The organism is Christiangramia marina, assembly GCF_048285865.1.
GTDB lineage: Bacteria > Bacteroidota > Bacteroidia > Flavobacteriales > Flavobacteriaceae > Christiangramia > Christiangramia marina.
The window spans coordinates 457,104-514,774 of the sequence record NZ_JBLVTK010000001.1; the positions used below are offsets into that span (position 1 = coordinate 457,104).

The following is a 57,671-nucleotide window of genomic DNA, read 5'->3' on the forward strand; positions in this document are numbered from 1 at the left end:
AGTGCAGTGCTAAAATGAGTGAACAATGCCAGAACCAATAATATTATTGCACTAAAGTTTTCCTTTTTAAATAATCCATTATAAAAAGCTAACAAGACCAAGGCTGTACCAAAATAAAAGCGGGTGCCCGATAGTAAATGATCCAGTGAAAGTGAAAATAAGACTGTTAAAAAACAAAAAAAGAAAATATTGTTTGTTAAATGAATGTTCTCGGATACTTTATTAAAGAGATAAAAGAAAATACCAACAGTAAAAGAGGTTACACAAAACAGCAACAATTGCAACGACAGTCCTAACTTCGCTGTTGAATAGACTAAAAAGTGAAGAATAAAATCTGGTCTCTTATGTGCGGCTAAGTATGAAATAAAATTTTTAAAATCAAATCTTTGGAATTCAAAAAACATTTCAAAATAACGGGCCCTATCATTAGAAACATGAGGGATATATAAATAACTTAAAAATCCAAATACTAAAACCAATAGATAAATACTAAACTGTGATTTTTTATAAATCCCATATAATATTGCCGGCAAGGTCAAAAATGGACTTGCAATAAAAAAGACAGTCTTGGCAAATTTGTCTTCTTTCATTCTATTTTTGAATAAACTTTTCCTCACTTAGAGATAAAAGAAATTTTTTCTTACTTTCATAATCCATCCCTTTAGATTGAAGATTCAATTGAACCATTTTATCTTTAAGATTTCTTACATCACCAACAACCTTAGCGGGATTTCCCGCTACAATAGAATTCTGCGTCACACTTTTGGTTACCACTGTACCTGCACCGATGACGACATTATCACCAATTTTAACGCCTGGCAATATAAGTGCACAACTGCCTATGTAAACGTTATTACCAATAGAAATCTTACCAAAAGTATCCATTAATGGATATTTTTTCCTAAAGACCCAGCCACCTCCATGAGTAAAGAATCGTACATCTTTAGTTATTTGTACATGGTTCCCTATGGTTATGAGATAAGGTTCTGAACCAAAATACTTTGTACCAATCACACATTCATCGCCAATATTAACCCCTAAATAATGAGCATAGCGCAATGGAGACCAAAACGTTTTTCTATAAAAATTTAATAATCTATTGACCACTTTTAATTATTTTCAATACCGCCGTTAAATCTTTTTCTAGATTAGAAATTTCAAATACCCTAATAGTAAGTAGAAAAATTAATATCAATACCGGAAACAGGTAAAAGGATTGATAGTTTTCCAGACCAAATAAGTTGTCTATTAAGAAACCAATTAATGCAGTACCTAATGAGATAAAAGCCACTTTAATTACAAGTATAACTTCATACCAGGAAAAATTATTTTGTACCCTTCGGGATTCATAATAATTAATGAAAAAACTAATAATACTAGTTACTAAAAAGCCATATAAAAGGATTTCAATACTTTTTAAGAGTACTCCAATAAGGATTGAAATGCTCTGAATAGATTTTTTGATTATTTCGAGGTATAGAATTTTTTCTGTTCTGTCAAACACCTTAAATATTATCCTATTAAACATCTCCTGCATATAAAAATAGGATGCAATTATTAAAACCTGCATATAAAATACCGCTTCCAACCATTTTTCTCCATATAACAATAAAATGATATTATGGGCATAGAAATAAACCAGCAAACAGATTAATCCTACGGCAATTGTAAATAAGGTAACTATCCTCCGATAATATGTTTGAAATTGCCCTGAGTCATCTTGCAACTTGGATAAAGAGGAAAAAACAACTCCTAAAGTGGTTGATTTTATAATTTTAACCGGAACTTCTTGCAGTTTCTTACCCTGATAGAAAAATCCAGTTTGACTTATTGCAAAATACTTACCGAGGATTAATTGATAAAGATTGTCGAAACCTGTATTTAAAAGAGAGGATAGCGTAGTATTTACTCCAAATTTATACAATTTTTGAAACGAGGTTTTACTGAAATAAATCGTCTTGACAGGCCCCTCAAAAATCCACAACAAAACAGTTAAAAAAAGTGATGTTGCAATTTGCATAATAACTATAGACCAAACCCCTGCGTTATAATAAGCTAATGCAATACCAATAACGGCGGCAAAAAATATGGCTATAAATTCGTATAGTGCTTTCTTTTTAAATTCTAAGTTTTTTACCAACCTAGCATTCTGAGTAATCTGTAAAGCGTTAATAAAAAGTATGCTAGAGGTAACGATTAAAATATGTTTTAACTCTGAATCGTTATAAAAATCTGCAATACTTCCAGAGAATGATATCAAAAGAAGCATTAGAGTCAAGGAAACACCTAGGTTGAATACAAATACAGTTGAAAAATCAATCTCAGTAGCTTCATTATTCCTTATTAAAGCACCTGATAGGCCCGACTCAGTTAAAACCTTCGCCAGGACAATAAAAAACATTACGATACCTACTTGTCCAAATTCATATGGAGACAAGAGCCTAGCTAAAATAATGTTCGCTAGCAAACCAATAATTAAATAACCACTTTGACCTAAGAAAGACCATAAGAACCCGGTAATGATATTACGTTTGAATGCTTTACTCATAAAATCTCAGAAAAAAATCCTAAAATTTGAAATACTGAAGAAGTTTACTTTCTTTTAAATTGACAATTTTCCATGGTTCTTTTGTATTTAAAATAGAAATAATAGTTTCATCAATATAAAACGTAATTATACAAGCAAGGATAATTGAAATTAAGAGAGGCGTTACTAACAGGATAAAAAAGTTTTCGATACCAGCATTAATTAATTTTAATTGAATAGTATAACCTAATTATTGATAAATTAAATATAGAGCGTAAGATATTTTTCCAAAAAAATATTAGTAGCGAAATTTTAAGGAATTTCCAGCTTTTCAATTACCAATAGATACAATATGCCTACTAATATTGAAATGACCACAAAAAATTCTAGACTATCATAAACAATGTCAGTCCTGTTACCAGGACATTCTTTCCAACTAAATGTCTAAACTGCTCGTGTTGCATTAAAGTTTTCTGTTTACCTGTTCCAAAATGCCCTTTACATCGTAAACCACAGCATACTCTTCTTTTAAAGTGTCTAGATTCATTTGCAAAAACTCGTTATGAGCAACTGTCAAAACTACCGCATCAAACTTTTGCCCTTCGACAAGCTCAGGACTGCAAGTAAGATTATATTCGCGTAGTACCTCTGCCGGGTTGGCCAGCGGATCGTAAATGGTTACCTCGGTGCCGTAAGATTGCAGTTCTTTAACCACATCTACCACTTTGGTATTCCGCACATCGGGGCAATTCTCTTTAAAAGTAATGCCCAATACCAAAATTTTAGCTCCTTTAACTTTTAGATCATCTGTGAGCATCAGCTTAATAACTTCAGAAGCTACATATTTTCCCATAGAATCGTTCATTCTTCTTCCAGCCAAAATGATCTCTGGATGATACCCCATTTCTTGAGCTTTTTGAGCCAGGTAATATGGGTCAACGCCAATACAGTGTCCGCCCACAAGCCCGGGTTTAAAAGGTAAAAAATTCCATTTGGTACCTGCTGCTTCCAATACATCATTAGTATCGATCTCCATTTTATTAAAGATCTTGGCCAATTCATTTACAAAAGCTATATTGATATCACGTTGAGAGTTCTCAATAACCTTAGCAGCCTCAGCCACTTTAATAGTCGGTGCTAAATGAGTTCCCGCCGTGATGACGCTTTTATAAAGCTCATCTACTTTCTTTCCAACTTCAGGAGTAGAACCGGCAGTTACTTTTAATATCTTTTCTACGGTATGCTCTTTATCTCCAGGGTTAATACGTTCAGGTGAATAACCTACAAAGAAATCTTCGTTGAACTTGAGCCCGCTAACTCGCTCCAGAACCGGCACACATTCATCTTCAGTTACACCCGGATATACCGTAGACTCATAAATAACGGTATCTCCTTTTTTTAGCACGCTAGCTACGGCCTCACTACTTTTATAGAGCGGGGTAAGATCTGGTCGGTTGTTTTTATCTATGGGAGTAGGAACGGTAATGATGTAATAGTTACAATTAGAAATATCACCAAGATCTGAGGTACAATACAAACCATTTTGAGCCTCCGCTTCTTGTTCGTCGTCACCAGACTCGAATCCATTTACCCCAGAATCACTTAGTTGTAAATGCAAGGAAGGTTTAGCTGCGAAAGGATAAATTTTTAAAAGTACACTTTGTAGAACGTCATCCTCCACTTCTAAAGTAGCATCATGACCCTTTCTTAGTTCTTCAACTCTTTTTAAATTGATATCTAATCCTACTACAGGATATTTGGTTGCAAATAATCTCGCCAATGGGAGTCCTACATATCCCAGGCCTATCACAGCTATTCTTGGTTGTTCCGTAAACATTGAATTTAATATGTATTAATTTGAAAACAGGGCTTCGCCGCCGTGAGTCACATAACGTAACTCCCGTAAAAAATTTAAATAAAACCTGAGGGAAAATCCTTAGTCGGGATCGACCAAGAACACATAAGTAGGGTTAAGAGGTTTCAGGTTGATTAGAAACAGCAAAATTAGGTTCGTTTATCGTCTTGTAAAAATTTAAGTTGTTAAAATTTTAACGATGAATCGAGGAGATTTCCCCCTCAGTTGTTCCTAAATGCAGATTTTTAAAGATTCAGTAAAAAATAGTGGATATAGATGATAATTTGATATTAATTTTATCTTAAAAATAGAGATCAACTAACTGACTGGCCTATATTATTTTTAGGTTATGGAGTGTATCGTAATTTTCATTGCTTCTTCAAATTCTGCTGTTGCTTTCCAGTTTAATTGTGACTTCATCTTTCCGGCGTCAATGGCATATCTTAAATCATGACCCGCCCGATCTTTTACAAAGGTGATCTGTTCACTGTAACTTCCGGAATCCTTCGGTTTTAGTTCATCCAGCAATTTACATATCCTATGGGCAAGCTCTATATTCTGCATTTCTGTATCACCTCCAATATTATACACTTCGCCTGCTTTGCCTTCCGCATAAACCAGACTAATCGCTTTTACATGATCTAAAACAAATAACCAGTCACGCACATTTTTTCCGTTACCATAAATAGGAATATCATCTCCGCTTACGGCCTTACGAATGATGGTTGGAATCAATTTTTCTTTATGCTGTTTTGGTCCGTAATTATTGGAGCAATTCGTAATTACCGTATTCATTCCATACGTATGATGATAACTGCGCACTACCATGTCTGAAGCGGCCTTGCTAGCCGAATAAGGAGAATTTGGAGCATAGGGGGTTTCTTCAGTAAAATACCCGGTTTCCCCAAGACTTCCATACACTTCATCTGTTGAAATATGATGGAATCTGCAATTTTTAAATTCTTCTTTATATTCGAACGGCGCTTTCATCCAGGTTTTGAAGGCAACATCCAGAAGATTGAATGTTCCGTTCACATTGGTTTCGATAAAAACACCCGGATTGCTAATGGAATTATCCACATGGGATTCCGCCGCAAAATGTATCACTCCGGTTATATGATTTTCCTGAAAGATCTTTTCCAGCAGTTCACGGTTTCGGATGTCTCCTTTAATAAAGGTATAATGAGGATTGGCTTCCACTTCGCTTAGATTCTCCAGATTACCCGCATAGGTAAGCGCATCCAGGTTAATAATATGCTGTTCTGGATTCTGCTCCAGGTAATAGGGTATAAAATTAGACCCTATAAAACCTGCACCACCGGTAATCAGGATCGTTTTGTTTAGATTGCTCATCGTCCCGCTCTCTTTAGTAAATATTCTCCATAGGATGATTTCCCCAGTGTTTTTGCCAGTTGTGCCAGATCCTGCTTGCTGATATAACCTTTTTCATAAGCGATCTCTTCCAGGCAGGCTACTTTAAGTCCCTGTCTTTTTTCCAGGGTATGTATAAAATTCCCTGCTTCCAGCATAGATTCATGAGTTCCCGTATCCAGCCAGGCGTAACCCCTGTGCATGATCTCCATTTTCAAATTTTGATCTTCCAGATATGACTGGATCACCGAAGTGATCTCCAGTTCACCTCTTTTGCTGGGCTTTACATTCTTAGCGACTTCCACAACAGAATTTGGGAAAAAGTACAGTCCTACGATCGCATAATTGGATTTTGGTAATTCCGGCTTCTCTTCCACGCTGATTACGTTACCTTCAGCATCAAATTCTGCTACCCCATACCTCGATGGCTCGTTGACATAGTATCCAAAAACTCCGGCTTTCTGCTCCTGTTCCACCGTAGCGACCGACTTCCGAAGTAAACTTGTAAATCCATGCCCATAGAAAATATTATCTCCCAGGATCAAAGCAACATCATCACCATCTATGAATTCTTCTCCAATGATAAAAGCCTGCGCAAGACCATCTGGTGATTCCTGTACCGCATATTGAAAGTCCATGCCCAGGTCGTTCCCATCACCCAGCAGTTTTTCAAAATTGCTGCGATCCTCCGGGGTCGTAATGATCAAAACTTCCCTGATCCCGGCCAGCATCAGGACCGAAAGCGGATAATAGATCATGGGTTTGTCATATACATTCAGCAGTTGCTTGGAAACCCCTTTGGTAATAGGATATAACCGGGTGCCTGAACCTCCGGCAAGAATAATTCCTTTCATTTTCTATATTTTAGATCGCCTCGCTGCAAAGCTAGCTATTTCACCAGAAACCAGTTATTCAACAGGTTTTCGCGATTGTACAACATTTCCTTTCCGGTTTTATGATCATATACGGTTTTGCCGGCAAAAGTACAGATCGCCTGTCCTGCTGCCGTATCCCACTCCATGGTAGGAGCAAAACGCGGATACTCATCTGCCTTACCTTCAGCTACCATACACAGCTTTAAAGAACTGCCCTTGGAGATGCTTTCCACTTCTCCATGCTCATCTTTTAGCTTTTCAATATAGTCTTTGGTTTCTTCAGAAAGGTGAGATTTACTTGCAACGACGGTAAAGCTTTTATTCTTATTTTTCTTCGGAAGTTTTACTGCGGAAGCCTCCAGACTTTCCATTCCGTCGAAATCAACAACGTTATCTACTTTGTAGGAACCGGCTTCTTCCGAAGCATAATACAATTCCCGAAGTGCGGGAACATAAATAACTCCCAGTACAGGTTTCTGATCTCTTACCAGGGCAATATTGACCGTAAACTCACCATTCTTTTTAATGAATTCTTTGGTGCCATCGATAGGATCCACGATCCATAGGCTGGACCAGTTCTTACGTTCTCCATAGGAAAGATCTCTTCCTTCTTCTGAAAGCACCGGAATATCTGTTGCTGACAGATGCTGCATAATGATCTTGTGAGAAGCAAGGTCGGCTTTAGTAAGCGGAGAATCATCTCCTTTAAAGTCTACTTCAAAATCTTCGTTCTCGTAAATTTCCATGATCCGCTTTCCCGCTTCCAGCGCAGCTTTGATCGCTATCTCTAAATTATTTTGCATGTCTTTTTTAAAGTAATTTCTCAAATCTTATAAAATATTTCAAACCATTTCAGGTATTGTCTGATTCCTTCTGCAATAGCAACTTTGGGCTGATAGCCATAACGCTGCATAAGCGGCCGGGAATCTGCCCAGGTTCTATTTACATCCCCCTGCTGCATGGGCATCAAATTCTTTTTAGCCTTGACCCCTAACTGCTTTTCGATCTCCTCAATAAAATCCAGCAACTTTACCGGCTGGCTGTTTCCAATATTAAATATGCGGTTTAGTGCATTCTTATTAGTATCCGAATCATTGATTACTGCGCTCACTCCGTGGATGATATCATCTACAAAAGTAAAGTCTCTCTCCAGGTTTCCTTCGTTAAACACCCGAATAGATTCTCCATTTTTAATTGCATTTACAAATAGAAACATCGCCATATCTGGTCGTCCCCAGGGTCCATATACTGTAAAAAACCGTAGACCTGTACAGCGAATTCCGTAGAGATGACTATAGGTATACGCCATCAGTTCATTGCTGCGCTTCGTTGCCGCATATAAACTAATAGGCTCATCTACTCTATCTTCTTCGGAAAATGGAACTTTTTTGTTCTGTCCATATACGCTGGAAGAACTGGCATACACAAAATCTTTAATGTTATAAAGTCGGCAGCATTCCAGAATGTTGGCAAACCCCACAAGATTACTGTCTATATATGCCTGAGGATTTTCAATGCTATAGCGTACTCCCGCCTGCGCAGCAAGATTACACACCAGATCAAACTGGTAAGCTTTAAAAATTCCAGGTAAATTTTCGCGATCCTGAAGGTCCATTTTATAGAAAATGAAATCGGGATACTGCTGACTCTTCACCGGCTGATTATATGCAGAATCTGCCGCTACATTAACTCCTAATTCAGCAAGACGTGCAATTTTAAGGGATGGGCAGTAATAATCATTAAGATTATCCAGACCAATTACAGTATGACCTTCCTGCAAAAGTTTTTTGCACAGGTGAAATCCAATAAATCCGGCTGCCCCGGTAACTAATATCTTCATAGAAATTATGAGCTCAAACGATCAAAAACTGCAGAAAACATTCCGTTTCTGTCAGTTCGCTGCTAAAATATTGGAATTAACCGATAAATTATAATTTTAAGAAGCTAAGTGTTCTTAAACTACGTCATGTACACTGGCGGTAAGTATCCAGCCAAGTTCTTCGAGGATCAGCTTTAGCTTTTTATCACCAACTTCTTTGATCACTGCCGTTTGATTGGCCATTTTACCCGATTTAAGTTTGACCTGATCTCCGGGTTTAAACTGGGTAACTTCCAGATCTGAGATCTTATCATTATTAAGCCATGACCGTATAGCTTCGATCTCGGCATCCTTAGCGATCGCCGGTTTATTGAGCCATTGCAAAAAATTCACCACTCCGGGAGCCTCAAACACCCTTGACCTCTCAGCCTCAGTGATATTTACAAAGATATAGGATCTGAATAATGGAACGGTAACTTTCTTCTTACGGTCGCTCCATTGACGGACTTCCACGATCGTAGGGCAGAATACCTCTACTCCCATTTTGGAGAGATATTCTGAAGTTTTGATTTCGTGTTGTGATCTTGTTCTTGCTACATACCACGGCATACTGCGATAGATTTAATGAGTATTCGATTTCACAGTAGGGTCTTGAAATTATGAGTGTACAAAGTTCGTTATTTTAAACCTGCGGAACAATTTTTTAGAAGGCTGAAAACCATTGCGTCAGAATATCGGTTTTTAAATGAATGATTCTAAAGAGGTGTTTCCAGGAATACCGGACCATATTGGAAGTGACTTCAGGAACCTGAATATTCTATAGTTTTAAAAATTAAATTTTGGATTCGCAGCCTTCCGAAAAAGTAAGAAGACTTTTGATATATTGGTTGATGTAAATTGGTGATTTGACTTCGACAGGCTTCCTTCGACAGTCTTCCTTCGAAAAGCTCAAGATGGCGGCAATGTCTTTTCTAAAACCTATTATTTGATAATAAATATTGGTATAATAAACGACCTCCTATTCTCTGATTTTCTTTAACACACATCCTTCGAAAGGTTCAGGATGGTGGTATGATTTTCTCTATAATAGTTGTTATAGAAATTAGAGAGCGGATTCGCACATATTGGGTTTACTCCTTTTTTACATTATCTCAAACCGGTTTCGGGTTAAATGTTACTCAGATCCTGTTGCCAATGATAGTTATTATCTCAAAGGAATTTTTAAATTCTCTGTAATAGGTGGAATCTGATCCACAAACATATCTTAGGTAACCAGGTTTTATAAAATCAATAGATTCGAATGCGAAAGGTTGTTCTGCAATCATATCGAAGTATTCGAAAAACCTCTCAAAATATTTGTCGGCTTGAATAACTCCGAATCGCTTTATTCCAAATTGATGAATTCTAATTAATTCTTCTTAGTAAGATTACTTAATTTGTAATTATTCATTAAGCAAAGATTTCGATTACGTTAGAATTTGTTCTTTACTGTCTTTAGTAAATCCGCTTTTCTCAGCTTTCTCAATCTTGCCCTCGGCATAATCAATCTGAATTTGTTGATTTCGGGCTTGTCTTATCAAGTCATTTAACAGTTCACTTTTGTTGGAATATTTTTGATTATCAACTTGAGATTTTAGCCACTCATCATTTGGCTTTGTGAAGAAAATACCTTGTCTGGACATCATAGCTGGTTTGTTGTAAAGTTGCATCCAAATCGCATCAGACACGAATTATCCAAACAAATATTCTATAGAATAAAGTTTTGATGAAATAACTTCGTTCGACAGGCTTCCCTGGACAAGCTCAGGATGGCCGCATAAGCATCTAAAATGTCGTAGGAAAATATCCTAAGATTTACTGATATGAAATTTCATTTCATAAACAACTTCAAGAGTATCCTTAGGCAAGCACCTTTCTTCAAGCTTCCCTCGACAGGCTCGGGACACGCTCCTTGCCCTGATAATTTGTAAAACAAAAAAACCCAAACTTTTCAGTTTGGGTTTTTAACATTTTTGTTGGCCTACTAGGGCTCGAACCTAGACTCTTCTGGACCAAAACCAGACGTGTTGCCAGTTACACCATAGGCCAATGCTTAAATGCGGATGCAAATTTAAGACAAAGTTTCTATCGCACAAACTTTTTCAAAAAGATTTTCATTAAAATTTCAATTTTTTTTGAAAGCACATTTTTTCTATTCATTTCCAGACACTTCCAAAATATTCGCTTTTCCATTGCGTTTGTAAAGCATTCAGCATATTATTATTAAATTCGCCACTTCAGTAGAATTACACGAGTATTTATGACAGATTTCAACTTTAGTAAGTGGAATAAGATCTTGGGATGGCTGGTTTTTCTTATTGCCCTCACCACCTATACACTTACTCTTGAACCAACGGCAAGTTTCTGGGATGCCGGTGAATATATTGCTACCTCTGCCAACCTGGAAGTTGGTCATCCACCAGGAGCTCCTTTCTATCAAATGATGGGCGCGTTTTTCGCCACTTTTGCGGCAGACAACACCCAGGTTGCCCTGATGGTTAATTTCATGTCTGGGTTTGCCAGTGCCATAGCCATCATGTTTATGTTCTGGTCTATCAGCTTACTGGTACTAAAGATCGCCGGACCGCGAGAAACTCTTACCGATTCTAAGAAAATAGCGGTTCTGGGTAGCGCCCTCGTTGGCTCCCTCGCATTTACTTTTACCGACAGTTTCTGGTTCAATGCCGTGGAAGCCGAAGTGTACGCCATGGCCGCCTGCTTTATGTCGGTTATGTTCTATTTAGGACTACTCTGGGAACGGGATATGTTCACTCCGCGTGGAAATCGCTGGATCATTCTTATATCCCTGGTGATCGGACTCTCTTTTGGAGTTCACTTTATGGGTCTGTTAACCTTACCGGCAATCGGATTCCTTTATTTCTTTAAAAACTACAAAAAGGTAACCGTCAAGAACTTTATCATCGCCAACATAGTCGTGGTCGCTGTGCTTATGTTTATCTTCAAACTTCTATTACCATACACTCTTACGTTCTTTTCTGCATCAGAATTGTTCTTTACCAATTCCCTGGGAATGCCTTTTAATACGGGAACAGCGATCGCTTTACTTGCGATCATCGCCGTATTCTATTTCCTGATCAATTTCACTCGCAAGCGTAACCTGTACCAGTACAACACACTATTGCTTTGTGTATTATTCGTTCTTATAGGTTTCTCCAGCTGGGTAATGTTACCAGTGCGAAGTAACGCACCAACTGTGATCAATGAAAACAGTCCTGACAATGCACGTGAGCTACTCGCCTATTATAATCGTGAGCAATACGGGGAAACTCATCTATTCTACGGCCCTCAATGGTCTGAGATGTATTCCGGACTTGATGAAGATAATCCTTATCGCGATGGGAAACCTCAATATGAAAAAGACGAGGAGCTTGGAAAGTATGTGATCGTTAATGAATATAAGAACGCACGCCAGAACCTGGATGATGATCATAAGGCTGTTCTGCCAAGAATGTGGAGTACCGAGCATGCTACCAATTATATGGAATTTACCGGTCCTCTGGATTTCACGATCAAACCAGAATTCCAGAGCGAAGAAAGACTTATAAGTGCGATCAATGAATTTCGCACTCAGTTTGCCCGTGGTGAAAGGGATATGGAAGACTACCATAACTTCCTAAGGCAGTTCAGCGATTATATCAATGTCGAAAAACCCTCATTTTCGTCTAACATTAGCTACTTCCTGGAGTACCAGGTTGGCTATATGTACTGGCGTTATTTTATGTGGAACTTCACCGGGAGACAGGATGATATCCAGGGAAAATTCGGAGATCTGCACGGAAACTGGATTAGCGGAATCGATTTTATTGATGAATGGCATATTGGGTCGCAAGAGAATTTACCTTCAGATGTGAAAAATAATAAAGCTCGAAATACCTATTATTTTCTGCCGCTCTTACTCGGACTGATCGGACTCATCTTTCAGCTGAAAAGAGATCAGAAGAATTTCTGGGTGCTAATGGTGTTTTTCCTGTTTACCGGAATTGCGCTTAAAGTTTATCTGAATGAAAGGCCTTTTGAACCAAGAGAACGCGACTATGCACTTGTAGGGTCCTTCTATGTTTTTGCGATCTGGATAGGCTTTGGTGTCTATGCGATCTTCGATAAGCTCAAAGGAATGATAGGTCCTAAAATTCTGGCTCCGGTAGTAGTAATTGCAAGTTTACTTGCCGTACCAACGCTGCTTGCTTCGGAAAACTGGGATGATCATGATCGTTCTGGCAGAGACACTGCGCTAACCATGGCCCGGATGTATCTGGATTCCATCGACGAAAATGCCATTATATTTACCATTGGTGATAATGATACTTTTGCGCTCTGGTATGTTCAGCAAATTGAAAAATACCGAACCGATGTACGTGTAATTAATACAAGTTTACTGGCAACCGACTGGTATATTGACCAGATGAAGCGAAAAGCTTTTGATAGTGATGCGATCCCGTCGCAATTACCACAGGACTGGTATAATGGAAAGAACGATGCAATCTTCCTGCGCGAAGTAACCCAGGACACTGTGGGCATCAAAACCTGGATGAATTATATTCAGAATGAAGATCCAAGAACCATGGCCGAATTACAAAGTGGGTCCATGATCAACACCTTCCCTTCTAAATATGTACGAATTCCGGTAGACAAACAAAATGTACTGGATAATAATATCGTAGACCGTTCTGAAGCAAACGAGATCGTTGATCATATAGATATTGAGATTGGTGACCAGGTGCTTTACAAGAACAGGCTGTTGATGCTCGATATTATTGCCAACAACGATTGGAAACGTCCTATCTATTTTACCGGCGGAAGTTTTGGTGATGACGATTACCTTTGGATGAAAGATTATCTGCAACTGGAAGGAGTCACCTATAAACTGGTTCCTATTCAAACACCTCTTGATCCCCGAAATCCATTCGATATGGGTCGCGTGAATACTGAGAAGATGTACAATATCGTGAAGAACTGGAATTGGGGAAATATGGGATCTTCAGATATTTATCATGATCCTGAAACCCGTAAGAACTCAATTACCTATAGAAGCAACCTGGCAAGACTGACTGAGAATCTTCTTAATGAAGGTGATACTATACATGCGGAAGAGATCCTTGACCTGGGAATGCAACATATGCCGGTCGAGCATTATGAATATTATACGCTACTGGAACCATTTATCACCGGTTACTACGAAGTTAACAAACCTCAAAAAGCGCGTGAGATCTGGGAAAAAGTGACTAAGAAGTACCAGGAGAACCTGAAATTTTATAGCGGCTGGGAAGTAGAACGTCAATACAGGTATGCAGATGAGATCATTACCGATATGGAACGTTACCGCGGCCTGGTTGACATTATGATGGTTTATGAGGATCGTGAGACAGCCAGAGAAAAAGCCGAAGAATTTAACACCTATCTAAAAAAGTTCAGGCATTTCTACCGTGAGGACGAAGAAATAGATGCTGAAGCAAAATCTCCGCAACAGGAGATTCTGGAAGCGCTGGATGGCGCAACTCCCATAGGGCAACCGGACGATTCGGTTTCGCTGCAAAGTGATCAGCAATAAAATTAAACCCGGCCAATTGCGCCGGGTTTTTTATTTTTGAATATCGATGAGTTTATTCCTGCCTAAATATCCTTCAGTCCTGAAACTTCTTTATCCTAAACGTATTTCCAGGATAAAGGATAAAAATGCTATCTATCTCACTTTTGACGATGGCCCAATTCCAGATGTCACGCCATGGGTTCTGGATCTACTCGAAGAGTATTCAGCAAAAGCTACTTTCTTCTGTATTGGAGAGAATGTTGAAAAGCACCCGGAAATTTTCCGAAGTATTTTAGAGAAAGAACACGCTGTGGGAAATCACACATATAATCACCTTAACGGCTGGAAAACTGGCAAAGCTCCTTATATCGAGAATACCCAGAAAACTCAGCAGGTATTTACTGCTAACAAATTCTTCCCAGAGACAAAATTTTTCAGACCACCTTATGGTAAGATCATGAACGCTCAGGCGAGTGACCTTGTGGAAAAAAGCTATAAAATTGTGATGTGGGATGTAATAAGTGGTGATTATGACCACAGTATTTCAGCAGAAAAGTGCTACCGGAATGTCATAAATAATGCTATTGATGGAAGTACGATCGTCTTCCATGATTCAGAAAAGGCATTTAAAAATCTCAGGGAAGTATTACCCAGAGTGATGAGATACTACGCTGAAAAAGGCTTTACTTTCAAAAGTCTTACTGATGCTCCTTTAAAAGACCAATAAGCGTATTTGCATTCTGCTCACCGCTTTGGCGCCACTTCATTTCACCGTCCCTGTAGATCATAAGCGTTGGCAAACCCTTTACTCTTAAGGCTTCAGCAAGCTGAGAATTCTTATCCACATCGATCTTTATGACCTTGGCTTTATCACCTAAAGCGGCCGCGACATCACGTAATACCGGATGCATGGCTTCGGAAGCTTCGCTCCATTCAGCATAAAAATCCAGAAGTACCGGAATGTTCAGATCTACTAGTTCACCAAATTTTGACATAATTCAGTATTTATTTTTTCGGTTATTTACCGTGTTCGCCAGCTATACTCAAATATAGGAAATTCTTTGTATTAAGCTGGTTTAGGTCCTTTTTTCAGTTCGATGACGCTAATTTCGGGCCATATTCCTATTCTACCAGGATATGCCAGAAATCCGAAGCCTCTGTTTACATTAATATAGCGTCCTGCTTCCTCATAAATTCCAGCCCAGTGCTTGTAACGATATTGCACCGGACTCCATTTTAACCAACCCGGGATCTCGATCCCAAATTGCATACCATGCGTATGGCCGCTAAGCGTTAAATGATAATGTTTTTCGTCTTTCCTCACCTCTTCTTCCCAGTGAGAAGGATCGTGACTGAGTAGCACTTTAAAATCTTTACTGGAGAGTCCGCTTCCAGCTTTTTGAAGATCACCGGCTTTTTTAAATCCGCCAATTCCCCAATTCTCTACTCCAACAATTGCTATTTGTTCTCCGTTTCTCTCAATAAGACTGTGTTCATTCAGCATTAACTTCCAGCCCATTTCTGCATGAGTATCCTTCAGGCGTTGTAAATTCTGCTTTTTTGCTTCCGGACTCTCCCACTGCGTATAGTCTCCGTAATCATGATTCCCTAGAATAGAATATACACCGTCCCTGGCATTTACCTGGGAGAATACATCTTTCCAGTTCTCCATTTCTGAAGCTTTATTATTCACAAGATCCCCGGTAAAAACCACCAGATCACTTTCCTGCTCTTTCAAAAGATCCACTCCATACTGTATCTTTTGTTTATTATCGAAACTTCCACTATGCACATCACTAATCTGGCTGATGGTATAACCATCAAAGGACTCAGGAAGATCATCGAAATAAAGTGTATATCGTAACACCCTGAAATTGTATCGACCTTTTACCATTCCGTACAACAAACCAGCAAACGGAATTGCCGCAAGACCCAGAGCCACTGTACTTATAAATTTTCTTCTTGATGGAATAGAAAAACTTTCTGAAGAGCCGAATAATTTTTGAAAACCTGCAAATGGAAGTCTTAGAAAATCCTCCCCCAGCAGAACTAAAGCAAGTACAATTTTCGCTACAAAGAATGCAAGAAAAATACCTATCGCGTAGCCTCTACCACCTCCAAAACCATCATTAGGATTGGGCTGATTAAACTGATAGATAAGATTGGCAATTACGATGATCGAGATCAGGAAATAGAACGAGGCAACCCATACATTCTTTGAAAATACCCGTAAAGCCTGAAAAGCGTAAAGATCTACGATGATGTAGATAACGGCAAGAATTAACCAGCGCATTAAGTAATTTTTTGCGAAGATAATTTTAATTGCAGCGAACCCCAGCTTATTAACGATTCTTTAAGCTCATACTTCTTACAAGCATTCTATTATTCTTTATTTTAAAAGCATGCTTCGAAATATTACTTTTAGCAAGAGATTTAAATCATGAAACGTCGACAATTTCTTCAGAAAACCGGGATCAGCGTAGGAGCACTTAGTGTGAGTTCCAGCTTTTTCCCTCAAAACATATTGAAACCTATGAACACCAAGCCAAAACCAGTTGCGGTCGCTACCTGGAATTTTCAAAATGCCACCAAAAAAGCCGGGTCAATGCTGGAAAATGGTTTTAGCGCCCTGGATGCTGTGGAACAGGGAGTGATGGTGGAAGAGGCCAACCTTAAAAACACTACTGTTGGTGACGGCGGCGCGCCAGACCGTGATGGAAATGTTACTCTGGATGCCTGTATCATGTCCCCCGATGGTGATGCCGGTGCAGTTGTCTACCTTAAAGAGATCGCACATCCCATACAGGTAGCGAGAAAAGTGATGGAAGATACTCCGCATGTCATGCTTGCCGGTGAAGGCGCCTTACAATTTGCCATTCAGCAGGGATTTAAAAAGAAGAACCTGCTCACCGAAAGCTCTGAAAAAGCATGGAAAGAATGGTTGGAACATAAAGAGTACAGACCTATTATTAATATTGAAAACCATGACACCATCGGGATGCTATGTGTGGATGATAAAGGGGATATCGCCGGAGCCTGTACAACTTCCGGACTTTCCTACAAAGTGAATGGCCGTGTTGGTGATTCTCCAATAATTGGTGCTGGTCTTTTTCTCGATAATGAAATTGGTGGAGCTGTAGGTACCGGAATGGGTGAAGCCATTATGAAAAGTGTGGGTAGTTTCCTGATCGTGGAATTAATGCGACAGGGAATGTCTCCACAGGATGCCTGTAAGGAAGCGGTCATGAGAACCGTTCGCAAAGCACCAAATCACAAGGATTTCCAGATCGCATATGTAGCACTCAACAAAGCCGGGGAAATTGGATCTTACTGTATCCACAAAGGCTTCAGTTACGCTAAGTTTCATGAAGGAATTAGCAGCGACAACCTGAGCCCCTCTTATTTGGATTCTTAGTTTTATATCTTTCTGCGGAACGATATAATCTTTGTAATTTTGAGCTAATCACGAATTTTATTAAACATTTCTAATGGCCGATCAAAAACGCCTTTTTTTACTGGACGCTTACGCATTAATTTTCCGAGGATATTATGCTTTTATCAAAAACCCGCGAATTAATTCCAAAGGTTTCAATACTTCTGCGATCATGGGATTTACGAATTCCCTTTTTGATGTTATACGAAGAGAAAAACCAGATCATTTAGCGGTTTGTTTCGATAAGGATGGCAGCGAAGCCAGAACTGAAATGTTCTCAGACTATAAAGCTAATAGGGATGAAACCCCTGAACCTATACGTGAATCTATCCCCGTAATTCAGGAAATTCTTCGCGCTATGCATATTCCCGTGGTGGAATGTGCCGGAATGGAAGCAGATGACATCATTGGAACTCTTGCCAAACAGGCAGAAAAGGAGAACTATAAGGTATATATGGTGACGCCAGACAAGGATTTCGCTCAGCTGGTTTCAGAAAATATTTTCATGTATCGTCCCGCCAGAATGGGTAATGGGATCGAGATCTGGGGAATACCTGAAGTTCAGAAGAAATTTGAGGTGGAACGTCCGGAGCAGGTGATAGATTTCCTCGGAATGATGGGCGACTCTGTAGATAATATTCCAGGACTTCCAGGAGTTGGTGAAAAGACCGCCAAGAAGTTTCTTAAGAAATACGGAAGCATGGAAGGTTTACTGGCAAATACCGATGACCTCAAAGGAAAGATGAAGGAAAAAATCATCGAAAATGCTGAACTAGGGCGATTATCCAAGAAGCTGGCTACCATATTTGTTGACTGTGACGTAAAATTTCATGCTGAAGATTATGAACTTTCCATGCCAGATGGGGACAAGGTGCAGGAGATTTTCGAGGACCTTGAGTTCAGAAGATTGAAAGATCAGTTTTTAAAATTATTTTCAGGACAAGAAGAAAGCACCCCAACACAGGTGAGTAATTCGCCTTCAGCAAAACAAAATGCGCAAACCGCAGGGGCTGGACAGTTTTCGTTATTTGGAGGTGATGGTGAAGAGATCGAACGAACTTCTTCGAGAACAAATCTGGCTGATACTCCCCATTTTTACCAGTTACTCGAAACAGAAATGGCTCAAAAGCTGTTTTTTGAACGACTGCTTATGCAGAAAAGTGTTTGTTTCGATACTGAAACCACAGGATTGAATCCGCTGGATGCAGAATTAGTAGGAATCGCTTTTTCCTGGGAAGCCGGGAAAGGCTACTATCTTCCATTTCCGGAGGAACGCGAGAAAGCACAGGAATTGATCGAAAAAATTCGTCCGTTTTTTGAAAATGAATCCATAGAGAAGATAGGTCAGAATCTTAAATATGATATCAAGGTTCTGGACAAATATCATATCGAAGTGAAATCACCGATCTTTGATACCATGATCGCACATTATCTTATTAATCCAGATATGCGTCATAATATGGATGTTCTGGCCGAAACTTACCTTAATTATACTCCGCAGCCAATTACCGAACTTATTGGAAAAAAAGGTAAGAATCAAAAAAGCATGCGTGATGTAGATCTCAAATCTCAAACTGAATACGGAGTAGAAGATGCCGATATCACTCTTCAGCTAAAAACGCTTTTCGAGAAAGAACTGGAAGATGCAAACACGAAAAAATTATTCAACGAAATTGAAATTCCGCTGGTAGAAGTACTGGCAGATATGGAGCTGGAAGGAATTAATCTGGACGAAAATTACCTGCAATCCCTTTCCGAAGCATTAACCAACGATATAAAGGACCTGGAAGCTAAAATTTATGAGGAAGCAGGCGAAGAATTCCTGATAAGTTCGCCAAAACAACTGGGAATCATTCTTTTTGAAAAAATGGAACTTTCTAAAAAACCCAAGAAAACGAAAACGGGTCAGTATAGCACCAGCGAGGACGTACTTTCTGTTTTAGCTGAAGAGAACCCGATCGTTCAACATGTACTGGATTACCGCGGACTTGTTAAATTACAGAACACCTACGTGGATGCGCTGCCAAATCAGGTAGAAAAAACGACCGGCCGTGTGCATACCGAATATATGCAAACTATCGCGGCTACCGGAAGGCTGAGTTCCAACAACCCGAACTTACAAAACATCCCGATTAGAACAGAACGGGGCAGACAGGTTAGAAAAGCTTTCGTTCCCAGGGATGAAAATTTCGTCCTGTTAGCCGCCGATTATTCCCAGATCGAATTACGTATTATCGCCGCTTTAAGTGATGAAGAAAATATGATCAAGGCCTTTAAAGAAGGTGAAGATATTCATGCCTCCACCGCTGCAAAGGTATTCAACGTGCCATTGGAAGAAGTTACTCGTGAACAACGAAGCAACGCCAAAACGGTGAATTTTGGGATCATTTATGGTGTTTCAGCTTTTGGGTTGAGCAACCAAACTTCTCTCTCCCGTAGTGAAGCGAAAGATTTGATCGACACCTATTATAAGACTTATCCTAAACTGAGTAGTTATATTGCAGACCAGGTAGAGTTTGCAAGACAGAATGGGTATGTAAGTACTGTACTGGGACGCCGACGCTATTTGAAAGATATCAATTCAAGAAACCAGGTGGTTCGTGGTGCTGCGGAAAGAAACGCTGTGAATGCACCAATTCAGGGTAGTGCAGCAGACATCATCAAACTAGCCATGATCAATATTCACAAAAAACTGAAAGCTGGAAACTATAAAACACGTATGCTGTTACAGGTTCATGATGAACTGGTGTTCGACGCTCACAAGGAAGAACTGGAAGAGATGAAAACCATGATTCGAAAAGAAATGGAAAACGCCTACAAACTTCAGGTCCCTTTGGATGTAGAAATAGGAATTGGACAGAACTGGCTGGAAGCTCATTAGGAGACAGTAAATATTTTTAACTAAAAAACCTCGTTAGCAGTACTAACGAGGTTTTTTTGACTAACACTATAAACTACTTCTCACTATTATTTAGCTCTGGTATACTCCAGCATTAAAATTCTGATTTCAGAAGCTCTCGTATTACCGGGATCATTTACATATTGATCTGATTCGATTTTGGTGACATCAAAAGCGAAAGTATCAGATCCAAGATCGATCGCTTTTTCATGTGTATAATCAGATCCATTAATACTAATGTTCAGTACCAGTTTATTATCCACAACATTCCAGGTTCCTGAATCCATTCTATCTGATAAACAGGAGAAGTCATCTCCATCTCCAGATTCAAAACTCATGCTGGCATTGTTACTTACAAACGTACCATTAGCATCAAATGTTATACTCATTGTGTTAAAACAATCAGTTTCATCCAGAAGATTTTTGCTCCCACCCGGAGTAGAGTCGAGATCCACTTCCACATCTGCCATCATTTTCGTTAGATCCCAGCTACCAACCATATCTGCGGTAGTAACCGTGGTAGCGTTACTAATCCTTAATTGAGATTCCTGAGAAATATCTTCTTTACTACAACTTTGAAATAAAAATCCAGCAAAAAGGAGGCAGCAATACAATCTAACATTCATTATTCGTTTCATGATATATATTTAGGGATTACAAACATACAGAAGAATGCTAAAAATTAAGAAGTCCTTAACAGCTAAAATTAACTTTAAACGCACAAAAAAGCACTTTATCGATCTGTATATCACTGAATATTTCGTTTTGAAGTCCTTTACTTACAATTCTACGGCTCTATTAAAAAAATAGACCTTTAAAATTCAGAGAATTTATCATACTGAAAACCAGCCTATTTAAGTCAGATTAAATTTTGATAGTGCTGTTTGCTATATGAATTTATAATTGTACATTTGCACCCCTGTTTTCCCGATTGAGATTCGGGTAAATGGGACTGGAATGTTTAATAATTAGTAAAATCAATTGGTGTGGACACATTAAGTTACAAAACAGTATCGGCTAACAAAGCCACCAGAACCAAAGAATGGGTTGTGGTAGATGCTGACGGACAAAATTTAGGTCGTCTTGCTTCTAAAGTAGCATACCTACTTAGAGGAAAGCACAAGCCTAACTTCACCCCACATGTTGATTGCGGAGACAATGTAATTGTATTGAATGCGCAGGGAATCAACTTAACTGGAAAAAAATGGGACGCGAAAGAGTACATCCGTCACACAGGCTTTCCAGGTGGACAAAGAAGTCTGACAGCTACAGAATTATTCGCAAAAGGTCCTGAGAGACTTGTCGAAAAAGCAATTAAAGGAATGCTTCCAAAGAACAAACTTGGAGCAGATCTTTTCAGAAATTTAAAGGTTTATGTAGGATCTGAACATGATCATGAAGCTCAAAAACCTGAAACTATTAACTTAAACGACGTTAAGTAATGGAGGTAATTCACAAAATTGGCCGTAGAAAAACTGCAGTGGCCCGTGTATATGTTTCAGAAGGACAGGGAAACATTACCGTAAACAAGAAAGACCTTAAAGATTACTTCACAACTGGAACACTTCTTTATAAAGTGAACCAGCCAATGATGCTTACCGAAAATGAAGGAAACTTCGACGTTAAAATTAACGTTTATGGTGGAGGTATCACTGGACAGGCTGAAGCAATCCGTCTGGCACTATCCAGAGCTATGGTGGCGCTAGACCAGGAAAATCATGGCGCACTTAAGCCAGAAGGTCTTCTTACTAGAGATCCACGTATGGTAGAACGTAAGAAATACGGACAGAAGAAAGCCCGTAAGAAATTCCAGTTCTCTAAACGTTAATATTATTACCGGAATATTTTCCGGGGAGTTCATAAAAAAATTAATTTTTTGTTGTTATTCTGTTCATGCCGGGCAGAAGTTAGTTTAGCATCTAAACAGTCAGGGCCATACTTTTAAGTAGCCACCTGGTTGTTGCTATCTCAACAGAACGTAAACTATTACAAAAATGGCAAACAAAGTAGAAGTAAAAGAATTACTTGATGCTGGTGTTCATTTTGGACACTTAACCAGACGTTGGAATCCAAATATGGCTCCATATATTTATATGGAACGTAACGGGATCCACATCATCAACTTATATAAAAGTGCTGCTAAAATGCAGGAAGCAGGTGATGCTCTTGCAAAGATCGCAGCAAGCGGAAGAAAGATCCTTTTCGTAGCTACAAAGAAACAAGCGAAAGAGATCGTTGCTGAGCAGGCTGAAAAGGCTAACATGCCTTATATCACTGAGCGTTGGCCTGGTGGTATGCTTACAAACTTCGTTACAATTCGTAAAGCTGTTAAGAAAATGGCTTCTATCGATAGAATGAAGAAAGATGGAACTTTTAACTCTCTTTCTAAGAAAGAACGTTTACAAGTAGATCGTCTTAGAGCTAAGCTAGAAAAGAACTTAGGTTCAATCTCAGACATGTCAAGACTTCCAGCTGCGCTTTTCGTTGTAGATACTACACGTGAGCACATTGCGATCAAAGAAGCACAAAAACTAAACATTCCAATTTTTGCGATGGTTGATACCAACTCAGATCCACGTGAGGTTGATTATCTAATTCCATCTAATGACGATGCTTCTAAATCTATTAGCAAAGTTGTTTCTTACGTTGCAGACTCTATCGTAGAAGGTCTTTCAGAAAGAAAATCTGAGAAACCAGCTAAGAAAAAAGAGGATTCTGATGCTTCAGAAGAGAAAAAAGCAAAACCTGCTGCTCCTAAAGCAGAGAACGCTGAAGTTCCTTCTAAAGATGCCGAAGACAAACAGGCAATGAAAGAGGCTAAGAAAGATGTAAAGCTTGAATCTAAAAGTGAAACTTTAGACAAAGCCAAATCATCTAACGAAGAAGAATAAAATAACGTTTACATAAAATCTAAAAGTCGTTTAGCTTCTTTCTTTACAGTGAGTTTCTAAACGACTTTTTTCAATAAAAAAACAATATTATGGCTAAGATATCCGCCGCTGAAGTAAATAAATTAAGAAAAGCTACTGGTGCAGGAATGATGGACTGCAAGAAAGCATTAGTGGAAGCTGATGGTGATTTTGACGCTGCAATCGAATTGCTTCGTAAGAAAGGTCAGAAAGTAGCTGCAAAGAGAGCCGACAGAGATTCTTCTGAAGGTGCTGCAATTGCTCAGGTAAATACTGAAAACACTAGAGGTGTTATCATATCCCTGAACTGTGAGACAGATTTCGTTGCCAAGAATGATGATTTCATCAAGATGGCTAACGATTTCGCTGAAATCGCTCTTAACTATTCTTCTAAAGAGGAATTTCTTAAAGCTGAGTACAAAGGGATCACTGTAGAGGAAAAACTTACTGAACAAACTGGTGTAATTGGTGAGAAGATCGAAATTGGTGCTTTCAAAACTCTTGAAGCTCCTTTCGTAGGGTCTTACATCCACGCTGGAAATAAGATTGCTGTTCTTACAGGTCTTTCAAAAAGCGTTGATGGTGCTGATGAAGCTGCAAAGAACGTTTCCATGCAAGCTGCAGCAATGAACCCGGTTGCTCTTAATGAAACTGGAGTTGATCAGGAAACTATCGATAAAGAGATCGAGATCGCTAAAGATACTTTGAGACAGGAAGGAAAGCCAGAAAATATGCTTGACAAGATCGCTCAGGGAAAACTTCAGCGTTTCTTCAAAGATAATACTTTGGTTCACCAGGCTTATATCAAGGAGAACAAGCAAAGCGTTGCCGAGTACGTGAAGTCTGTAGACAGCGAACTTGAAGTAGTTGCTTTCGAAAGAGTTGCTCTAGGATAATTTATTCTGAATAATATATCAAAAGAGGTTTTATGTACTTAAAACCTCTTTTTTTGTATTTAAATTTTTACCAGCTAAGCTGAAATAATCCCAAATCTGAAGAATTTCAGCTCCATTAAAAATCACCATCCATGTCTGCCAGGCCATTTAAATTCAAACATTTTATAATAGAACAGGATCGTTGTGCCATGAAAATTGGAACAGACGGTGTACTTCTTGGCGCCTGGTCATCCCTTGCTCATCAACCTGAAAGCATCCTCGATATTGGCACTGGAACAGGACTTATTGCCCTGATGATGGCTCAAAGATCTGGCGCAGAACTTGTTGATGCGCTCGAGATCGAAGAAAATGCTTATGAACAGGCTGTAGATAATTTTGAAAACAGTGACTGGGGTGACCGCTTATTCTGCTATCATGCAGCATTTGATGAGTTTGTGGAAGAGATGCAGGATGAAGAGCACTACGATCTAATTCTTTCCAACCCTCCATTTTATACTGAAGATTATAAAACAGGTGATGATCAACGTGATCAGGCTCGTTTTGCTGAATCTTTGCCTCTCTCCGAATTATTGGAAGGTGCTTCCCTCCTGCTATCCAAAGACGGACGCTTTGATTTGATCATTCCTTTTTCTGAAGAAGATACTGCGATTAGGATCGCCCAGACTCATAAATTATATCCTGCAAGAATTACCAGAGTAAAAGGAACTGCTGAAGCACCCGTAAAAAGAAGTCTTCTGAGCTTCAGTTTTGAAGAAACTTCAGCTGAAGTTCAAGATCTTATCATTGAAATTTCCAGGCATAATTACACTCCGGAATACACTAATCTGGTAAAGGATTTCTACCTGAAATTATAATTGCTTCTAAGTAAAGACTTGGTTACATTTGTTAGAAACACTACACAATGAAACCAGATCTATTCCAGGCTCCTGATTATTACCAGATTGACGACCTGCTATCAAGTGAACATAAAATGGTTCGCGAAGCTACCCGTGAATTTGTAAAAAGAGAAGTCTCCCCAATTATAGAGGAAGCAGCACAAACTGCCACATTCCCGAAACAGATTTTAAAAGGCCTTGCTGAAATTGGAGCTTTTGGACCTTATATTCCTGAAGAATATGGCGGTGCAGGACTTGACCAGATTTCCTACGGATTGATCATGCAGGAAATTGAGCGTGGAGATAGTGGAATTAGATCTACAGCTTCAGTACAGTCTTCGCTGGTGATGTACCCAATTTTCCAGTATGGAACTGAGGAACAACGGAAAAAGTATCTGCCAAAATTAGCTTCCGGAGAAATGGTAGGTTGCTTTGGGCTTACAGAACCAGATCATGGTTCTAATCCTGGAGGAATGACCACGAACTTTAAGGATAAAGGGGATCACTATCTATTAAATGGTGCCAAAATGTGGATCTCAAACTCACCATTTGCTGATATTGGCGTAGTCTGGGCTAAAAATGAAGAAGGACGTATTCACGGCCTGATCGTGGAACGTGGAATGGAAGGATTCAGTACTCCTGAAACTCATAATAAATGGTCTTTAAGAGCCAGTGCTACAGGAGAATTGATATTTGACAATGTAAAGGTGCCGAAGGAAAATTTGTTACCGAATAAATCTGGATTGGGAGCACCGCTTGGCTGCCTTGATTCAGCTAGATACGGTATCGCCTGGGGTGCTATTGGCGCCGCCATGGATTGCTACGATACTGCATTGCGTTATGCCAAAGAAAGAGAACAATTTGGAGTGCCAATTGCCGCAAAACAATTGCAACAAAAAAAGCTTGCTGAAATGATTACTGAAATCACAAAAGCACAACTCATGGCCTGGAGACTTGGAACGCTTAAAAATGAGGGCAAAGCTACCTCTGCACAGATCTCCATGGCAAAAAGAAATAATGTTGAAATGGCTATTAAAATAGCCCGGGAATCCAGACAAATTTTAGGTGGTATGGGAATTACGGGTGAATACAGCATTATGCGACATATGATGAACCTGGAAAGTGTAATTACTTATGAAGGAACTCATGATATTCATCTATTAATTACCGGACTTGATATTACGGGACATGCCGCTTTCTAAACTAGTAAAAAAACATTAGAAGCACTTTGACAGAAAACGGCCTTCGACAGGCTCAGTCCGGCTATAAGTGACATTCCACGCTGATAAGCTGAAAAATTAAACCTATAACAAATCAAAACAAGGGCAGCGTTTGCAACGTTTGCCCTTTTTATATTTATCGCAGCATTTCGATTTTAGAGGTTTCGGCTTTTTAGCCACCACTCCGTTCACCTGCAAATACTCTACAGATTTTTCAGAATAGAAAATTAGCACTCCACTTAACAGCATAGTTCAAAATACAGATTTCAGCACAGGATTTAGTTAAACAAGCTGTAAAAACTGGCTAATGTTTTTATAGTATGTATGCTAGCTCTTAACTTTGCAGTAAAATTACCTTATGATGATTAAAGAGATAAACGAAAGTTTAAAACCTCTAACCAACCAGTTAATTAATCATTCACTATACCAGAAAATAGATAGTCCTGAACATCTGCAAATGTTTATGGAACATCATGTGTTTGCGGTATGGGACTTTATGTCGTTACTAACTGCGCTTCAGGAAAAACTTACTAAAACCACCAATCCATGGTTACCGGTAGGAGATCCGGAAACGAGATACCTAATTAATGAGATCGTTCTCGCCGAGGAAACCGATATCAACATGAAGGGAGAACGCCAGAGCCATTTTGAGATGTATCTGGATGCAATGACTGCGGCTGGGGCAAATAAGTCCAAAATCGAAGATCTTTTAATGCAGGTAACTCATGGAACTGATATATTCCTGATCATTGCGACTAGCAAATTACCAGTAAGCATCAAACAGTTCCTGAAGCATACTTTCGAAGTTGTTTATAGTCAGCAACCTCATAAGATCGCGTCGGCATTCACATTTGGACGCGAAGGTCTGATTCCAGCTATGTTCACCTCTATTATAAGTAAGGTGCAGCAAAAGTTCCCTCAAGAAGATCTAAGTCTTTTTAAATACTACTTTGATCGCCATATCGAACTGGATGAAGACGAACACGGTCCAATGGCATTTAGAATGGTTGAACAATTATGCGGGAATGTTGATAAAAAATGGCAGGAAGTCAAGGCTGTTGCAGAAAAATCTTTACAAAGCCGTATCGAATTCTGGGATGGTATTGAAGCTGAAATTGAAGAGCGTAAAACCCTACAAACTATCTAAGCTCGCAGAAGAATTTATAATACTAAAAAGAAAGCCTGAAGATCATTCTTCAGGCTTTTTTATTATTCGATTGCTGGAGCTATTCGAATCTCCAGTCCTTCAAGTTCATCTGTAATAGGAATCTGGCAGCTAAGTCTGCTGTTATCTTCCACATGAAACGCCTGATCCAGCATATCTTCTTCCTCGTAACTCATCTCCGGCAGCATATGCTGGTAATTGAGCATATAGCACTGGCAGGAAGCACACATCGCCATTCCACCACATATCCCAATGGTACCTTCAGGAGCAAGCTCGTAGGAACGAATAACTTCCATCAGGTTCATATTCATATCTGTTGGGGCATCGATTACATGAGCCTCGCCTTCACGGTCTATTATGGTGATTTTAACGTCAGACATTTAATTGCTTCTAATTTATACTTTTTACAACTTCTCGTTTAGCTTCCTTTTTACTTCCATCAAAACCGCTAACTCCACTAACCGTAGTATACTTCATCACATACTTCTTATCTGGATTAATTAGCTGGTAAGCACTTTGACACATGATCGCAGCTTCATGGAAACCACAAAGAATAAGCTTCAATTTTCCTTTATAGGTATTCACATCACCAATGGCATAAACCCCGGGAATGTTCGTTTGATAATCATATGTATTATCAACCTTAATAGCATTTTTCTCTATTTCCAGTCCCCAGTCTCCAATTGGACCGAGTTTAGGTGAGAGTCCAAAAAGTGGAATAAAATCATCTACTTCTTTTATCTCTTCTCCTCTTGCTTCATCTTTATGCCTTATTACTACAGCATCAAGCTCATCTTTTCCCTGAAGGTCCACAACTTCAGCATCTGTGATCAGATTTATCTTTCCAATTTTCGAAAGTTCTTCAACTTTTTCTACGGAATCTAAAGCCCCCCGGAAATCTTTTCTCCTATGTACCAGAGAAACTTCCGAAGCAATATTTGATAAAAAGATACTCCAGTCTAAAGCTGAATCTCCACCACCGGCGATCACTACCTTGCGATCGCGGTATACTTCAGGATCACGAATAATATAAGCCACTCCTTTATCTTCAAAATCCTTGATGCAAGGAATTGGCGGTTTTCTAGGCTCAAAACTCCCCAGACCTCCAGCGATGACTACTACCGGAGCATGATGTTTTGTTCCTTTACTGGTAGTAACGATAAAACTTCCATCTTCCTGTTTGTCTATGGTCTCTGCTCTTTCGCCCAAAGTAAATCCAGGCTCGAAAGGCTTGATCTGCTCCATAAGATTATCAACCAGGTCTCCTGCAAGTACTTCAGGGAAACCAGGAATATCATAGATTGGCTTTTTCGGGTAAATTTCTGAACATTGTCCCCCAGGTTGTGGAAGAGCATCGATCAGGTGACATTTCATCTTCAAGAGTCCGGCTTCAAAAACGGCGAATAATCCTGTTGGACCTGCACCGATAATGAGCATATCAGTTTTAATCATTCTTCAGCAAAATTTTAAAGGGTAGATCGATCTATATTTACCACTTTTTCTATTTGAGGCACATATTTCTTAATCGTCATTTCCACACCACTCTTCAGGGTCATTTGATTAACAGAACAGCCAACACAAGCTCCTTCAAGCTGTACTTTTACCAAACGGTCATTTTCTTCTATAGATACCAGGGAAATGTTCCCTCCATCACTTTCAAGAAATGGACGAATCTCGGCAAGTGCCTTTTCAACATTTATTTTAACTTCTTCGCTTGTCATTTATTTTTTCTTAACCGCGCTACATCCTGCCATCGTTGTGATCTTAATAGCTTCTGTAGGTGGTAAATTTTTATTTCTGTTCACCGTTTCCTGCACCATATTACGAGTGATCTCCTCAAAAGCGCTTTCCAACGGAGTAGCAGTCTGTAATGCTGCCGGTCTTCCAATATCTCCAGACTCTCTTAGACTTTGCAGTAACGGAATCTCTCCTAAAAATGGAACTTCCAGATCTGCTGCCAGATTTTTAGCACCTTCTTTTCCGAAGATATAGTATTTATTTTCAGGAAGTTCTTCCGGAGTGAAATAGGCCATATTTTCAACAATTCCAAGAACCGGAACATTGATACTTTCCTGCTGGAACATCGCAACTCCTTTCTTAGCATCGGCTAAGGCTACATTCTGCGGTGTACTTACAATAACAGAACCCGTGATTGGTAATGATTGCATGATCGATAGATGAATATCTCCCGTTCCCGGAGGTAAATCGATCAACATGAAATCCAGTTCTCCCCATGCTGCATCAAAAATCATTTGATTCAGTGCCTTAGCTGCCATAGGTCCTCTCCAGACTACCGCCTGGTTTGGTTTGGTGAAAAATCCTATAGACAGGATTTTAACGCCATGATTTTCTACCGGTTTCATTTTGGATTTCCCGTCTACTGTAACAGATAAAGGTCTTTCAGCTTCCACATCAAACATGATTGGAGTTGAAGGACCATAGATATCTGCATCCAGAATACCGACTTTAAATCCCATTTTTGCTAAGGTCACTGCAAGATTCGCAGTCACTGTAGACTTACCAACGCCTCCTTTTCCGGAAGCCACGGCAACAATATTTTTGATTCCAGGAATTTGTTTCCCTTTGATCTCAGGCTTCTTTTCAGCAGCTTCGATCTTGATATTTACTTTAACTTTTGCCTTCTCATAAACTTTTTCATGAATAGCTTTCATCACATCAACCTCTGCGCGTTTTTTAATATGAAGAGCCGGTGTACTTAAAACAAGATCCACCACCACTTCATCGCCAAAGGTCATTACATTTTGAACCGCACCACTCTCCACCATATTAGCGCCGTCGCCGGCTACGGAAATAGTTTCTAATGCGGATAAAATTTCTTTTCTGTTCAATTTCATAGACTGATTTTAATCAGATTTTTTACAGCTTAATTAGACTGATTCTAAACGCAAATATAAAGGTAAAAGCTAAGAATACGAAGAATTTACAAATATTAGATCGATGGCTGGATAGCAGTAATTTATGGTAATCTAATTCAGTTAAAGCTCTTTCATGGGATCCCAGAAGAGTTCTTTAAAATTGACTATCTGTAGTTCTTTCACCTCAACACCTTCGGCTTCCAGAAGTTGTTGCATGGCATTGGTTCCAGAGAAGTGATGTTTCCCGGAAAGCATTCCGTTTCTGTTCACGACTCTATGCGCCGGAACATTTTTATCATGAGAATTATTCATTGCCCAGCCAACCATTCTTGCACTACGGGCCGCACCAAGAGATTTTGCAATAGCTCCGTAAGAGGTTACCCGCCCTTCAGGAATCTGGCGGCAGACTTCATAAACCCTATCAAAAAAACCTGAATTATCTTTCAAAATTAATTATTCAGAATCCTTACCAGCGCAATAACGATAAGTACTGCCATTAATGCTGCCATGAAATAGTTGGAATACTTTGCAAATGACTCTGCTTTCTTTTCGATCTTATCAAAGAGTACTACATAGAGATACAAAGCTGTAAAACTTCCTAAACACGCAGCGATAGAGAAGGATGAATTTAAGGACCAATCATATTCCAGACCACCGCTTAGATTCATTGCACCCGCAATTGCTACAAAATAAGGAATAGGAAATACATTCAATGCAGCGATAAACATGCCTTTATAGATACTGTTCGCATTCGCCTTGCGCTTACTTGGGTCAATTCTTTTCTTCTTCTGTGCCTGGATGAAAAAATATACTGCCAGAATACAGAAAACCACTAATCCTGCCCGCAATAACATCTTTTTTACAAAAGGATGGTCAAAAATATAACCTGCAAGCAGTACCGCAATAAGCGCCTGTATAAATACAATAATACCTGCCCCAATTGCTACATAAAGTCCATTTCTTTTACCTTTTTCCACGCAGGTCTTGGCCACGGTCATGTTTACCAAACCTGGAGGCACCACACCAATAAAGGCGGCAAAATAGGTAATAAGAAAAATCTTCGTTTCTTCCAATAATGTCTATTTAATCCGGAATTGAATATAGGTAATAGGTTTACCTTTTTCAAGGTACTGTTTTTCGTAGAAAGTTTGAATTCCGGTTACTTCTTTTGGAGAATATTCATTACTATAAATATCGTGATGCGCATAAAGGATCTCCTGACCCTGACCATGTAATAAGCCCAACGTATAACCATGCATAAATTCAGAATCTGTTTTTAAGTGCATGAGTCCGTCGACTTTAAGAATATTCTTGTAGCGAATTAAAAACTCTGCATTGGTCAAACGATGCTTTGTACGCTTATATTTTATCTGTGGATCTGGAAATGTGATCCAGATCTCACTAACTTCTGCGGAAGCAAATACATATTTTATAAGTTCAATCTGCGTTCTAATAAAAGCAACGTTCTCCATTCCTTCTTCGATGGCAGTTTTGGCACCACGCCAGAAACGCGCTCCTTTAATATCCACCCCAACAAAGTTCTTATCTGGATTCTGTCTGGCCAGCTCTACGGTATACTCACCTTTTCCACAGCCGAGTTCCAGAACTATTGGATTGTTATTCTTAAAAAAATCCTTGCTCCAGTTTCCTTTTAACGCAAATTCATTGTCCGTAAGTTCTTCTCTTGACGGCTGAATTACATTTTCAAACTGCTCGTTCTCTCTGAAACGTTTAAGTTTATTCTTGCTTCCCACTTAAAATTGATATTTTGGCAAAATTAAAGAAATTAGCTTAGGAGCGGCTAAGAATAGTTTTGAATATGTCCAAGAAACGAATTTTAGTGGCTGTGATGAATTGGGGATTGGGACATGCCACCCGTAGTATTCCTGTAATTAATGCGCTTCAAAACGAAAATTACGAACCTATGGTGGCTTCAGATGGTGCCGCACTGCAATTACTGAAAAAGGAATTTCCAGAGCTTACTCATATTGAATTACCCGGTTATAATATTCAATATGCAAAGAAAGGATGGCTTCTCAACTGGAAGATCATTGCCCAAACCAGTCATATTCGAAAGACCATCGCTGCGGAAAAAGAAAAGACCAGGCAGATTATCAAAGATTATCAAATTGAAGGAATCATTTCCGACAATCGGTTTGGGGTTTATAGCGATGATTTGAAAACAAATGTTTTTATCACTCACCAGATCCATGTTCTAAGTGGCATCACAACCTTCCTTTCTACATTTATTAATCGCCAGCATTTGAAGAATTTTGACCAGATCTGGATTCCGGATTATGCTTCGACGGAAAGGAATTTAAGCGGAAAACTGAGTCATGTAGATGATCTGCCTGAGCAGTGCACCTATATTGGTGCTTTAAGCAGATTTGAAAAGCGTGAAATAGAAATTAAATATAAATACCTGCTGCTGCTTAGCGGGCCGGAACCTCAGCGTAGCCTGCTTGAAGAAAAATTGCTCGAATGCTTCAGTAATTCCAGTGATGAAATATTGTTGGTACGCGGAGTAATTTCCGAAGAAGAACAGCTAAGTTCAACTAATTCAAACCTGCAGATTCGTAATTATCTCTTCGGAAGAGAACTGGAAGAGGCTATAAACAGTAGTGAGACGATCATTGCAAGATCAGGTTACACTACGCTGATGGATCTGGTAAAATTAGAAAAGAAGGCGTTCTTTGTTCCAACACCTGGACAGGAAGAACAGGAATATCTGGCAAAAAGACTGGAACGGCAAAGCATTGCTCCTTTCTGTTCACGAAATCAATTCAGTTTAGAAAAACTGAAAGAAATTGATAATTATACCGGCTTAAGTAATTTCGGTGATGGCCGAGTTCTCCGGGATCTCTTTGCGTTTTTCGAGAGTGAATGAAAATTCACTTCCAACTCCAAACACACTTTCCACATAGATCTTTTCTTCATGCGCTTCCAGAATGTGCTTCACTATAGAAAGCCCAAGTCCTGAACCTCCTTCTTTCCGTGAACCACTTTTATCGACGCGATAAAATCTTTCAAACAAACGCGGAATATTCTCTTTGGCAATCCCTTCCCCATTATCTGTCACCCTAACAATGACCTTGTTTTTGATAAGATTCTCAATACTGATCTCTGTAGTTCCACCATTCTTTCCATACTTGATGGAATTTACGATCAGGTTTGTAAGTACCTGCTGAATACGTTCTCGGTCTGCTCTTACTTTTATAGGTTCCTCATAATCCAGGTCGAAAGTGAGCGTAATATTCTTTTTGGCCGCCTTCATTTCCAGAAGATCAAAAGATGCCTGTATCAACTCAATAATATCAAAAGTCTCGTACTTAAGATGTAGATCACCGGTTTCCAGCTTGGTGATCATATCAAGATCTTTCACAATATAAATAAGTCGCTCTACTCCTTTATTGGCTCTGGCCAGGTATTTCTTGCGAATGACCTTGTCTTTATGCGCACCATCTATAAGTGTAAGTATATAACCCTGAACAGTGAAAAGTGGTGTTTTGAGTTCATGGGAAACATTACCCATAAATTCCTTACGATAAGCTTCTCTTACTTTTAAGGTTTCGATCTCCAGCTTTTTATCCTCGGCGAATTTCTTAACCTCACGGGTAAGACTGGACATATCTGTGGTGATCTGGTTAGGGCTTAAGGTTTTAGAATCGAGAAGTGAAACATTATCATACACTTTCTTGATACGTCTATAAATAAACCGCTCTACTCTATACTGAATGATCAAAAAAGAGAACAGGTAGCACAGGCCTGCAAAAATAAGGAGCGCGATCCACCAGTTCTGCAAATCCAGAAAGATGAATACTGCCAGTATCGCGGTAACGAAGAGGCTGATAAATAAAGCAGTCCTTATTGCAAATCTATAAGACCTCTTAAATTGTTGCGCCATTAAACTACAAACTTGTACCCAACACCTTTGATGGTTTTGATCTTATCGTCTCCGATCTTTTCACGTAGTTTTCGAATATGAACGTCTATAGTTCTTCCTCCCACTACAATATCATTACCCCACACTTTGTCAAGGATGTCTTCTCTTTTAAAGACTTTCCCCGGTTTGGATGCTAACAAAGATAACAACTCAAATTCTTTCCTGGGCAGACTACGTTCTTCACCGTTCTGTTCGATCTTATATTCGTCACGATTAATAGTGATCCCGGAAAGTTTTACAATATTGGAACCTGGCTCTTCATCACGATAGCGTCTTAACAATGCTTTTACTTTGCTAACCAAAACTTTCGGCTTGATAGGTTTGGTAATATAATCATCTGCACCTGCATCAAAACCAGCCATTTGTGAGTAATCCTCTCCCCTTGCGGTAAGAAAAGTAATGATGGCATGTTCAAGATCAGGTAACTTCCGGATTTGTTCACAGGCTTCGATACCATCCATTTCAGGCATCATAACATCCAGAATAATAAGATGCGGTTTATGTTTTTGAGCAAGCTTTACAGCTTTCGCACCATTATCTGCAGTGATCACCTGGTAACCTTCCGAAGAAAGATTATACCCTACTATTTCCAGGATATCCGGCTCATCATCTACTAGTAAAATCTGAATGTCTTTTTTCTTCATGGTGTATAACTATGGTTAAGAATGTATAAAATTAAGGATTAATTTGAATTAACATGGCGCTTAACCCATTGGTAACAATTAACTAACTCTTTAATGACGAAGGATTAAATCTGAGGTAACATCCCCGCGACTTTCTTAATGTTTATTTGCAGCGAGATTTTATAGCAAAAAACAAAATGAAAAAATTATTCTTACTCGCATTACTATTCTTCGCAGCAAACATGCAAGCCCAGGACAGTACCAGCGGTGCAATTGGAGGTAAATTAACTGACAAGGAAATGGGTGGTGAACCTCTTCCATTTGCCAATGTTCTTCTGAAAGATTCTGCTAAGGGAACCACTTCAGATTACGACGGAATATATCTTTTAGACAAACTTCAGCCAGGAACCTATACCGTCGTATTTAGTTTTGTAGGATATGAAACTCTGGAAATTCCAGATGTAGTTGTGGAAGCTGGAAAAGTGACAGAGATCAATACAGAATTAGGATCCAGTGCAGCATCCTTAGATGAAGTAGTTATTACTACGGTTTCTAGAAGAGATTCTGAAGTTGCTTTGTTAGTAGAGCAAAAAAATTCAGTAGAAATAAAGGAAAGTATAGGGGCACAGGAACTGGCAAAATTAGGAGTATCTGATGCGGCTACTGCTACTACCAAGATTTCTGGTGTAACCACCAGTGAGGCTTCCGGCGATCTTTTTGTACGTGGTCTTGGTGACCGTTACCTGTATAGTACCTTGAATGGTCTTCCTATACCATCAGATGATGTGGAAAGAAAGAATATCGATCTGGGATTGTTTCCAACGAGAGTAATTCAGAATGTATCCATCAGCAAAGCATATTCTGCAATTAGTTCTGCAGACCAGGCTTCTGGAAATGTAGATATTTCTTCTCGTGAATTAAGAGGAAAGGATGAATTAGGAATTAGTGTGCAGGGTGGAGTTAATACGAATGCTATCGGAGAATTCAGCAATTTTAAAGTTTCTCCAAACCAGGACGACACTTATTTCGGCGTTTACGATCAGAGCATTCCAACAGAATTTACCTTGAACAACCAGAGCTGGAATCCACAGACTTCAGTTCCAGTAAATAGAAAGGTTAGTATAACTGCCGGAAAGGAATTTGGACCGCTAAGAGCATTTGTTACCGCATCTAATTCGGTTGCTTTCGAATACAATGAAGGTCTTTTCAGAAACTACAGAACGAACGTTCTTGAAGATCAATTTACAGATGCTGAAAACTTTAAAAAGACAGATAATAATACTTTGATGGCCGATCTTGGTTTCGAGATCAATGACAATCATCGCCTAAAAGCAACCAGTTTATTTATCAATAAAGTAACCGATGAGGTTTATGAAGCTGGTAGAAACGGTGAAGGTTTTGTTTTCGAGGAAACAAACAGAGGTGAAAACCTGAACCAGTTTATTCGTGATCAGAATATCAAACAAACCAGGCTTTGGGTAAATCAGTTACATGGTTTCCATGATTTTTTTGACGGGAAGAACGAACTGGAATGGTCAGCTGGTTACAACCTTGTAAATGCAGATGAACCGAATCGTATTCGTAATGAAGTAAACATTGGAGACAATAATTTCGTGCAATTGGCCAGAACTGGTGGTTTTCAGCAAAGAAAATCTACACAGGAGATCGATGATACCGAGTTTAATGCCAGAATCGAGAACACCTATAATTTCCTGAGCATGGCTAACGAAGATTCTAAGAATGCTTCCCTTATTCTAGGTGGTAACTATAGAAATAAAGAGCGTGATTTCTTTTCACAGTTCTTTGGAGCTGAAGAAACCGACTTCAATACTGTAAACCCTCCATCTATTGATAATCTTGGAGCGATCTTTACTACAGAAAACTTCAATAATAGGTTGTTGCAATTCAATCGTCTTACCCCAGATATCTATAATGGAACGCTGGAATCTTATGGCGGTTTTGCAGTTTTCAACATTGGAAACGAACAATGGAATATTAATGCTGGAGCGAGATACCAGAAGGATCAGGTAGATGTGATCTTTGACGTGAACAACTACCCACAAAACCTTCCAAATTTCACCTTCAAGGAATATGATAACATCTATCCAAGTTTAAACATCAAGTTTTCTCCGAACGAAGATTCGAATATTAGACTTGCAGCCAGCAAAACGATTTCTCTACCTGAATTTAAAGAGATCGCTCCTTTCGAATATGTTTCACAGATTGGACAGATCACTCGTGGTAACCCAAATTTGGAAGCTTCGAATAACTATAACCTGGATCTTAAATATGAAGTTTTTCCAAGTTCAGGTGAGTTACTATCTCTTACAGGTTTTTATAAAAAGATCCTTGACCCAATCAACAGAACACAGGCTCGTGGTGCTTCAGGAGTATTCTCTTATTTCAATGCTAGTGACGAAGCCAACATTTATGGTCTGGAGCTTGAAGCGAGAATGGACGTGATCGAAAATGACAATGACAATGGTCTTGATCTAAGTGTATCTGGAAATATTACCAGAATGTGGCACAGTCAGGATCTAAAAGATGTTTTTGCTGAAGATGGATCTTTTGTAAGAACCTTCAGATATAACGGGAACGATGAAATTGGACTTCAGGGAGCATCAGACTGGATCGTAAATGCATCGGCAAACTTTAGTACAGAAACAGAAAATCCTCTCCGAGGAACTATTGTTGCAAACTACGCTTCAGATAAAATATATGCACTGGGATCGCCAGACACTCAAAACCTTGACTTTATCGACATCCAATACAATGACGAGATCATTGAAAAAGGTTTTGTAACCCTTGATTTGATCCTATCCAAAGAGTTTGGAGAAAATTTCGAACTGGAATTTAAAGGACAGAACCTGCTTAACCCTGAGATCGAAAGATATCAATCTATAAGACCACTTTCTGGAAATGCTGCGGAAGCTGAGCAAACAGTAAGATCTTATACCAGAGGTGCCGTATTAAGCCTTGGGCTTAGCTACAATTTCTAATTTATTTAACCACAAATTATATACACAACCTTTTCAATCAAAACTTAAATTATGAAAAAAACAGCAAGACACTTTTTGTTAATGAGCGCGCTTTTTGGCGGACTGCTTATCACAAGTTGTAGTAGCGATGATAATGATATTGAGATCATTAATCCTACAGATGACACTGGAACACCAAATCCAGGAACTTCAGATAACATCCTTAACGGAAGCGTTGATGAAGACATGACTCTTGATGCTAATACTTCGTATCAATTATCAGGAATTCTTTCCGTAGAAAGTGGCGTAACCCTTACAATTCCTGCTGGAACAGAGATCGTTGCAGATCCAGATCTTGATGATAGCGATGCAACCAATGTTTACATCGTTGTTCAAAAAGGTGGAGATATCGTAATTAACGGTACTGCATCTGCACCTGTGATCATGCGTTCTTCCAATGGACAGGCTGGTAGCTGGGGCGGACTAATCATCGCAGGTAATGCTGAAACTACTGAAGGTTCTGATGCAACTGCTGAGGTTGGAGGGATCCTTTACGGTGGCAGCGATGCTGCAGATGATTCTGGTTCTATCAATTACCTGGTACTTTCTGATGCCGGTGCTCAGATCAATGCTGAATCTCAGTTCAACGGACTTTCTCTTTATGCAGTTGGTTCAGGAACTTCCATCATGAACGTTGCTCTTATTAATGGAGCAGATGATGGTGTTGAATTTTTCGGAGGTTCTGCCAATGCTACCAACCTTTACCTTGAAAATAATGAAGATGATGCCGTAGACTGGACTGAAGGTTGGAATGGAACAATCGATAACGTATATGTTCTTCATACTATTGGAAATTTCTCTACTGCGATTGAGGCAGATGGTGAAGACAAGCAACCTACCATCAATAACTTTACAGCGGTTTCTACTAAAGGTGGAACTGCATTACAGTTCAAGAAAAATTCTGGAGCAATCATCAACGGTCTTTCATTAAACGGATACGATAACTCAGTTGATATTCCAGACGATACCAGAACAGACCTTTCTAACATTCAACTAAACGGAGAAGATGCAGATATCGACAATACATATTCTCTAACTCCAACGGTAATGGAATCTACTTTTGACTGGATCTCTAATCGTGGTCAGGTATCTGTACTTCCAAACAATATCGATAGCGACCTAACTTTAGATGGTGATAGCGAATATGTAATTAGTGACGTGGTTTCTGTGAATGCCGGAGCAACTCTTACTATTCCTGCTGGAACAAAGATCACTGCCAGAAGTGATGCCGATACCGATGCTACAAGTATTTATATCGTAGTACAACAAGGAGCAATGATCGATATTCAGGGAACTGAATCGAATCCTGTTATGATGTCTTCTACTTCAGGTCAACCTGGAAGCTGGGGTGGTCTTGTGATCGCTGGAAACGCAGCAACTACTGAAGGTTTAAATGCTACTGCGGAAGTTGGAGGGATCGTTTACGGAGGTTCTAATGCTGAAGACAATTCAGGTTCTATCTCTTATTTAATTCTGAAAGATGCCGGAGCACAGATCAATTCTGAATCTCAGTACAATGGACTATCTCTTTACGCTGTTGGATCTGGGACTACGATCGACAATATTGCGATCATCAATGGAGCAGATGATGGAGTTGAATTTTTTGGAGGTTCTGTTTCTGTTACAAATGCATACTTTGAGAATAATGAAGATGACCAGATCGACTGGACTGAAGGTTGGAATGGTTCTGTTACAAATGCATACATCAACTTAAGTATCGATAACTTCTCAACGGTTGTGGAGGCAGATGGAGAGAACAATATGCCAACTCTAAACCAGATCACTGCAGTTTCAACTGCTGGAGGAACAGCATTGCAGTTCAAGAAACTCTCTGGAGCAACGATCACTGGTCTGTCCTTATCTGGTTTTGAAACCAATATTGATATTGCAGATGATACCAGAACAGATCTTTCTGGAATTCAGATCGACGGAGAGGATGCAGATGTTGAAGCAGCTTACGATGCAGATGAAACTGTAGACGCTGCAGATTTTGATTGGGTAAACTAAAATCAAGATTTAGTTTAAAATATTGAAAGTCAATAATTAGCCAAAATTAAGGGTTGCCATCTGGCAGCCCTTTTTTATTATCTATAAATTACGGCAAGCCAGCATTTTGTGGCAGGATTTTTGAAATTTTATTTGTAAGTTTGTCTAATCTGTACCAAAGAGAATGAAGCAAAAGTACCTATTTAGCTTTTTATTATTTAGTTTCCTGATGTTGGCAATCCCTGCAAACGCTCAGGACTCTATCTCTGCTTCAGCTCGAACAGAAATTTCTATCGATGGTTTATCCATTTATCCCAACCCGATTACTGGGGGAAGAGTTTTTATCTCATCCACCAAAAACCAGGAAAAGAAGATCGAGATCTATAATGTTTTAGGAAAGCCAGTTCTTAAGACCCGATTAAGAGGTAGAGAATTAGATGTTTCAACACTTACTCCCGGAATTTATATTATTAAGATCGAAGAAGGAAGATCTAAGGCTACCCGCAAACTGGTGGTAAAATAAAACACGGTAAATCTTAATTTGTAAGCTTCTTTTTTAAGAGGCTTTTTTATTGCTTAATTTTGAAGCTCCAATGTTTCTTTATGCTGAAAAATAAAATCTTCAATATTTCCTCTTCGGAAGAATTTGAAAAGCTAAGCCTTGAAGTTTACCAATATCAGTATCAGCATAATCCTGTTTATCAGAAATTCTGTAAACTTTTGAAGAAATCACCTGAAAATGTTGCTAACATCAAGGAGATTCCGTTTCTACCAATAGAATTTTTCAAGAAAGAAAACATCATTACTGAAGAACAGAAAGCAGAGATCACCTTTACCAGCAGCGGAACTACCGGAGCTGCTACCAGCAAGCATCATGTTGCCGATCTTGGCATCTATGAAGAAAGTTTTCTAAAAGCTTTCGAAACATTTTATGGTTCTCCAGAGGATTACACTTTTCTGGCTCTTCTACCAAGTTATCTGGAACGCACGGGAAGTTCGCTTATCTATATGGCAAACGCGCTCATCAAACAATCAAATAAGCCCGATAGCGGATTTTATCTCAATAACCTGGAAAATCTTTCTGAAATATTAAGAAAGCTGGACCAGGCTGGAAAGAAAGTATTTCTGATTGGTGTTTCTTTTGCCCTACTAGACCTTGTAGAAAATGAAACTTTCGATCTACAGCATACCATCGTAATGGAAACCGGAGGAATGAAAGGCAGACGAAAAGAAATGATTCGCGAAGAACTGCATCAAATTCTAAGCTCTGGTTTTGGGGTTAAGTACATACATAGTGAATATGGAATGACAGAACTTTTATCCCAGGCATACTCTAATGGGAATGGAGTTTTTAAAACTCCCAACTGGATGAATATACTTATACGAGATCCGGAAGATGCACTTACGTACGTACAGGATGGTAAAACCGGTGGAATTAATGTAATAGATCTGGCTAATTTGAACTCCTGTTCATTTATTGCCACCCAGGATCTTGGAAAGATTTCAGGCGAACAGATAGAGATCATGGGGCGTTTTGACAATAGCGATATTAGAGGTTGCAACCTTCTAGTTCTATAATTGAAATTTTAACTTTTCTAGCTGTAATTTACTGAAGTTGAGCGCGACTCAATAGTTGTAAGATGGAGAAGGTTCATATCTTCATTTTGCGCTAAGTGAATTTTCATATTAGATTGGTTAGTTAGTTACAAAGCCTTCAGGGTCTCTCCTGAAGGCTTTTGTATTTTAACTTTCTAAAATTAATTAGCTGTAGAATGCCAAAAAAACGATCATTCCCATTGAAATTATGAAAATGATCGCCCTTATTATATCTTCTTCCTTGAAATTACCCATATACTTCTATGTACGAAGTCGGGCATTTTAAAGTTTTAAATCGCTCTAATGATATAGGTATTCTTCTTTCCTTTATTTAAGATAACATACTTGTTATTAATAAGATCATCTTTAGTGATCGTATAATCTTCCTTTACTTTCTCTTTGTTCACTGCTACCGAATTTTCTTTTAAGGCTCGTCTGGCTTCCCCATTCGACTTCAAAAAATTGGTTTGTGCAGCCAGCGCAGCGATCATGTCCAGTCCGTTCTCGATTTCACTCATCGCGATATCAGCTTGGGGCACACCTTCGAAAATATCCAGAAAGGTCGCTTCATCAAGCTTCCTGAAGTCGGCTGCCGTACTTTTTCCGAAGAGAACCTCAGAAGCAGCAAGTGCATTATTATAATCTTCTTCTGAATGTACCATTGTCGTAACCTGTTTTCCAAGTTCCTTCTGTAGTTCACGCTTGTGTGGTGCTTCCTTATGTTCAGCAATTAGAGAATCGATCTCTTCTTTAGTCAAAAATGTAAAGATCTTTATGTATTTTTCAGCATCTTCATCACTGGTATTCAACCAGTACTGGTAGAATTTGTAGGGAGAAGTTCTCTCTTTATCTAACCAGATGTTTCCACCTTCTGTCTTCCCGAATTTAGTTCCATCAGCCTTAGTGATCAAAGGACAGGTCAAGGCATAGCCTTTTCCATCTCCAATTCGCCGAATAAGTTCCGTTCCCGTAGTGATATTTCCCCATTGATCACTTCCACCCATTTGCAGCGTACAGTTATTTTCTCTGTATAAATGCAGGAAATCATAACCCTGTACCAGCTGATAAGTAAATTCAGTAAAAGACATTCCTACAGAAGATTCAGAAGACAATCTTTTCTTGACTGAATCCTTGGACATCATATAGTTCACGGTGATATGCTTTCCTACATCCCTGATAAATTCCAGGAATGAGAAATCCTTCATCCAGTCGTAATTGTTGACAAGAACTGCAGCATTATCATGTTCAGAATCAAAATCGAGAAATCTTGAAAGTTGTTCTTGAAGCGAATTCTGGTTGTGACGTAAGGTTTGTTCATCCAGCAGATTACGTTCAGCCGACTTCCCCGAAGGATCCCCGATCATCCCGGTAGCACCGCCAACTAACGCATAAGGTTTATGCCCCGCAAGTTGAAAATGGCGTAACATCATGACTCCCACAAGGTGACCAATATGCAGCGAATCTGCCGTTGGATCTATCCCAACGTAAGCCGCACGCATTTCTTCCATTAAATGTTCCTCGGTTCCAGGCATGGTGTCGTGCAACATCCCTCTCCAGGTAAGTTCTTTTACGAAATTCTTCTCCATAATATGCTAATTCAGGTAAAAATAGCCGTAAAGATACCATTTACTCTTATTTTTCCTAAGTGCAATAACTATATTTACCCTATGATACTTGTTACTGGTGGTACGGGATTGGTAGGCGCTCATTTACTATATGAACTGGCGCGTAATGGTGAAGAAATTCGTGCTATTCATCGTGAGAACAGTGATCTGAATAAGGTTCTCGAAGTATTTTCTTTTTATTCTGAAGCTAAGGAAGCAGATCAACTATTTCATCAAATTGAATGGAAAGTAGCAGATCTTAATAATATTCCACAACTTACCGAAGCATTTGTAGACGTTCAGCAAGTATATCACTCGGCAGCCCTGGTATCTTTTGATCCTGCAGATGAGCAGGAATTACGAAAGGTTAATATTGAAGGCACGGCAAATATCGTAAACCTTTGCATTTCCTGTAAAGTGCATAAATTATGTTTTGTTAGTAGTATCGCAGCTTTAGGCAACATTACGAATGCAGACAAAATAGATGAAACCGGTAAATGGAATCCGGAAGGAAAGCACAATGACTATGCTATTTCCAAATATGGAGCAGAGATCGAGGTATGGCGTGGAACTCAGGAAGGTATAAATGTCATTATTGTGAATCCAGCTGTGATCATTGGTCCTGGTTTCTGGAATTCGGGATCTGGCAAAATCTTTAAAAAGATAGATTCCGGTTTATCCTATTATTTCCCCAAGGTAACCGGATTTGTAGGAGTACAGGATGTTGTGAAATCCATGGTTATTCTAATGAATTCTGAAAAGGTGAATGAACAGTATGTACTGGTTTCAGAAAATATTTCATTTAAGCAAGTTTTTGAGTGGGCTGCAAATGCACTGAATAAGACGAAACCTAAACGAAAACTTCAGAAATGGATGATCGCGTTAGGATGGTTCTTTCAAAAGATTGGAAGTATTTTCGGAAGAAAAAGATCTATCACTTATGAAACTATCAATAGTCTGCATGAAGAAAGCTATTACGATAACTCCAAGATCACGCAGGAAATGAATTATCAATTCGAGCCTATGGAAAGTGTTGTTAAACGAACGGCCGGGAATTACAAGAACTAGTTCCGGTCCTCCTCCATGCTCACGGGAGCAATCAAACTATCCCGCTTATCTTCTTTTCTTTTATTGTCAACTTTTAATTTCAGCCTGCTACGTTGTACAGAATCCCTTAATCTTGGAATGGACATGATAGAATCCATCATCTGCAAAGAATCTTTCTGCAACCGCTTAAGGCTATCTTCCCTTTTGATCTCCACTTCCCGCAAAGCATCGTATTTTGATTTCAATATTTTAATTCGACCTCTCACAGAATCGTAGATCCGCTCATAGATTACGTATTGATCGGAGTAATAATTACTGCTTTGTTCGAATTGAAGACTATCAATACCATATTTTTCAAAAACGAACTTGTCTGGTTGTATCCCAGTTTGTTCAAGCTTGAATTTATTATAATTCTTTGCTGCGTGAACCAAAGATAACTCGGTAAGCACATCTACCATCTTCTCTTCCGGAATGAGGTTGTCTGGCTTCTCAGTCTTATCCAGATCCTGACAGGCAATCAGAAAGATGGACAGTGCCAGTAATAATATGTAGGGCTTTCTAGCGATCAAATGTTAGTCTTTCAGCGACTTTCGTAAATGGTTGATGTTTAAAGTTCTTATAAACCAGGTTACCATTCACAAAAGTATGAGTGATACGTGATTTAAAGGTTGTTCCTTCAAACGGAGACCACTGGCATTTCGAATAGATATTATCTGGTTGTACAGCCCATGGTGAGTTAAGATCTAAAAGAACAAGATCTGCTTTGTATCCTTCACGAATAAAACCTCTTTTTTCAATCTGAAAAAGAATTGCCGGATTATGACAGGCTTTTTCCACTATCTTTTCAAGAGATATTTTCCCCTGATGGTGCATTTGGAGTAAAGCAGGTAAAGCATGTTGAACTAATGGCCCGCCACTTGGAGCTTTGGTATATACGTTCTTCTTTTCCTCTTTAGTATGAGGAGCATGATCTGTTGCAAGTACATCCAGATGATTATCCAGCAGCCCCTGCAACAATGCTTCCTGATCCTTTTTAGTTTTTACTGCAGGGTTCCATTTGATCAATGTTCCTTTAGTTGCATAATCCTGGTCGTTAAACCATAAATGATGTATACAAACCTCAGCCGTTATCTTCTTATCCTTTAATTGCTTCTTGCTATTAAATAGAGATAATTCCTTGGCAGTAGACACATGAAAGATGTGTAATCTAGCGCCGGTTTTTTTCGCAAGAGCCACAGCTTTGGAAGATGACTTGTAACAAGCTTCTTCACTTCTAATTTTCGGATGCATTTCAATAGGAATATCATCACCAAATTTTGCCTTGGCTTCTTCCAGGTTTTTCTGAATGGTTTGCTCATCTTCACAATGTACTGCTATAAGTACAGGAGATTTTTTGAAGATCTGTTCCAATACCTTTTCATTATCCACCAGCATGTTTCCTGTAGAAGAGCCCAGGAAAAGTTTTAAAGCAGCAACTTTCTTAGGATCGATTTTTTCGATCTCCGCAAGATTATCATTCGTACCGCCAAACATAAAGGAATAATTCGCATAAGAAGTTTCCTCAGCAATTCTGAATTTATCTTCCAGCAACTCTTCTGTGGTGGCCTGCGGTAAGGTATTTGGCATTTCTATAAAGGTAGTGATACCACCGGCTACGGCAGCCTTCGAACCCGTTTCTATATTTTCTTTATGAGTAAGACCTGGCTCTCTGAAATGTACCTGGTCATCAATTAGCCCAGGTATCAAATAGGTGCCTTCAGCATCATAAATAATTACATCTGGTGATTTTGCACTTATACTCTCTGCAATTTCAACGATGATTCCATTCTCGATGAACACATCCCCTTCAGTGATCTTATTCTCATTTACAATCTTAGCGTTCTTGATTAAAACCTTTTTCATCAGAATTTTTTCCTGTTAAACAGACTTTTCAGCTTCATTTTTATTACCCCAAAAACGGCTTCAGAAATAATGGAGCCGCTCATTTTTGATGTTCCTCGTGTTCTATCTGTAAAGATCACCGGAACCTCTATAATCTTAAATCCTTTTAAATAGGATTTGAATTTCATTTCTATCTGGAAAGCATAACCTACAAACTGTATGCGATCCAGGTTTATTGCTCTTAGAACTTCACTTTTATAACAAACATAACCGGCCGTTGTATCCTGTATATCCATACCAGTGATAAAGCGTACATACCTCGATGCTAACCAGGACATAAGTACACGATTCATTGGCCAGTTGATGACATTAACACCGGTAATATAGCGCGAACCAATGGCGACATCGGCTCCATCTCTCTTACAGGCATTGTAAAGTCTTATAAGATCGTTGGGATTATGCGAGAAATCTGCATCCATTTCAAAGATGAAATCGTAATCTCTCTTCAACGCCCACTTAAATCCGTGAATGTAAGCAGTTCCTAGTCCCTGCTTACCTAATCTTTCTTCAAGGAACAATGTTTCAGGAAATTCAGCCATCAAAGTGCGAACCCTGGTTGCTGTACCGTCTGGAGAATTATCATCCACAACGAGAACGTGAAACTTGCGTCTTTGTGAAAAAACGTTCCTCACAATGCGCTCAATGTTCTCTATTTCATTAAAGGTGGGTATAATAATTATCCCATTTCCCATTCCTAAAACTTTTGCGCAAATGTATGCAAATTAAAACTTCAAATCTTCATGGAAAGCATCTGCAAATAGGGTCAAAATTTTACATTTGTAAAAAAATTAAATGCAGGCGACGGCAAGATTAAGTGAATATCAGGATTGGATCACGATCACTTTCCTTCTATGCTTTGGTTTGCTGGTATTAGCCCGTGTTGCCTTTCCACAACGTTTTGAAGAATTTATATCGCTTCTCAACTCTGGTAAATTTATAGCCTTTAAAGGAAAAGAGAATAAGGCTTTTCATGGTTTTAACATTATATTATTCTCTGTACAGGCTATCGCTGTTTCTTTATTTATCTTTCTGGGTTACAGGTACTTTTTTGAAACAGATCTTCATTCAATCGTGTTGTTCATTCGTATTCTAACAGGTTATACCTGTCTTATTTTATTGAAAGCGGGAGTTGAAAAGATCATTGGTAATATTTTCGACATCGATGATCGTATAGATTATTATATTTTTCAGAAATTAAGCTATCGCAATTTCATATCAATCTTTCTTCTTTTCGCCTGCCTTTTCCTGGTTTACAGTATGGAAGTTACTGGCCTCAGCCTTAGGATCATCGCGCTTGCGGCGATACTTGCAAATGCATTTTCTATGTTTATAATCTATAGAAGAAATCAAAGTGCGCTTAGCGTTAATTGGTTCTATTTTATTTTGTACATTTGCGCTCTCGAAATCGCCCCTTATATTATTTTGTACAAGTTAATTACGATCTAAAAGGAACTTTAAAGAATTGCATATGAAAGTGAAAACAATTTTGGTTTCCCAGCCCGAACCTAAGGTAGAAAATTCTCCTTATTTTGAGCTGGAAGAAAAACAGAAAGTTAAAATTGATTTCATCCCCTTTATTCATGTTGAAGGCGTTCCCAGTAAGGAAGTTAGACAACAAAAAATTGATCTTGCCAACTATACCGCGATCATTTTAACCAGCCGTAATGCTGTAGATCACTTCTTCAGGATTGCCGAGGAAATGAGATTCAAGGTGCCGGACTCCTTAAAATACTTCTGTCTCAGTGAAGCCGTTGCTTATTACTTGCAGAAATATGTGGTCTATCGTAAACGTAAGATCTATGTAGGCAAAAGAACGTTCGCAGAGCTTGCTCCGCTAATTAAAAAATATAAGAACGAAAAGTTCTTACTTCCTTCTTCAGATATGCTGAAGCCAGATGTTCCTAAGACATTAAACAAACTTGGGGTAGAATGGAAAAAAGCAGTTTTTTACCGAACTGTGGTGAGTGACCTTTCAGACTTGAAAGATGTAACTTATGATATTCTTGTATTCTTCAGTCCTAGTGGAATTAAATCTCTTTTTGAAAACTTCCCTGACTTTAAACAGAATAATACACGTATTGCTGTATTTGGAAATACAACTATTAAGGCAGCCAAGGAACATGGTTTAACAGCAGATATCAAAGCTCCTACTCCGGAAACTCCGAGTATGACCATGGCAATTAGCAAATACATCAGCGAAGTGAATAAGAAGTAAATTTGCTTTTACTTTAATACAATAAATAAAAAATCCGGTCTTGCGACCGGATTTTTTGATTTCAACTAACAATTTAAAACTAATCTACAGGAGCTCCCTCCATAATTTCTTCATTTGCATATTCCTCGAACTTGGAGAAATTCTGCTTAAAGAAAGTTGAAAGCTCTTTTGCTTTTTTATCATAAGCCTCTTTATCTGCCCATGTATTTTTTGGATTTAAGACTTCTGCCGGCACCCCTTCACAGGTTTTAGGCATACTCAATCCAAAGATCTGGTGATTTTCAAATTCTACTCCGTCAAGTTTCCCTTCAAGTGCAGAACTTATCATTTCACGAGTATACTTCAATTTCATTCGATTTCCTACGCCATAAGGTCCACCGGTCCAGCCAGTATTTACCAGCCATACGTTAACTCCTGCATCCTTCATCTTACGACTTAGCATTTCTGCATATTTCGTAGGATGTAAAGGCATGAATGGTGCGCCAAAGCAAGCAGAAAAACTTGGTACAGGCTCGTCTACACCCGCTTCAGTACCAGCAACCTTTGCAGTGTAACCGCTTATAAAATGATATGCCGCCTGTCCTGGTGTAAGCTTGCTAATTGGAGGCAATACACCAAAAGCATCTGCCGTTAGGAAAAATATATTCTTAGGATTCTCTCCAATAGAAGGTTCCTGTATATTATCTATATGATATATAGGATAGCTTACCCGCGTATTCTGCGTGATCGAAGTATCGCTAAAATCCACATCGCCGTTGTCATTAAGAATTACATTTTCCAGAATAGCTCCAGGTTTGATCGCATGGTAAATATCTGGTTCATTTTCTTCGGAAAGGTTGATCACTTTTGCATAACATCCACCTTCAAAATTAAAAATAGTGTTCTCCTTTGTCCACCCATGCTCATCATCCCCAATAAGTTTTCTTTCCGGATCGGCTGAAAGTGTTGTCTTCCCTGTTCCGGAAAGTCCGAAGAATATAGCGGTATCGCCATCTTCTCCTACATTTGCAGAACAGTGCATTGGTAGTGTATTGTTGTAAACAGGTAATACAAAGTTAAGTGCTGAGAAGATACCCTTTTTGATCTCCCCTGTATAACCGGTTCCTCCAATTAGCGCGATCTTTTTCTTAAAATTAAGAATGGCAAAATTTTCCTGTCTGGTTCCATCTACAGAAGGATTTGCTTTAAATCCAGGTGCATTTACCACTAGCCAGTCTTCCTGAAAGCTTTCAAGTTCTGAATCATTTACTCTCAGGAACATATTGAAAGCAAACTGGTTTGACCATGGATACTCATTAATCACCCTAATGTTTAAACGATAGTTATCGTCTGCACAAGCGTAGGCATCGCGAGCAAAGATCTCTTTATCTCCAAGGTAATTTGTTACCTTATTATAAAGAGAATCAAATTTTTCCGGATCAAACGGGATGTTAATATCTCCCCACCATACTTTATCTTCTGTGATCTCATCTTTCACAATGAATCTGTCCTTTGGAGATCTTCCTGTAAACTCACCAGTGTTAACAGCAAGCGCTCCAAATGAGCTCTCTACTCCCTGTCCTAGTGCGATAGTTTTCTTCTGAAGTTCCTCTGGAGATAGTTGATAATGTACTCTGGCATTTTTGATCCCGTAATCCTCTAACGAAATCGTTTTCGTAATTTGGGTGTTATCGACCATAAAAAAATCAATTCTGTTGTTTGTTTAGGCGTACAAAAGTAAAAATCTTATGCAGATATAACGATATCGTTAATTAATTTATTTGTTTTTTAACTTTATGAATTTCAGCACTAATAAGAACCAGCCAACAATTAAAAGTCCTCCTCCAACTGGGGTAACTAATGCTATTGCTGAAAAGTCTACTCCTGTAACTGTCGATGTAGATAGTAAATAGATAGATCCGGAAAATAACAGGGTGCCGAATAGGAAAAGATAAAACAACAGTTTGCTATCTTTTTCAGTAATAATGATCCCGAGGATCAACATTAGAAAGGCATGATACATCTGGAATCTAACCCCAGTTTCAAAACTATTTAAAGAAGCTTCAGAAAGTGTTTCTTTCAAACCATGTGCTCCAAAAGCTCCAAGGATCACGGCGATCAATCCAAAAATGGCTCCGGTTACTAAGAATTTCCTGTTTGTCTGCATAGTTTTATATGAGTCAGCTTTTTAATACATTCGTTTGCACTACACAAAACTAACTTAATTTATGCGAGAAATATTAATCGTAGGTGCAGGAAAATCCACCGCTGCACTTATAGACTACCTGCTCGACCGGGCGGTAGAGCAAAATCTAAAATTAAAAATCGGCGATAAGGAACTCGAAAATGCCAAAAATGCCTGCCGGGATCGCAAACATTGCGAAGCCATCGAACTGGATGTTTTCAACAAGGAAAGCAGGGAACCGGCAATTCAGCAGGCAGATCTGGTGATTTCCATGTTGCCCGCAAGATTCCATATTGAGGTCGCCCGTGATTGCGTGAAGTATAACAAGCATATGGTAACGGCTTCCTATATAAGTGATGAAATGCGTGCTCTGGATGAAGAGGTTAAGAAAAAGAACCTTGTTTTTATGAATGAGATCGGCGTGGATCCGGGAATTGACCATATGAGCGCCATGCAGGTTATCGACAGAATAAGAGACAAGGGTGGAAAGATCTTACTTTTTGAATCATTTACCGGCGGACTTGTTGCTCCGGAAAGTGATAACAATCTATGGAACTATAAATTTACCTGGAATCCCAGAAACGTAGTTGTTGCCGGGCAGGGTGGTGTTGCTGAATTTATCCAGGAGGGGAAGTACAAGTATATTCCATACCATAGACTATTTAGAAGGACTGAATTTCTGGAAGTAGAAGGCTACGGAAGATTTGAAGGTTATGCCAACAGGAATTCTCTTAAATATCAGAGCGTCTACGGACTCGAAAATGCACTTACCTTATATAGAGGGACTATAAGAAAAGTAGGCTTCAGTAGAGCATGGAATATGTTCGTGCAACTTGGAATGACCGATGATAGTTTCGAAATGACTAATTCAGAAGAAATGAGTCACCGCGATTTCATCAATTCTTTTCTTCCGTATTCCCCAAGTGATTCCGTAGAACTTAAAACCAGACATAGTCTTAAGATCGATCAGGATGATATTATGTGGGACAAGCTTATAGAACTTGATCTATTTAATTCAGAAAAAAAGATCGGGATCAAAAATGCTACTCCGGCGCAAGCGCTTCAAAAGATTTTGATGGATAAATGGACGCTGGCTGAAGATGACAAGGATATGATCGTTATGTACCATAAATTCGGTTACGAGCTAGATGGCGAAAAGAAGCAAATTGATTCTACGATGGTTCATATTGGAGAGGATCAGTCCAGAACAGCCATGTCTAAAACTGTGGGATTACCAGTAGCCATTTCAGCATTGATGATCCTGAACGGAGAAATAAAAACTCCAGGTGTTCAGTTACCAATTCGCAAGGAGGTCTATGAGCCTATTCTGAAAGAACTTGAAGGTCATGATATCATTTTTAAAGAAAAAGAGACAGAATATCTAGGATACAACCCATTTGGTGAAGTAGGTAATTAAAATTGAAAAGCATTTTTGCTATTTTAGCTTAACGACCAAAAATTATCCTCATGAAGATTGTAAACGATAGTGTTGAGTTAGATGGGATCGACAAGACCATTCTTAACTATCTAATGAAAGATGCCAAAAAACCGATCCTGGAGATCGCCAAGAATATTGGTATTACTGGCGCAGCTGTACACCAGCGTTTGAGAAAATTAGAAAAATCTGGTTTGATCGAAGGCTCTAAAATGATGCTGGATGCCAGGTTGCTAGGTTATAAAACCATGGCTTTTGTAGGGGTTTACCTGGATAAAGCTGTAAGTAACCCACAGGCCGTGAAACAACTTAGTGAAATTCCTGAGGTTATCGAATGTCACTACACAACGGGAAACTGGTCAATTTTTCTTAAGATCTTATGTCGTGATAACGAACATCTAATGGTAGTACTGAATAAGAACATACAGGCGATAGACGGTGTGTCCAGAACAGAAACTTTTATAAGTCTCAATCAACAAATAGACCGGCAAATAAAGATATAATGAAAAAAGGCTGTTAGTGTTCTAACAGCCTTTTCTATTATTCTGAAGTTTAAAATTAATCTCTACCCATAAATATTCCAACGAAGTATAATAGTGTAGCCAGTGATCCTACTGCAGCTACCACATAAGTTCTAGCCGCCCATTTCAGCGAATCTTCTGCTGCATCATGTTCCGCAGGAGTCAGCATATTTTCAGTTTCCAGCCATACCAAAGCTCTTTTACTGGCATCATACTCTACTGGCAAGGTGATAAAACTGAACAAGGTTCCCATTGCAAACATAATGATCCCTACAAGTAGCACTGTTTGCCCTACTCCTACGCTCACCATACTCATTAATATAAGTCCGCCAAAGATCGCCCATTGGGAAAACTTGGAAGCGATACTTACCACTGGAACCAATTTACTTCTCATTTGCAACCAGCTGTAAGCTTTAGCATGCTGAACTGCGTGACCGCATTCGTGAGCAGCAACTGCCGCTGCCGCAGCATTACGTTGAGAGTAAACTCCCTCACTCAGGTTTACGGTTTTTTTAGACGGATTGTAATGATCTGAAAGCATTCCTGGAGTAGAAATCACTTTTACATCATTAATCCCGTGGTCCCGCAACATTTTTTCAGCGATCTCCTTACCGCTCATTCCATTTTGAAGGTGCACTTTGGAATACTCCTTAAATTTGCTCTTTAGTTTATTGCTCACAAACATGCTCACTAAGAATATGAGCCCGGCAATTATATAATATCCCATCATAGGTCCTAATATTTTAAGTTTTAGTAACGATCCAAATATATCAAAAACCCCGCCAGCAGAATTGGCTGTCAGTCGATTATTAAAAGGCCAATGAGTTAATTTATTCTAAATGCTTCCCAATCATTTTCAAAAAGGGCTCTTTATATTTCACAAATTCAGATATTAGCTATATTTGCAACGGTTCATAAAAAACAGCTATGCAATACAAGAGAATACTTTTAAAACTATCTGGAGAAGCTTTAATGGGAAAGCGCCAATATGGCATCGATCCCGAACGCCTGGCAGAATATGCTGCGGAAATTAAAACAGTAGTAGAAGAAGGTGTTGAGCTTGCTATTGTGATTGGCGGTGGAAACATTTTTAGAGGTGTTGCCGGTGCCAGTAAAGGAATGGATCGAGTACAGGGTGATCATATGGGAATGCTGGCCACCGTAATTAATGGTCTGGCTTTGCAGAGTGCACTTGAAGATGCAGATATTCAAACCAGATTACAGTCGGCTATCAAGATCAATGAAGTTGCAGAACCCTTTATAAGAAGAAAAGCTATCAGACACCTGGAAAAAGGTCGTGTAGTAATTTTTGGTGGGGGTACTGGTAACCCATACTTCACTACAGATTCTGCAGCAGTATTAAGAGCTATTGAAATAAAAGCAGATGTAATTCTTAAGGGTACCAGAGTAGATGGGATTTATACTTCAGACCCGGAAAAGGACAAAAGCGCTACAAAATTTGATTTTATTTCTTTCGAGGATGTCTTGAAGAAAGGATTGAAAGTAATGGATACAACGGCATTCACCTTGAGCCAGGAAAACGAATTACCTATTATTGTATTCGATATGAACAAACCGGGGAACTTACTAAAAGTTACAACTGGAGAGCCTGTAGGAACAAAAGTGAATTTATAATTAAATAGAAAACGATATTAGAAATGGACGAGGTTGAATTTATTTTAGAAGAAGCAAAAGAAGCAATGGAGAACGCCATTGTGCATCTTAAAAAACAACTTTCAAATATACGCGCCGGTAAAGCGACTCCAAGCATGCTTGGAAGTGTAATGGTTGATTATTATGGAGCAAAAACGCCTTTGCAACAGGTAGCAAATGTGAACACACCAGATGCGCGAACACTATCAATTCAGCCTTTCGAAAAGAGTATGATCCAGGAAATTGAAAAAGGGATCATGGTTGCAAATCTTGGGTTTAATCCAATGAACAATGGTGAGAGCGTAATTATTAACGTACCGCCACTTACCGAGGAGCGTCGTATTCAATTGTCCAAGCAGGCAAAAGCTGAAGCCGAAGATTCCAAAATTGGAGTTAGAAATGATCGTAAGCATGCAATGCAGGAACTTAAAAAAACTGATATCTCTGAAGATGCTTTAAAAGCTTCCGAAGATGAAGTTCAGGAACTTACCAATGAATATATCGCCAAGATCGAAAGTATCCTGGTGGTGAAGGAAAAAGAGATCATGACGGTTTAATGATCAGATATTCAAAATTTTATGCCGGTTCGGGTCTGGAGAAAAACAGATTTGAACCGGCATTTTTATTTCTGAACAAATTCATTTTAAGATAATGTCGAAGCTAGTATGCCTGTTTTTACTTATCACTACTTTAAGCTTCGCCCAGTCTAAGGTGAATGGCCGTGTTATAGATGCAGAAACCAGTGAACCACTTGCCTATGCCAGGATCACCTTTAAAAATGGCACAGTATTAACCAATATTGACGGGAGCTTTGAATTACTTGTTGGAAAAGAAGTCGATGAAGTAAGGATAAGTTATGTTGGCTATGAAACAATAAGTACCCGTATTAATCAAGACACAAAGTATTTACAGATCAAATTAAGCGCCGTTCGGGAGAGACTGCAAACTGTAGAACTTTCCAATGCACCTAATCCTGCCGACAGTCTTATTTCTAAAGCGATTTCGCGAAAAGAACTAAATGATCCCGAGGAGGTCTTACCGGGTTTCAAATATAAAAGTTATTCCAAGTTTATTGTAGACAACGAAGGTGGTGGAATTCTGCTTTATGCCGATAGTACTTCAGCAGCAATGAAGACTATTGTAAATGAGGGGCGCGGATATCTTTCAGAAAAAGTGGCCAGTCACAGTTATGATGGGAATGGAGATACTTCAGAAGAAGTACTTGGTGTAAGAACTGCTGGATTTAAAAAACCGGTTTATAATGTTCTCACTATGGGCGTCAATCCGTTTTCTCTATATAAGAACGATTACAGTCTCTACAAAACAGATTATGCAGGACCATTGGGAAAAGCAGCTTTTAAGAACTATGATTATAAGATTCTGGATACGACTCGAACCTCAAGACCTGCTTATGTGATCTACTTCAGTCCAAAGCGTGAAGAGATTGTAGCTGGCCTGGAAGGAATTCTCTATTTAGATACAGAAACTCTGGCTATTCAGAAGGCAAAAGCGCAACTTTTGGGTTCGGTAAAACTGGAAGTTGACTATGAATATCAATATTTCCCTGATCATGCCGTCTGGTTTCCGAAGCTACAAACGACTACAATAAGAGCAGGTTCGGGAGGAAAAGAAATAGCAGTTTTTGGCGGTACGGTTGGAATTGGAACTGTTCAGCAAAACCCTGGCATACTTGGCAGACTCCTGGGTGCAGATGAAATAAACGGGGATCTTTACCTAAATTCAACCGTAATACACTATGATTTTGACCTGCAGCCACAGACAAAAGTTAAAGTTAGTCAAGCTGAGATCAGGATCGATCCAGACGCTATAGACAGAACACAAAGTTTCTGGAAACAGAACAGAAAGGTGCAATTCGATGATCGCGATGAAGCTACTGAAAAGAAAGTAGACAGTCTTATAAAGTCTCAGAATATAGAACGTAAGATTCAGGTGAAACAAGCCATCACTTCTGGCTCTTACCCTTTAGGTTTCTGGGATATGGACCTTGGAAAGATCTTCAAGTTTAGTAATTATGAAGGCATAAGGCTTGGATTTGGAGGAAAGACAAACGATCAATTTTCACAGAATTTTAATCTGAACTCTTACCTGACTTATGGTTTTAAAGATGAAGTCTTTAAATATGGTTTGGGTAGCCAGATCTACCTTAATAAGAGAAATCATACGTACCTGAACTTCGGTTTCTCAAGAGATATTGATGAAATTGCTTCCGTAGATTACCTTAAAGGGAGAAATACTTTTTCTATTCTGGAACCTAGGTTCGTAAACACCAATAATTATTACAATATCAGGACTTTTGCCGTTGGGCTTGAGCATAAGATCACACCAAGGCTGGATACGCAGTTGCGATTTTCAAGAGAGGAAATATGGCAGATTAAAAATTACAATTATAACAATAACAATCAGTTGTACAGCGATTATGATCTTCATTTTATTAAAGCGGGATTCCTATGGCAACCATTTTCAAAATATCTAAGAACTCCGCAAGGTGATGTTTTACTAGAGAAAAAATTCCCTCAATTTACCGGTCAGTTAGAACAGTCCATGGAAATCCTGGAAGGCGATTTCAACTTTACTAGAATTGGAATCAAGGCAGAGCATGAGATCTTAAGGCTCGATCAATCAAGAACCGAATTTATACTGGAAGGTAATTATGCTGTAGGAGATCTACCTTTAACACATGCTTTCCACTCCTACCCTAATAATCCTAACAGATCCAGGATTTCTCAAAGAATTTCAGTTGCTGGTCGTAACAGTTTTGAAACCATGTATTTCAATGAATTTTATTCAGACAGGCAGGTAATGCTGCATATGAGGCACCAATTAAGACCGTTTATTATAAGTAAAAATTTTCGACCAGAACTTGTTTTCATTTCAAGGCATGCCATTGGTGATTTCACAGATATTGCTAAGCATGAAGGCATCAGTTTCAATACTCTTGAAAATGGATTTTCTGAAGCAGGACTGGAGTTAAATAAATTATTTGGCGGCTTTGGTCTTAGTACAGCCTATAGATATGGAGCATATCATCTACCTACTTTCAAAGAGAATTTCTCTCTCAAATTCACTTTACAGGTACAGTTATAGCTCAAACCTCGATTAATACATTAATTACAAAGTATTTAAATAGGGTTTTTTTACCTTTGCGCCGCTAATAGAAAGCCATGCAAAAGATCTTTAGCTTTGGATTCTGGAATTCCATCGCACGCCTTATTTTACGAAACCGAATTGTGATCATTGTTCTTATATTGATCGCAACCTACCTTCTTTCCACGCAATGGAAAAACATGCAATTTTCGTATACTGAGGCTAATTTAATGCCAGACGATCACGAGGTGAACGTGAGTTATAACGACTTCCTGGAAAAGTTTGGTGAAGAGGGAAATCTTATCCTGTTAGGAGTACAGGATTCTGCCTTGTTTACTCCTGAAAAGTTTAAAGCCTGGAATAAACTTACAGATACGCTACTTACTTATCCTGAAGTTGACCAGATCATTTCTCCGGCCAGCCTTCAGGAACTTAAAAAGTTTGAAGATCCCAAAAGATTTGAAATGGTACCAGTGCTACCGGAAGAAGATCT

General features: G+C 39.0%; 54 protein-coding genes and 1 tRNA gene (1 of these 55 only partly in view). 25 read left to right on the top strand and 30 right to left on the bottom strand.

From position 1 onward, the window contains the following. The 11 genes from ACNKXS_RS02045 to ACNKXS_RS02095 all read right to left on the bottom strand — a co-directional run. The coding region (locus tag ACNKXS_RS02045) for an EpsG family protein (RefSeq protein WP_417919418.1) at positions 1–590 on the bottom strand (590 nt) is incomplete at its 3' end. Between the two features lies 1 nt (position 591). Continuing rightward, positions 592–1,107, bottom strand: a complete 516-nt coding sequence (locus ACNKXS_RS02050; protein ID WP_417919419.1) for an acyltransferase — start codon at positions 1,105–1,107, stop codon at positions 592–594. Beyond that, positions 1,097–2,548, bottom strand: coding sequence for a lipopolysaccharide biosynthesis protein (locus ACNKXS_RS02055; protein ID WP_417919420.1), 1,452 nt, complete (start codon positions 2,546–2,548; stop codon positions 1,097–1,099). Before ACNKXS_RS02055 ends, ACNKXS_RS02050 begins: the two co-directional genes overlap by 11 nt. 442 nt (positions 2,549–2,990) lie before the next feature. Beyond that, positions 2,991–4,364 (bottom strand): nucleotide sugar dehydrogenase, encoded by a 1,374-nt coding sequence (locus ACNKXS_RS02060; protein ID WP_417919421.1) that lies wholly within the window; start codon positions 4,362–4,364, stop codon positions 2,991–2,993. Positions 4,365–4,724: 360 nt separating this feature from the next. Continuing rightward, entirely contained in the window at positions 4,725–5,735 is a 1,011-nt protein-coding gene (rfbB, locus tag ACNKXS_RS02065) for a dTDP-glucose 4,6-dehydratase (protein ID WP_417919422.1), read from the bottom strand. Then, on the bottom strand, positions 5,732–6,607 hold the full coding sequence (gene rfbA, locus ACNKXS_RS02070; RefSeq protein WP_417919423.1) for a glucose-1-phosphate thymidylyltransferase RfbA: 876 nt from the start codon (positions 6,605–6,607) through the stop codon (positions 5,732–5,734). Before rfbA ends, rfbB begins: the two co-directional genes overlap by 4 nt. A gap of 35 nt (positions 6,608–6,642) precedes the next feature. Next, positions 6,643–7,431 (bottom strand): 3'(2'),5'-bisphosphate nucleotidase CysQ, encoded by a 789-nt coding sequence (gene cysQ, locus ACNKXS_RS02075; RefSeq protein WP_417919424.1) that lies wholly within the window; start codon positions 7,429–7,431, stop codon positions 6,643–6,645. Between the two features lie 20 nt (positions 7,432–7,451). Then, on the bottom strand, positions 7,452–8,468 hold the full coding sequence (locus ACNKXS_RS02080) for an NAD-dependent epimerase (protein ID WP_417919425.1): 1,017 nt from the start codon (positions 8,466–8,468) through the stop codon (positions 7,452–7,454). Between the two features lie 114 nt (positions 8,469–8,582). Then, positions 8,583–9,056 carry a UpxY family transcription antiterminator gene (locus tag ACNKXS_RS02085; protein WP_298527599.1) on the bottom strand — a complete coding sequence of 158 codons (474 nt, stop codon included), beginning with the start codon at positions 9,054–9,056 and terminating at the stop codon, positions 8,583–8,585. 857 nt (positions 9,057–9,913) lie between these two features. After that, positions 9,914–10,174 carry a ribbon-helix-helix domain-containing protein gene (locus tag ACNKXS_RS02090; RefSeq protein WP_417919426.1) on the bottom strand — a complete coding sequence of 87 codons (261 nt, stop codon included), beginning with the start codon at positions 10,172–10,174 and terminating at the stop codon, positions 9,914–9,916. A 288-nt stretch (positions 10,175–10,462) separates the two neighbouring features. Further along, positions 10,463–10,535: transfer RNA gene (locus ACNKXS_RS02095), tRNA-Gln, on the bottom strand. Positions 10,536–10,746: 211 nt separating this feature from the next. Here ACNKXS_RS02095 and ACNKXS_RS02100 point away from each other — a divergent pair. Both ACNKXS_RS02100 and ACNKXS_RS02105 read left to right on the top strand, forming a co-directional pair. Continuing rightward, on the top strand, positions 10,747–14,055 hold the full coding sequence (locus ACNKXS_RS02100) for a DUF2723 domain-containing protein (RefSeq protein WP_417919427.1): 3,309 nt from the start codon (positions 10,747–10,749) through the stop codon (positions 14,053–14,055). Positions 14,056–14,101: 46 nt separating this feature from the next. Continuing rightward, on the top strand, positions 14,102–14,761 hold the full coding sequence (locus ACNKXS_RS02105) for a polysaccharide deacetylase family protein (RefSeq protein ID WP_417919428.1): 660 nt from the start codon (positions 14,102–14,104) through the stop codon (positions 14,759–14,761). On the opposite strand, the gene ACNKXS_RS02110 is transcribed toward ACNKXS_RS02105, so the two are convergent. Together ACNKXS_RS02110 and ACNKXS_RS02115 are read right to left on the bottom strand one after the other, a co-directional pair. Continuing rightward, positions 14,733–15,029 carry a thioredoxin family protein gene (locus tag ACNKXS_RS02110; RefSeq protein WP_141878856.1) on the bottom strand — a complete coding sequence of 99 codons (297 nt, stop codon included), beginning with the start codon at positions 15,027–15,029 and terminating at the stop codon, positions 14,733–14,735. The two genes, ACNKXS_RS02105 and ACNKXS_RS02110, sit on opposite strands and share 29 nt — an antisense overlap. A gap of 71 nt (positions 15,030–15,100) precedes the next feature. Beyond that, entirely contained in the window at positions 15,101–16,327 is a 1,227-nt protein-coding gene (locus ACNKXS_RS02115; protein WP_417919429.1) for a metallophosphoesterase, read from the bottom strand. A gap of 147 nt (positions 16,328–16,474) precedes the next feature. Between ACNKXS_RS02115 and ACNKXS_RS02120 the strand changes: the two genes are divergently transcribed. Then, positions 16,475–17,449 carry a glycosylasparaginase gene (locus ACNKXS_RS02120; protein ID WP_417919430.1) on the top strand — a complete coding sequence of 325 codons (975 nt, stop codon included), beginning with the start codon at positions 16,475–16,477 and terminating at the stop codon, positions 17,447–17,449. Positions 17,450–17,522: 73 nt separating this feature from the next. Beyond that, positions 17,523–20,348 (top strand): DNA polymerase I, encoded by a 2,826-nt coding sequence (gene polA, locus ACNKXS_RS02125; RefSeq protein WP_417919431.1) that lies wholly within the window; start codon positions 17,523–17,525, stop codon positions 20,346–20,348. Positions 20,349–20,434: 86 nt separating this feature from the next. On the opposite strand, the gene ACNKXS_RS02130 is transcribed toward polA, so the two are convergent. Then, on the bottom strand, positions 20,435–21,004 hold the full coding sequence (locus ACNKXS_RS02130) for a lipocalin-like domain-containing protein (RefSeq protein WP_417919432.1): 570 nt from the start codon (positions 21,002–21,004) through the stop codon (positions 20,435–20,437). 348 nt (positions 21,005–21,352) lie between these two features. Here ACNKXS_RS02130 and rplM point away from each other — a divergent pair, with 348 nt between their 5' ends. The 7 genes from rplM to ACNKXS_RS02165 all read left to right on the top strand — a co-directional run bounded on the left by rplM (position 21,353) and on the right by ACNKXS_RS02165 (position 27,413). Further along, the gene (gene rplM, locus ACNKXS_RS02135) at positions 21,353–21,808 is read left to right on the top strand and encodes a 50S ribosomal protein L13 (protein ID WP_295179614.1); all 456 of its coding nucleotides are present in this window, start codon (positions 21,353–21,355) and stop codon (positions 21,806–21,808) included. Then, a complete protein-coding gene (gene rpsI / locus ACNKXS_RS02140) occupies positions 21,808–22,194 on the top strand; it encodes a 30S ribosomal protein S9 (RefSeq protein ID WP_141878869.1) in 387 nt (128 codons plus the stop codon). Before rplM ends, rpsI begins: the two co-directional genes overlap by 1 nt. Positions 22,195–22,360: 166 nt before the next feature. Continuing rightward, on the top strand, positions 22,361–23,257 hold the full coding sequence (rpsB, locus tag ACNKXS_RS02145) for a 30S ribosomal protein S2 (protein WP_417919433.1): 897 nt from the start codon (positions 22,361–22,363) through the stop codon (positions 23,255–23,257). 89 nt (positions 23,258–23,346) lie between these two features. Next, on the top strand, positions 23,347–24,171 hold the full coding sequence (gene tsf / locus ACNKXS_RS02150) for a translation elongation factor Ts (protein WP_417919434.1): 825 nt from the start codon (positions 23,347–23,349) through the stop codon (positions 24,169–24,171). 131 nt (positions 24,172–24,302) lie between these two features. Continuing rightward, on the top strand, positions 24,303–25,025 hold the full coding sequence (locus ACNKXS_RS02155; protein WP_417919435.1) for a tRNA1(Val) (adenine(37)-N6)-methyltransferase: 723 nt from the start codon (positions 24,303–24,305) through the stop codon (positions 25,023–25,025). Positions 25,026–25,072: 47 nt separating this feature from the next. Next, positions 25,073–26,248 carry an acyl-CoA dehydrogenase family protein gene (locus ACNKXS_RS02160; protein WP_417919436.1) on the top strand — a complete coding sequence of 392 codons (1,176 nt, stop codon included), beginning with the start codon at positions 25,073–25,075 and terminating at the stop codon, positions 26,246–26,248. A 379-nt stretch (positions 26,249–26,627) separates the two neighbouring features. Further along, on the top strand, positions 26,628–27,413 hold the full coding sequence (locus tag ACNKXS_RS02165; RefSeq protein ID WP_417920130.1) for a DUF3050 domain-containing protein: 786 nt from the start codon (positions 26,628–26,630) through the stop codon (positions 27,411–27,413). A gap of 62 nt (positions 27,414–27,475) precedes the next feature. On the opposite strand, the gene ACNKXS_RS02170 is transcribed toward ACNKXS_RS02165, so the two are convergent. The 7 genes from ACNKXS_RS02170 to trmB all read right to left on the bottom strand — a co-directional run bounded on the left by ACNKXS_RS02170 (position 27,476) and on the right by trmB (position 32,061). Further along, positions 27,476–27,811 (bottom strand): 2Fe-2S iron-sulfur cluster-binding family protein, encoded by a 336-nt coding sequence (locus ACNKXS_RS02170; protein ID WP_417919437.1) that lies wholly within the window; start codon positions 27,809–27,811, stop codon positions 27,476–27,478. 10 nt (positions 27,812–27,821) lie between these two features. After that, entirely contained in the window at positions 27,822–28,883 is a 1,062-nt protein-coding gene (locus ACNKXS_RS02175; protein WP_417919438.1) for an NAD(P)/FAD-dependent oxidoreductase, read from the bottom strand. Between the two features lie 14 nt (positions 28,884–28,897). Further along, positions 28,898–29,152: a NifU family protein gene (locus tag ACNKXS_RS02180; protein ID WP_141878875.1), complete on the bottom strand. Its 255-nt coding sequence runs from the start codon at positions 29,150–29,152 to the stop codon at positions 28,898–28,900. Beyond that, positions 29,153–30,286, bottom strand: coding sequence for an Mrp/NBP35 family ATP-binding protein (locus ACNKXS_RS02185; protein WP_298246088.1), 1,134 nt, complete (start codon positions 30,284–30,286; stop codon positions 29,153–29,155). A gap of 141 nt (positions 30,287–30,427) precedes the next feature. Beyond that, on the bottom strand, positions 30,428–30,754 hold the full coding sequence (locus ACNKXS_RS02190; protein WP_417919439.1) for an MGMT family protein: 327 nt from the start codon (positions 30,752–30,754) through the stop codon (positions 30,428–30,430). A gap of 2 nt (positions 30,755–30,756) precedes the next feature. Continuing rightward, on the bottom strand, positions 30,757–31,380 hold the full coding sequence (locus ACNKXS_RS02195) for a LysE family translocator (protein WP_295179594.1): 624 nt from the start codon (positions 31,378–31,380) through the stop codon (positions 30,757–30,759). A gap of 6 nt (positions 31,381–31,386) precedes the next feature. After that, a complete protein-coding gene (trmB, locus tag ACNKXS_RS02200) occupies positions 31,387–32,061 on the bottom strand; it encodes a tRNA (guanosine(46)-N7)-methyltransferase TrmB (protein ID WP_417919440.1) in 675 nt (224 codons plus the stop codon). A gap of 65 nt (positions 32,062–32,126) precedes the next feature. Between trmB and ACNKXS_RS02205 the strand changes: the two genes are divergently transcribed. Next, positions 32,127–33,194 carry a glycosyltransferase family protein gene (locus tag ACNKXS_RS02205; protein ID WP_417919441.1) on the top strand — a complete coding sequence of 356 codons (1,068 nt, stop codon included), beginning with the start codon at positions 32,127–32,129 and terminating at the stop codon, positions 33,192–33,194. On the opposite strand, the gene ACNKXS_RS02210 is transcribed toward ACNKXS_RS02205, so the two are convergent. Both ACNKXS_RS02210 and ACNKXS_RS02215 read right to left on the bottom strand, forming a co-directional pair. Then, positions 33,132–34,211 carry a sensor histidine kinase gene (locus ACNKXS_RS02210; RefSeq protein WP_295179590.1) on the bottom strand — a complete coding sequence of 360 codons (1,080 nt, stop codon included), beginning with the start codon at positions 34,209–34,211 and terminating at the stop codon, positions 33,132–33,134. The genes ACNKXS_RS02205 and ACNKXS_RS02210 overlap by 63 nt on opposite strands. Beyond that, positions 34,211–34,894: a response regulator transcription factor gene (locus ACNKXS_RS02215; protein WP_417919442.1), complete on the bottom strand. Its 684-nt coding sequence runs from the start codon at positions 34,892–34,894 to the stop codon at positions 34,211–34,213. The genes ACNKXS_RS02210 and ACNKXS_RS02215 overlap by 1 nt, the downstream gene beginning before the upstream one ends. Before the next feature lie 176 nt (positions 34,895–35,070). On the opposite strand from ACNKXS_RS02215, the gene ACNKXS_RS02220 reads away from it, so the two are divergent. The 4 genes from ACNKXS_RS02220 (at position 35,071) to ACNKXS_RS02235 (ending at position 41,475) form a co-directional block, all read left to right on the top strand. Further along, the gene (locus ACNKXS_RS02220; RefSeq protein ID WP_417919443.1) at positions 35,071–37,872 is read left to right on the top strand and encodes a TonB-dependent receptor; all 2,802 of its coding nucleotides are present in this window, start codon (positions 35,071–35,073) and stop codon (positions 37,870–37,872) included. Positions 37,873–37,923: 51 nt separating this feature from the next. Then, complete coding sequence (locus tag ACNKXS_RS02225) at positions 37,924–39,918, top strand: hypothetical protein (RefSeq protein ID WP_417919444.1); 1,995 nt, start codon at positions 37,924–37,926, stop codon at positions 39,916–39,918. Between the two features lie 163 nt (positions 39,919–40,081). Continuing rightward, the gene (locus ACNKXS_RS02230; RefSeq protein WP_405199767.1) at positions 40,082–40,420 is read left to right on the top strand and encodes a T9SS type A sorting domain-containing protein; all 339 of its coding nucleotides are present in this window, start codon (positions 40,082–40,084) and stop codon (positions 40,418–40,420) included. 80 nt (positions 40,421–40,500) lie between these two features. Next, positions 40,501–41,475, top strand: coding sequence for a LuxE/PaaK family acyltransferase (locus tag ACNKXS_RS02235; protein WP_417919445.1), 975 nt, complete (start codon positions 40,501–40,503; stop codon positions 41,473–41,475). Positions 41,476–41,783: 308 nt separating this feature from the next. Here the strand turns inward: ACNKXS_RS02235 and tyrS are convergent, their stop codons facing one another. After that, a complete protein-coding gene (gene tyrS, locus ACNKXS_RS02240) occupies positions 41,784–43,079 on the bottom strand; it encodes a tyrosine--tRNA ligase (protein WP_417919446.1) in 1,296 nt (431 codons plus the stop codon). Between the two features lie 81 nt (positions 43,080–43,160). On the opposite strand from tyrS, the gene ACNKXS_RS02245 reads away from it, so the two are divergent. Beyond that, the gene (locus ACNKXS_RS02245; RefSeq protein WP_417919447.1) at positions 43,161–44,165 is read left to right on the top strand and encodes an NAD-dependent epimerase/dehydratase family protein; all 1,005 of its coding nucleotides are present in this window, start codon (positions 43,161–43,163) and stop codon (positions 44,163–44,165) included. Here the strand turns inward: ACNKXS_RS02245 and ACNKXS_RS02250 are convergent. The 3 genes from ACNKXS_RS02250 to ACNKXS_RS02260 are packed head-to-tail and all read right to left on the bottom strand — an operon-like array spanning position 44,162 to position 46,777. Further along, the gene (locus ACNKXS_RS02250; protein ID WP_417919448.1) at positions 44,162–44,713 is read right to left on the bottom strand and encodes a DUF4296 domain-containing protein; all 552 of its coding nucleotides are present in this window, start codon (positions 44,711–44,713) and stop codon (positions 44,162–44,164) included. The genes ACNKXS_RS02245 and ACNKXS_RS02250 overlap by 4 nt on opposite strands. Beyond that, a complete protein-coding gene (locus ACNKXS_RS02255) occupies positions 44,703–46,046 on the bottom strand; it encodes a dihydroorotase (protein ID WP_417919449.1) in 1,344 nt (447 codons plus the stop codon). The genes ACNKXS_RS02250 and ACNKXS_RS02255 overlap by 11 nt, the downstream gene beginning before the upstream one ends. After that, positions 46,046–46,777 (bottom strand): polyprenol monophosphomannose synthase, encoded by a 732-nt coding sequence (locus tag ACNKXS_RS02260; RefSeq protein WP_322301194.1) that lies wholly within the window; start codon positions 46,775–46,777, stop codon positions 46,046–46,048. The genes ACNKXS_RS02255 and ACNKXS_RS02260 overlap by 1 nt, the downstream gene beginning before the upstream one ends. Positions 46,778–46,877: 100 nt before the next feature. Here ACNKXS_RS02260 and ACNKXS_RS02265 point away from each other — a divergent pair, with 100 nt between their 5' ends. Together ACNKXS_RS02265 and ACNKXS_RS02270 are read left to right on the top strand one after the other, a co-directional pair. Then, positions 46,878–47,531, top strand: coding sequence for a DUF4271 domain-containing protein (locus ACNKXS_RS02265; protein WP_417919450.1), 654 nt, complete (start codon positions 46,878–46,880; stop codon positions 47,529–47,531). A 22-nt stretch (positions 47,532–47,553) separates the two neighbouring features. Beyond that, on the top strand, positions 47,554–48,300 hold the full coding sequence (locus ACNKXS_RS02270) for a uroporphyrinogen-III synthase (protein WP_295180250.1): 747 nt from the start codon (positions 47,554–47,556) through the stop codon (positions 48,298–48,300). A 79-nt stretch (positions 48,301–48,379) separates the two neighbouring features. Here the strand turns inward: ACNKXS_RS02270 and pckA are convergent, their stop codons facing one another. Together pckA and ACNKXS_RS02280 are read right to left on the bottom strand one after the other, a co-directional pair. Continuing rightward, positions 48,380–49,978: a phosphoenolpyruvate carboxykinase (ATP) gene (gene pckA, locus ACNKXS_RS02275; protein ID WP_417919451.1), complete on the bottom strand. Its 1,599-nt coding sequence runs from the start codon at positions 49,976–49,978 to the stop codon at positions 48,380–48,382. Positions 49,979–50,056: 78 nt separating this feature from the next. Continuing rightward, positions 50,057–50,446: a DUF423 domain-containing protein gene (locus tag ACNKXS_RS02280; protein ID WP_417919452.1), complete on the bottom strand. Its 390-nt coding sequence runs from the start codon at positions 50,444–50,446 to the stop codon at positions 50,057–50,059. A gap of 61 nt (positions 50,447–50,507) precedes the next feature. Here ACNKXS_RS02280 and ACNKXS_RS02285 point away from each other — a divergent pair, with 61 nt between their 5' ends. Together ACNKXS_RS02285 and ACNKXS_RS02290 are read left to right on the top strand one after the other, a co-directional pair. Beyond that, positions 50,508–51,881, top strand: coding sequence for a saccharopine dehydrogenase family protein (locus tag ACNKXS_RS02285; RefSeq protein WP_417919453.1), 1,374 nt, complete (start codon positions 50,508–50,510; stop codon positions 51,879–51,881). A gap of 50 nt (positions 51,882–51,931) precedes the next feature. Next, entirely contained in the window at positions 51,932–52,402 is a 471-nt protein-coding gene (locus tag ACNKXS_RS02290; protein ID WP_026914065.1) for an Lrp/AsnC family transcriptional regulator, read from the top strand. 55 nt (positions 52,403–52,457) lie between these two features. On the opposite strand, the gene ACNKXS_RS02295 is transcribed toward ACNKXS_RS02290, so the two are convergent. Further along, positions 52,458–53,150 (bottom strand): zinc metallopeptidase, encoded by a 693-nt coding sequence (locus ACNKXS_RS02295; protein WP_417919454.1) that lies wholly within the window; start codon positions 53,148–53,150, stop codon positions 52,458–52,460. A gap of 197 nt (positions 53,151–53,347) precedes the next feature. Here ACNKXS_RS02295 and pyrH point away from each other — a divergent pair, with 197 nt between their 5' ends. The 4 genes from pyrH to ACNKXS_RS02315 all read left to right on the top strand — a co-directional run. Further along, entirely contained in the window at positions 53,348–54,055 is a 708-nt protein-coding gene (pyrH, locus tag ACNKXS_RS02300) for a UMP kinase (protein WP_295180255.1), read from the top strand. A gap of 23 nt (positions 54,056–54,078) precedes the next feature. After that, positions 54,079–54,630, top strand: a complete 552-nt coding sequence (gene frr / locus ACNKXS_RS02305) for a ribosome recycling factor (protein WP_141878899.1) — start codon at positions 54,079–54,081, stop codon at positions 54,628–54,630. Between the two features lie 94 nt (positions 54,631–54,724). Beyond that, positions 54,725–57,178: a DUF5686 family protein gene (locus ACNKXS_RS02310; protein WP_417919455.1), complete on the top strand. Its 2,454-nt coding sequence runs from the start codon at positions 54,725–54,727 to the stop codon at positions 57,176–57,178. 77 nt (positions 57,179–57,255) lie between these two features. Beyond that, positions 57,256–57,671: the 5' end (the start) of an efflux RND transporter permease subunit gene (locus tag ACNKXS_RS02315; RefSeq protein WP_417919456.1), read on the top strand. The gene runs 1,993 nt beyond the window's last position; 416 of the gene's 2,409 nt are visible here — the first part of the coding sequence; it begins with the start codon at positions 57,256–57,258; its stop codon lies beyond the right edge, outside the window.

Coding starts and splice junctions, on each gene's coding strand:
- ACNKXS_RS02055 (WP_417919420.1), bottom strand. CDS start 2,548: ATGAGTAAAGCATTCAAACGTAATATCATTACCGGGTTCTTATGGTCT.
- ACNKXS_RS02060 (WP_417919421.1), bottom strand. CDS start 4,364: ATGTTTACGGAACAACCAAGAATAGCTGTGATAGGCCTGGGATATGTA.
- rfbB (WP_417919422.1), bottom strand. CDS start 5,735: ATGAGCAATCTAAACAAAACGATCCTGATTACCGGTGGTGCAGGTTTT.
- rfbA (WP_417919423.1), bottom strand. CDS start 6,607: ATGAAAGGAATTATTCTTGCCGGAGGTTCAGGCACCCGGTTATATCCT.
- cysQ (WP_417919424.1), bottom strand. CDS start 7,431: ATGCAAAATAATTTAGAGATAGCGATCAAAGCTGCGCTGGAAGCGGGA.
- ACNKXS_RS02080 (WP_417919425.1), bottom strand. CDS start 8,468: ATGAAGATATTAGTTACCGGGGCAGCCGGATTTATTGGATTTCACCTG.
- ACNKXS_RS02085 (WP_298527599.1), bottom strand. CDS start 9,056: ATGCCGTGGTATGTAGCAAGAACAAGATCACAACACGAAATCAAAACT.
- ACNKXS_RS02100 (WP_417919427.1), top strand. CDS start 10,747: ATGACAGATTTCAACTTTAGTAAGTGGAATAAGATCTTGGGATGGCTG.
- ACNKXS_RS02105 (WP_417919428.1), top strand. CDS start 14,102: ATGAGTTTATTCCTGCCTAAATATCCTTCAGTCCTGAAACTTCTTTAT.
- ACNKXS_RS02110 (WP_141878856.1), bottom strand. CDS start 15,029: ATGTCAAAATTTGGTGAACTAGTAGATCTGAACATTCCGGTACTTCTG.
- ACNKXS_RS02115 (WP_417919429.1), bottom strand. CDS start 16,327: ATGCGCTGGTTAATTCTTGCCGTTATCTACATCATCGTAGATCTTTAC.
- ACNKXS_RS02120 (WP_417919430.1), top strand. CDS start 16,475: ATGAAACGTCGACAATTTCTTCAGAAAACCGGGATCAGCGTAGGAGCA.
- polA (WP_417919431.1), top strand. CDS start 17,523: ATGGCCGATCAAAAACGCCTTTTTTTACTGGACGCTTACGCATTAATT.
- ACNKXS_RS02130 (WP_417919432.1), bottom strand. CDS start 21,004: ATGAAACGAATAATGAATGTTAGATTGTATTGCTGCCTCCTTTTTGCT.
- rpsI (WP_141878869.1), top strand. CDS start 21,808: ATGGAGGTAATTCACAAAATTGGCCGTAGAAAAACTGCAGTGGCCCGT.
- rpsB (WP_417919433.1), top strand. CDS start 22,361: ATGGCAAACAAAGTAGAAGTAAAAGAATTACTTGATGCTGGTGTTCAT.
- tsf (WP_417919434.1), top strand. CDS start 23,347: ATGGCTAAGATATCCGCCGCTGAAGTAAATAAATTAAGAAAAGCTACT.
- ACNKXS_RS02155 (WP_417919435.1), top strand. CDS start 24,303: ATGTCTGCCAGGCCATTTAAATTCAAACATTTTATAATAGAACAGGAT.
- ACNKXS_RS02160 (WP_417919436.1), top strand. CDS start 25,073: ATGAAACCAGATCTATTCCAGGCTCCTGATTATTACCAGATTGACGAC.
- ACNKXS_RS02165 (WP_417920130.1), top strand. CDS start 26,628: ATGATTAAAGAGATAAACGAAAGTTTAAAACCTCTAACCAACCAGTTA.
- ACNKXS_RS02170 (WP_417919437.1), bottom strand. CDS start 27,811: ATGTCTGACGTTAAAATCACCATAATAGACCGTGAAGGCGAGGCTCAT.
- ACNKXS_RS02175 (WP_417919438.1), bottom strand. CDS start 28,883: ATGATTAAAACTGATATGCTCATTATCGGTGCAGGTCCAACAGGATTA.
- ACNKXS_RS02180 (WP_141878875.1), bottom strand. CDS start 29,152: ATGACAAGCGAAGAAGTTAAAATAAATGTTGAAAAGGCACTTGCCGAG.
- ACNKXS_RS02185 (WP_298246088.1), bottom strand. CDS start 30,286: ATGAAATTGAACAGAAAAGAAATTTTATCCGCATTAGAAACTATTTCC.
- ACNKXS_RS02205 (WP_417919441.1), top strand. CDS start 32,127: ATGTCCAAGAAACGAATTTTAGTGGCTGTGATGAATTGGGGATTGGGA.
- ACNKXS_RS02210 (WP_295179590.1), bottom strand. CDS start 34,211: ATGGCGCAACAATTTAAGAGGTCTTATAGATTTGCAATAAGGACTGCT.
- ACNKXS_RS02215 (WP_417919442.1), bottom strand. CDS start 34,894: ATGAAGAAAAAAGACATTCAGATTTTACTAGTAGATGATGAGCCGGAT.
- ACNKXS_RS02220 (WP_417919443.1), top strand. CDS start 35,071: ATGAAAAAATTATTCTTACTCGCATTACTATTCTTCGCAGCAAACATG.
- ACNKXS_RS02225 (WP_417919444.1), top strand. CDS start 37,924: ATGAAAAAAACAGCAAGACACTTTTTGTTAATGAGCGCGCTTTTTGGC.
- ACNKXS_RS02230 (WP_405199767.1), top strand. CDS start 40,082: ATGAAGCAAAAGTACCTATTTAGCTTTTTATTATTTAGTTTCCTGATG.
- ACNKXS_RS02235 (WP_417919445.1), top strand. CDS start 40,501: ATGCTGAAAAATAAAATCTTCAATATTTCCTCTTCGGAAGAATTTGAA.
- tyrS (WP_417919446.1), bottom strand. CDS start 43,079: ATGGAGAAGAATTTCGTAAAAGAACTTACCTGGAGAGGGATGTTGCAC.
- ACNKXS_RS02245 (WP_417919447.1), top strand. CDS start 43,161: ATGATACTTGTTACTGGTGGTACGGGATTGGTAGGCGCTCATTTACTA.
- ACNKXS_RS02255 (WP_417919449.1), bottom strand. CDS start 46,046: ATGAAAAAGGTTTTAATCAAGAACGCTAAGATTGTAAATGAGAATAAG.
- ACNKXS_RS02260 (WP_322301194.1), bottom strand. CDS start 46,777: ATGGGAAATGGGATAATTATTATACCCACCTTTAATGAAATAGAGAAC.
- ACNKXS_RS02265 (WP_417919450.1), top strand. CDS start 46,878: ATGCAGGCGACGGCAAGATTAAGTGAATATCAGGATTGGATCACGATC.
- ACNKXS_RS02270 (WP_295180250.1), top strand. CDS start 47,554: ATGAAAGTGAAAACAATTTTGGTTTCCCAGCCCGAACCTAAGGTAGAA.
- pckA (WP_417919451.1), bottom strand. CDS start 49,978: ATGGTCGATAACACCCAAATTACGAAAACGATTTCGTTAGAGGATTAC.
- ACNKXS_RS02280 (WP_417919452.1), bottom strand. CDS start 50,446: ATGCAGACAAACAGGAAATTCTTAGTAACCGGAGCCATTTTTGGATTG.
- ACNKXS_RS02285 (WP_417919453.1), top strand. CDS start 50,508: ATGCGAGAAATATTAATCGTAGGTGCAGGAAAATCCACCGCTGCACTT.
- ACNKXS_RS02290 (WP_026914065.1), top strand. CDS start 51,932: ATGAAGATTGTAAACGATAGTGTTGAGTTAGATGGGATCGACAAGACC.
- ACNKXS_RS02295 (WP_417919454.1), bottom strand. CDS start 53,150: ATGATGGGATATTATATAATTGCCGGGCTCATATTCTTAGTGAGCATG.
- pyrH (WP_295180255.1), top strand. CDS start 53,348: ATGCAATACAAGAGAATACTTTTAAAACTATCTGGAGAAGCTTTAATG.
- frr (WP_141878899.1), top strand. CDS start 54,079: ATGGACGAGGTTGAATTTATTTTAGAAGAAGCAAAAGAAGCAATGGAG.
- ACNKXS_RS02310 (WP_417919455.1), top strand. CDS start 54,725: ATGTCGAAGCTAGTATGCCTGTTTTTACTTATCACTACTTTAAGCTTC.